Origin of the sequence: Alloyangia pacifica (assembly GCF_003111685.1) — a bacterium.
In the GTDB taxonomy this organism is placed as follows: Bacteria; Pseudomonadota; Alphaproteobacteria; order Rhodobacterales; family Rhodobacteraceae; genus Salipiger; species Salipiger pacificus_A.
Genome location: NZ_CP022191.1, coordinates 1 through 56,982, shown reverse-complemented (window position 1 = coordinate 56,982; position 56,982 = coordinate 1). Strand labels below are relative to the sequence as shown.

Annotated in this window: 50 protein-coding genes and 3 pseudogenes (1 of these 53 only partly in view); 14 read left to right on the top strand and 39 right to left on the bottom strand. The window is 65.2% G+C overall.

The genetic code is table 11. The features are described from left to right. Positions 1–964, bottom strand: partial view of a LacI family DNA-binding transcriptional regulator gene (locus CEW88_RS19435; RefSeq protein ID WP_108970039.1) — the 5' portion only. It extends 83 nt beyond the left edge of the window; the window shows 964 of its 1,047 coding nt (coding positions 1–964); the start codon lies at positions 962–964; the stop codon falls past the left edge of the window. 175 nt (positions 965–1,139) lie between these two features. On the opposite strand from CEW88_RS19435, the gene CEW88_RS19430 reads away from it, so the two are divergent. The 7 genes from CEW88_RS19430 to CEW88_RS19400 all read left to right on the top strand — a co-directional run bounded on the left by CEW88_RS19430 (position 1,140) and on the right by CEW88_RS19400 (position 8,577). Then, positions 1,140–2,153, top strand: coding sequence for an ABC transporter permease (locus CEW88_RS19430; protein WP_108970038.1), 1,014 nt, complete (start codon positions 1,140–1,142; stop codon positions 2,151–2,153). Positions 2,154–2,183: 30 nt separating this feature from the next. Next, positions 2,184–3,173: a substrate-binding domain-containing protein gene (locus CEW88_RS19425; protein ID WP_108970037.1), complete on the top strand. Its 990-nt coding sequence runs from the start codon at positions 2,184–2,186 to the stop codon at positions 3,171–3,173. A 67-nt stretch (positions 3,174–3,240) separates the two neighbouring features. Further along, positions 3,241–4,788, top strand: coding sequence for a sugar ABC transporter ATP-binding protein (locus CEW88_RS19420; RefSeq protein WP_108970036.1), 1,548 nt, complete (start codon positions 3,241–3,243; stop codon positions 4,786–4,788). Positions 4,789–4,790: 2 nt separating this feature from the next. After that, positions 4,791–5,855: an ABC transporter permease gene (locus CEW88_RS19415; RefSeq protein WP_108970391.1), complete on the top strand. Its 1,065-nt coding sequence runs from the start codon at positions 4,791–4,793 to the stop codon at positions 5,853–5,855. Positions 5,856–5,859: 4 nt separating this feature from the next. Then, positions 5,860–6,861 (top strand): dihydroxyacetone kinase subunit DhaK, encoded by a 1,002-nt coding sequence (locus tag CEW88_RS19410; protein WP_108970035.1) that lies wholly within the window; start codon positions 5,860–5,862, stop codon positions 6,859–6,861. 4 nt (positions 6,862–6,865) lie between these two features. Then, positions 6,866–7,501, top strand: coding sequence for a dihydroxyacetone kinase subunit L (locus tag CEW88_RS19405; RefSeq protein WP_108970034.1), 636 nt, complete (start codon positions 6,866–6,868; stop codon positions 7,499–7,501). Between the two features lie 38 nt (positions 7,502–7,539). Then, entirely contained in the window at positions 7,540–8,577 is a 1,038-nt protein-coding gene (locus CEW88_RS19400; protein ID WP_108970033.1) for an aldo/keto reductase, read from the top strand. Positions 8,578–8,597: 20 nt separating this feature from the next. Here the strand turns inward: CEW88_RS19400 and CEW88_RS19395 are convergent, their stop codons facing one another. From CEW88_RS19395 to CEW88_RS19355, 9 genes and pseudogenes are all read right to left on the bottom strand, one after another. Continuing rightward, positions 8,598–10,205: an FGGY-family carbohydrate kinase gene (locus CEW88_RS19395; protein ID WP_108970032.1), complete on the bottom strand. Its 1,608-nt coding sequence runs from the start codon at positions 10,203–10,205 to the stop codon at positions 8,598–8,600. Positions 10,206–10,714: 509 nt separating this feature from the next. Continuing rightward, a pseudogene (locus CEW88_RS19390) lies at positions 10,715–12,192 on the bottom strand (aldehyde dehydrogenase (NADP(+))); the annotation flags it as partial. A 247-nt stretch (positions 12,193–12,439) separates the two neighbouring features. After that, positions 12,440–13,216, bottom strand: a complete 777-nt coding sequence (locus tag CEW88_RS19385) for an amidohydrolase family protein (protein ID WP_254694562.1) — start codon at positions 13,214–13,216, stop codon at positions 12,440–12,442. A gap of 53 nt (positions 13,217–13,269) precedes the next feature. Continuing rightward, positions 13,270–13,692 carry an RbsD/FucU family protein gene (locus CEW88_RS19380; RefSeq protein WP_108970031.1) on the bottom strand — a complete coding sequence of 141 codons (423 nt, stop codon included), beginning with the start codon at positions 13,690–13,692 and terminating at the stop codon, positions 13,270–13,272. 15 nt (positions 13,693–13,707) lie between these two features. Continuing rightward, positions 13,708–14,745, bottom strand: coding sequence for an aldo/keto reductase (locus tag CEW88_RS19375; protein WP_108970030.1), 1,038 nt, complete (start codon positions 14,743–14,745; stop codon positions 13,708–13,710). 205 nt (positions 14,746–14,950) lie between these two features. Beyond that, the gene (locus CEW88_RS19370) at positions 14,951–15,955 is read right to left on the bottom strand and encodes a TRAP transporter substrate-binding protein (RefSeq protein WP_108970029.1); all 1,005 of its coding nucleotides are present in this window, start codon (positions 15,953–15,955) and stop codon (positions 14,951–14,953) included. 38 nt (positions 15,956–15,993) lie between these two features. Continuing rightward, on the bottom strand, positions 15,994–17,271 hold the full coding sequence (locus CEW88_RS19365) for a TRAP transporter large permease (protein WP_108970028.1): 1,278 nt from the start codon (positions 17,269–17,271) through the stop codon (positions 15,994–15,996). Between the two features lie 9 nt (positions 17,272–17,280). Then, positions 17,281–17,805, bottom strand: coding sequence for a TRAP transporter small permease (locus CEW88_RS19360; RefSeq protein WP_108970027.1), 525 nt, complete (start codon positions 17,803–17,805; stop codon positions 17,281–17,283). Next, a complete protein-coding gene (locus CEW88_RS19355) occupies positions 17,802–19,220 on the bottom strand; it encodes an FAD-binding oxidoreductase (protein ID WP_438839487.1) in 1,419 nt (472 codons plus the stop codon). Before CEW88_RS19355 ends, CEW88_RS19360 begins: the two co-directional genes overlap by 4 nt. Positions 19,221–19,327: 107 nt before the next feature. Here CEW88_RS19355 and CEW88_RS19350 point away from each other — a divergent pair, with 107 nt between their 5' ends. Next, positions 19,328–20,254 carry a dihydrodipicolinate synthase family protein gene (locus CEW88_RS19350; protein ID WP_108970026.1) on the top strand — a complete coding sequence of 309 codons (927 nt, stop codon included), beginning with the start codon at positions 19,328–19,330 and terminating at the stop codon, positions 20,252–20,254. An 11-nt stretch (positions 20,255–20,265) separates the two neighbouring features. After that, positions 20,266–20,904 (top strand): GntR family transcriptional regulator, encoded by a 639-nt coding sequence (locus tag CEW88_RS19345; RefSeq protein ID WP_108970025.1) that lies wholly within the window; start codon positions 20,266–20,268, stop codon positions 20,902–20,904. Between the two features lie 94 nt (positions 20,905–20,998). Here CEW88_RS19345 and CEW88_RS25150 read toward each other — a convergent pair whose 3' ends face one another. Beyond that, positions 20,999–21,562 (bottom strand): IS3 family transposase, encoded by a 564-nt coding sequence (locus CEW88_RS25150; RefSeq protein WP_302664678.1) that lies wholly within the window; start codon positions 21,560–21,562, stop codon positions 20,999–21,001. Positions 21,563–21,608: 46 nt separating this feature from the next. Next, positions 21,609–21,674, bottom strand: a pseudogene (locus CEW88_RS25145) (hypothetical protein); the annotation flags it as partial. Here CEW88_RS25145 and CEW88_RS25140 point away from each other — a divergent pair. Then, the gene (locus CEW88_RS25140) at positions 21,673–21,855 is read left to right on the top strand and encodes a hypothetical protein (protein WP_302664681.1); all 183 of its coding nucleotides are present in this window, start codon (positions 21,673–21,675) and stop codon (positions 21,853–21,855) included. The pseudogene CEW88_RS25145 and the gene CEW88_RS25140 overlap by 2 nt on opposite strands. On the opposite strand, the gene CEW88_RS25135 is transcribed toward CEW88_RS25140, so the two are convergent. From CEW88_RS25135 to CEW88_RS19325, 4 genes are all read right to left on the bottom strand, one after another. Then, entirely contained in the window at positions 21,836–22,120 is a 285-nt protein-coding gene (locus tag CEW88_RS25135; RefSeq protein WP_302664676.1) for a transposase, read from the bottom strand. The two genes, CEW88_RS25140 and CEW88_RS25135, sit on opposite strands and share 20 nt — an antisense overlap. Before the next feature lie 341 nt (positions 22,121–22,461). Beyond that, positions 22,462–23,898 (bottom strand): NAD-dependent succinate-semialdehyde dehydrogenase, encoded by a 1,437-nt coding sequence (locus CEW88_RS19335; RefSeq protein ID WP_108970024.1) that lies wholly within the window; start codon positions 23,896–23,898, stop codon positions 22,462–22,464. Further along, on the bottom strand, positions 23,895–24,947 hold the full coding sequence (locus CEW88_RS19330; RefSeq protein WP_108970023.1) for a tartrate dehydrogenase: 1,053 nt from the start codon (positions 24,945–24,947) through the stop codon (positions 23,895–23,897). Before CEW88_RS19330 ends, CEW88_RS19335 begins: the two co-directional genes overlap by 4 nt. A gap of 18 nt (positions 24,948–24,965) precedes the next feature. Then, on the bottom strand, positions 24,966–26,291 hold the full coding sequence (locus tag CEW88_RS19325; RefSeq protein WP_108970022.1) for an NAD(P)/FAD-dependent oxidoreductase: 1,326 nt from the start codon (positions 26,289–26,291) through the stop codon (positions 24,966–24,968). Between the two features lie 170 nt (positions 26,292–26,461). Between CEW88_RS19325 and CEW88_RS19320 the strand changes: the two genes are divergently transcribed. Next, complete coding sequence (locus CEW88_RS19320) at positions 26,462–26,956, top strand: Lrp/AsnC family transcriptional regulator (protein ID WP_108970021.1); 495 nt, start codon at positions 26,462–26,464, stop codon at positions 26,954–26,956. Positions 26,957–26,959: 3 nt separating this feature from the next. Here CEW88_RS19320 and CEW88_RS19315 read toward each other — a convergent pair whose 3' ends face one another. From CEW88_RS19315 to argE, 3 genes are all read right to left on the bottom strand, one after another. Next, entirely contained in the window at positions 26,960–27,868 is a 909-nt protein-coding gene (locus CEW88_RS19315) for a 2-hydroxyacid dehydrogenase (protein ID WP_108970020.1), read from the bottom strand. A 135-nt stretch (positions 27,869–28,003) separates the two neighbouring features. Then, positions 28,004–28,840 (bottom strand): GNAT family N-acetyltransferase, encoded by an 837-nt coding sequence (locus CEW88_RS19310; protein WP_108970019.1) that lies wholly within the window; start codon positions 28,838–28,840, stop codon positions 28,004–28,006. A gap of 122 nt (positions 28,841–28,962) precedes the next feature. Then, complete coding sequence (gene argE, locus CEW88_RS19305) at positions 28,963–30,087, bottom strand: acetylornithine deacetylase (protein WP_108970017.1); 1,125 nt, start codon at positions 30,085–30,087, stop codon at positions 28,963–28,965. Between the two features lie 201 nt (positions 30,088–30,288). Between argE and CEW88_RS19300 the strand changes: the two genes are divergently transcribed. Next, the gene (locus CEW88_RS19300) at positions 30,289–30,954 is read left to right on the top strand and encodes a haloacid dehalogenase type II (protein WP_108970015.1); all 666 of its coding nucleotides are present in this window, start codon (positions 30,289–30,291) and stop codon (positions 30,952–30,954) included. Positions 30,955–30,957: 3 nt separating this feature from the next. Continuing rightward, positions 30,958–32,247, top strand: a complete 1,290-nt coding sequence (locus tag CEW88_RS19295; RefSeq protein ID WP_108970013.1) for an NAD(P)/FAD-dependent oxidoreductase — start codon at positions 30,958–30,960, stop codon at positions 32,245–32,247. Positions 32,248–32,368: 121 nt separating this feature from the next. Here CEW88_RS19295 and CEW88_RS19290 read toward each other — a convergent pair whose 3' ends face one another. From CEW88_RS19290 to CEW88_RS19210, 16 genes are all read right to left on the bottom strand, one after another. After that, positions 32,369–33,223, bottom strand: a complete 855-nt coding sequence (locus tag CEW88_RS19290) for an N-acetyltransferase (RefSeq protein WP_108970011.1) — start codon at positions 33,221–33,223, stop codon at positions 32,369–32,371. Between the two features lie 249 nt (positions 33,224–33,472). Then, positions 33,473–34,807 (bottom strand): aspartate aminotransferase family protein, encoded by a 1,335-nt coding sequence (locus CEW88_RS19285; protein WP_108970009.1) that lies wholly within the window; start codon positions 34,805–34,807, stop codon positions 33,473–33,475. After that, positions 34,807–35,301 (bottom strand): phosphotransferase enzyme family protein, encoded by a 495-nt coding sequence (locus CEW88_RS19280; RefSeq protein WP_108970007.1) that lies wholly within the window; start codon positions 35,299–35,301, stop codon positions 34,807–34,809. The genes CEW88_RS19285 and CEW88_RS19280 overlap by 1 nt, the downstream gene beginning before the upstream one ends. Continuing rightward, positions 35,211–35,828, bottom strand: a complete 618-nt coding sequence (locus tag CEW88_RS25260) for a phosphotransferase (protein ID WP_368074614.1) — start codon at positions 35,826–35,828, stop codon at positions 35,211–35,213. Before CEW88_RS25260 ends, CEW88_RS19280 begins: the two co-directional genes overlap by 91 nt. A 71-nt stretch (positions 35,829–35,899) precedes the next feature. After that, entirely contained in the window at positions 35,900–36,889 is a 990-nt protein-coding gene (locus CEW88_RS19270) for a threonine ammonia-lyase (RefSeq protein ID WP_108970003.1), read from the bottom strand. A 13-nt stretch (positions 36,890–36,902) separates the two neighbouring features. Then, positions 36,903–37,901 (bottom strand): ornithine cyclodeaminase family protein, encoded by a 999-nt coding sequence (locus CEW88_RS19265; RefSeq protein ID WP_108970001.1) that lies wholly within the window; start codon positions 37,899–37,901, stop codon positions 36,903–36,905. Then, positions 37,898–39,208, bottom strand: coding sequence for an NAD(P)/FAD-dependent oxidoreductase (locus CEW88_RS19260; RefSeq protein WP_108969999.1), 1,311 nt, complete (start codon positions 39,206–39,208; stop codon positions 37,898–37,900). The genes CEW88_RS19265 and CEW88_RS19260 overlap by 4 nt, the downstream gene beginning before the upstream one ends. Positions 39,209–39,216: 8 nt before the next feature. Beyond that, positions 39,217–40,098: an ABC transporter permease gene (locus CEW88_RS19255; protein WP_108969997.1), complete on the bottom strand. Its 882-nt coding sequence runs from the start codon at positions 40,096–40,098 to the stop codon at positions 39,217–39,219. A gap of 21 nt (positions 40,099–40,119) precedes the next feature. Next, a complete protein-coding gene (locus CEW88_RS19250; protein ID WP_108969995.1) occupies positions 40,120–41,070 on the bottom strand; it encodes an ABC transporter permease in 951 nt (316 codons plus the stop codon). Positions 41,071–41,152: 82 nt separating this feature from the next. Beyond that, the gene (locus CEW88_RS19245; RefSeq protein WP_108969993.1) at positions 41,153–42,820 is read right to left on the bottom strand and encodes a peptide ABC transporter substrate-binding protein; all 1,668 of its coding nucleotides are present in this window, start codon (positions 42,818–42,820) and stop codon (positions 41,153–41,155) included. Positions 42,821–42,865: 45 nt separating this feature from the next. Next, positions 42,866–44,563 carry an ABC transporter ATP-binding protein gene (locus CEW88_RS19240; protein ID WP_108969991.1) on the bottom strand — a complete coding sequence of 566 codons (1,698 nt, stop codon included), beginning with the start codon at positions 44,561–44,563 and terminating at the stop codon, positions 42,866–42,868. A gap of 265 nt (positions 44,564–44,828) precedes the next feature. Then, positions 44,829–45,185, bottom strand: coding sequence for a cupin domain-containing protein (locus tag CEW88_RS19235; RefSeq protein ID WP_108969989.1), 357 nt, complete (start codon positions 45,183–45,185; stop codon positions 44,829–44,831). A 1,453-nt stretch (positions 45,186–46,638) separates the two neighbouring features. Beyond that, positions 46,639–48,102, bottom strand: coding sequence for an aldehyde dehydrogenase family protein (locus CEW88_RS19225; protein ID WP_108969984.1), 1,464 nt, complete (start codon positions 48,100–48,102; stop codon positions 46,639–46,641). Between the two features lie 1,020 nt (positions 48,103–49,122). Continuing rightward, positions 49,123–49,854, bottom strand: coding sequence for an ornithine cyclodeaminase family protein (locus tag CEW88_RS19220; protein WP_254694561.1), 732 nt, complete (start codon positions 49,852–49,854; stop codon positions 49,123–49,125). Between the two features lie 11 nt (positions 49,855–49,865). Next, a complete protein-coding gene (locus CEW88_RS19215) occupies positions 49,866–51,014 on the bottom strand; it encodes a DSD1 family PLP-dependent enzyme (protein WP_108969979.1) in 1,149 nt (382 codons plus the stop codon). A gap of 106 nt (positions 51,015–51,120) precedes the next feature. Further along, on the bottom strand, positions 51,121–51,474 hold the full coding sequence (locus CEW88_RS19210; RefSeq protein WP_108970389.1) for a cupin domain-containing protein: 354 nt from the start codon (positions 51,472–51,474) through the stop codon (positions 51,121–51,123). A 519-nt stretch (positions 51,475–51,993) separates the two neighbouring features. On the opposite strand from CEW88_RS19210, the pseudogene CEW88_RS25005 reads away from it, so the two are divergent. After that, positions 51,994–52,215: pseudogene (locus CEW88_RS25005) on the top strand (helix-turn-helix domain-containing protein); the annotation flags it as partial. Between the two features lie 669 nt (positions 52,216–52,884). Here CEW88_RS25005 and CEW88_RS19200 read toward each other — a convergent pair. From CEW88_RS19200 to CEW88_RS19185, 4 genes are all read right to left on the bottom strand, one after another. Further along, positions 52,885–53,886 (bottom strand): zinc-binding alcohol dehydrogenase family protein, encoded by a 1,002-nt coding sequence (locus tag CEW88_RS19200; protein ID WP_438839489.1) that lies wholly within the window; start codon positions 53,884–53,886, stop codon positions 52,885–52,887. A gap of 17 nt (positions 53,887–53,903) precedes the next feature. Next, a complete protein-coding gene (locus CEW88_RS19195; protein WP_254694560.1) occupies positions 53,904–54,713 on the bottom strand; it encodes an ATP-binding cassette domain-containing protein in 810 nt (269 codons plus the stop codon). Positions 54,714–54,792: 79 nt separating this feature from the next. Further along, positions 54,793–55,737, bottom strand: coding sequence for an ABC transporter substrate-binding protein (locus CEW88_RS19190; protein ID WP_108969972.1), 945 nt, complete (start codon positions 55,735–55,737; stop codon positions 54,793–54,795). 62 nt (positions 55,738–55,799) lie between these two features. Continuing rightward, on the bottom strand, positions 55,800–56,825 hold the full coding sequence (locus CEW88_RS19185) for an ABC transporter permease (RefSeq protein ID WP_108969970.1): 1,026 nt from the start codon (positions 56,823–56,825) through the stop codon (positions 55,800–55,802). Positions 56,826–56,982: the final 157 nt, after the last annotated feature.

Here is a 56,982-nt window from a genome sequence, read left to right as displayed (position 1 = left end):
TGGCGATCAGCATGTCGTCGAGCAGGCGCACCGCCATCGCGCCGATGCGGCGCTTCGGCACCTCGATGGTGCTAAGGGCGGGCTCGCTCATTGCACTCATCGGCAGGTTGTCGAACCCCACGACCGAGACATCCTCCGGGATGCGCAGCCCGTGCTCGCGCAGCGCCTTAATGAAGCCGAAGGCGATCATGTCATTGGCGCAGAAATAGGCCTCGGCCACGCGCGGGGCGGCAGCAAGCTGAGCGAGTCCGTCGCTGTAGGCGCCCTCGAGCGTCGAATCCACCGATAGGATCAGCGTCTCGTCCGCCTCGAGCCCCAGCGCCGCCATGCCGCGCAGGAAGGCGTCGTGGCGCAGCGCGAAATTGGTCACCGCGGTGTGGCTGGCCACCATGCCGATGCGCCGGAAGCCGCGCCCGGCGAGGTGGCGCAGCAACGCGAAGACCGCCTGGTCGTTGTCCATGTCGACGAAGCTGAGGTCGAGCAGCGGGTGGTAGGTGTCGATGAAGACGACCGGCAGGGGCGCGCGGGCGAGGCACTGCACCTCTTCCTTGGTCAGCTCGGTGCCGAGGATCACCGCTCCGCGCAGGTCGCCCGAGCGCAGGGACTCGGCGATCTTGTCCACGTCGGTGCCCTCGAAGCTCTCGACCTGCAGCGAATAGTCCCGGCGGGTCGCCTCGTAGGACATGCCGTCGATGTAGTCGGAGATGAAGTGATTGTGGTCGCGGTTCACCGTGTGGCCGTGGCGGGCGATTTTGAGAAAGCGCAGCGTGTTGACGGAATCGGGGCGCGTGCGGCCGTTGCGGGGCTTGTATTTCATCTGCCGCACGGCGCTCAGCACCCGCTGGCGAGTCGCCTCCGAGATGTCGCCCTTGCCGTTCAGAACCAGCGAGGCGGTGGCGGCGGAAACCCCGGCACATTCGGCGACCTGACGCAGGGTGACCGGCTTTTTCTCTTGTTTTGTCATGGTTTGTCGCGGGCCCCTGGCGCTGGTGTTGTTTAGTAAACATCGTTCCGAACGCAGGAATGTTCAAGACAGAACGCCTTCGTGACTGCAACGGAAAGACTATTGAACGCTCCTGAATTATTTGTTAGCGATTTACTAAATCAAGAGTAAGTTTACTAAATCCTAGGAGGAGAGGATGCGTAAGCTAGATGGCCGCCTGGCAATTCTTTGGGTGCTCGTGATCGTCTTGCTGGCGATCGGCGGAGTCGCCTCGGGCGGTACCTACCTGTCCCTGTTCAACCTGCAGTCCATGGCGACCCAGGTGCCCGAGATCGGGCTTCTGGCGATCGGCGTGATGCTGGCCATGTGCGCCGGCAACGGCGGGATCGACCTGTCGGGCATCGCGCTGGCGAACCTGTCGGGCGTGGCGTCGGGGCTGGTGGCGACGCAGCTCTTCTCGGCCTACGAGGCGCCCTGGGCCTTCACCCTCGCCTTCGCCTTCGGTGCGCTCGTGGTGGGGGCACTCGGCGGGCTGCTGAACGGGCTGATCATCTCGCGTCTGGGGATTACGCCGATCCTCTGCACGCTGGGCACGCAGATGCTGTTCACCGGGCTGGCGGTGGTCTTCTCGGACGGGCGGTCGGTGACCATCGGCTCGCCGGACCCGCTTTACGAGCTGGGCAACGGGGTTATCCTCGGCGTGCCCTACGGCTTCCTGATCTTCCTGGGCGTGGCGCTGGTGCTGGGCGGGGTGCTGCGCTTCACCCCCTTCGGGATGCGGCTCATGCTCACCGGTGCCAACGCGCGTGCGGCGGACTTCAGCGGCTTCTCGAAGAACACCGTCTTTACCGTCACCTATACGCTGTCCGGCGCGCTGGCGGGGTTGTCGGGGGTGATCATCGCCGCGCGCAACGTCAACGTGAAGTGGGACTATGGCACCAGCTACCTGCTGATCGCGATCCTGATCGCGGTGATGGCCGGGGTACGGCCCGAGGGCGGCTACGGGCGGGTGTTCTGCGTCGTGCTCTCGGCCGTGGTGCTGCAGCTGCTGTCGAGCCTTCTGAATTTCATCGGCCTGTCGAACTTCGTCCGCGACTTCGCCTGGGGCGCGCTGCTGCTCGCCTTCCTCGCGGTGGGGCGGTTCGAACTCATCGAGAGGCTGGCCGCTGGGATAACTTCGGCGCGGGTCCCTCGCGCGTCGAAGGTCTGAGTACGAGGGAACTCTAGGGAGGAGTATACCATGAAGAAGACGTTCAAACTGGGCTGCGCCGCGGCCCTGATGGTCACCGCCGCTAGCGCCGCGATGGCCGAGGGCACGATCACCACGGTGGTCAAGATCAGCGGCATTCCGTGGTTCGACCGGATGGAGACCGGGGTGGAGCTCTTTGCCGAGCAGAACCCTGACATGACCATCAGCCAGGTCGGCCCGGCGCAGGCGGACAGCGCCCAGCAGCTGCAGATCGTGCAGGATCTCATTGCCAAGGGCACCGACGCGCTGGCGGTGGTGCCGATGGACCCGGCAATCCTCGAAGGCATCTTCAAGCGTGCCATGGATCGCGGCACGATCATCGTGACCCACGAGGCCGACAACCAGATGAACACGATGGTGGATGTCGAGGCCTTCGACAACGCCGAGTATGGCGCAGCGCTGAACGAGCGTCTGGCGGACTGCATGGGCGGCGAGGGCAAGTGGACCACCTTCGTCGGCTCGCTGGGCAGCCGCACCCACATGCAATGGGTCGGTGCCGGCGAGGAGAATGCCAAGAAGTACCCAGGCATGGAACTGGTCGATCCCAACAACGAGAGCTTTGACGACGCCAACGGCACCTATGAGAAGGCCAAGGAAGTGCTGCGCAAGCATCCCGACATCAAGGGTTTCCAGACCTCGGCGGGCAACGATGTGCTGGGCGTGGGCCGCGCCATCGAGGAGGCCGGTCTGACCGATCAGGTCTGCCTCGTCGGCACCGGTCTGCCGAACCCCTCGGCGGCCTATCTCGACAGCGGCGCGATCACCGCGATCGGCTTCTGGGATCCGCAGAAGGCCGGAATGGCGATGAACGCCGTGGCCAAGCTGCTGCTCGAGGGCGGCGAGCTCTCCGATGGCATGGATCTCGGCGTCGAGGGCTATGAGAGCGTGACGCTCAAGGATGGCCCGGGCGACGGCAAGCTGCTGATCGGCAACGGCATGGTGCTGGCCGACAAGGACACCTACAAGGACTACCTCTTCTGAGGTTGCCCTGCGCACGGGGGCGCCTGACCGCGCCCTCGGACACATCCGATCAAGAGGCGCATTTCCCGTGACCCACAGCGATCTTCAGGATCAGCCGTTTCTCGAGCTGCGCGGCATCCACAAGCGGTTCGGCGGCGTGCACGCGCTGCGCGGGGTCGATCTGACCCTGCGCGCCGGCGAGGCCTACCACCTGCTGGGCGAGAACGGCTGCGGCAAGAGCACGGTCATCAAGATCATGTCCGGCGCCCATGCGCCGACCGAGGGCGACATCCTGCTCGACGGGGTGCACCACGCCGCGCTGAGCCCGATCATGGCGCTCGAGGCGGGGATCGAGACCGTCTACCAGGACCTCTCGCTGCTGCCGAACCTGACGGTCGCCGAGAACGTCGCGCTTGGCGAACAGCTGGTCGGCGGGCACGGCCGGATGCTGCGCTGGCTCGACCGCGGCAAGCTGGGCGAGACCGCGGCCAAGGCGCTGCGCGAGGTCGGCCTGGAGCCGACCCGGACGCTGCTGGGCACCCGCGTGTCGGACCTGCCGCTGGCGATCCGTCAGCGTGTCGCCATCGCCCGCGCCATTGCCCAGGACGCGCGGCTGGTGATCATGGACGAGCCGACGACCTCGCTCACGCGGCACGAGGTGGAGACGCTGATCGAGGTGGTCGGCCGGCTGCGCGCACAGAATGTCGCGGTGCTCTTCGTCACCCACAAGCTCGAGGAATGCTACCGCATCGGCGGCCAGGCCATCGTCTTCCGCGACGGGCTATGCGTGGCGCAGGGGCCGATCGAGGATTACAGCCGCAGCCAGCTCAGCGCGCTGATGACCGGGCGCGAGATCGAGGCACGGCGCTACCGTTCGGGCGCGCCCTTGGGCGAGGAGCTGCTGCGCCTCGAGGGGCTCGGTTCGGACGAGGCCTTCCAGGGGGTCAGCACGGTGCTGCACAAGGGCGAGATCCTCGGCGTGACCGGCCTGTCGGACTCGGGCCGCAACGAGCTGGCGCTGGCGCTGTCGGGGCATCGCGCGATCACCGACGGGCGGGTCAGCATGGCCGGCGCGCCGGTGCGCATCGACACGCCCGCGCAATCCATCGAGCTTGGCATCGGCTACGTGCCCGAGGACCGGCTGGGCGAGGGGCTGTTCATCGAGAAATCGATCCTCGACAACGAGGTGACGCTGATCCTCGACCGCATCCTCGGACCGCTCGGCACCGTCGATCGTAGCAAGGCCCGCGCCGCCGCGCGGCGCATCTCGGAAGAGATGCAGCTCAACACCTCCGACATCGACCTGCCTGTGGGGACGCTCTCGGGCGGCAACCAGCAGCGGGTGCTGATCGGCCGTTGGCTCAGCATCGAGCCGCGCCTGCTGGTCCTGCACGGGCCGACCGTGGGCGTCGACGTGGGCTCGAAGGACACGATCTATCGCGCCATCCAAGCCATGGCCGAGCGCGGCATCGGGCTGATCATCGTCTCGGACGACCTGCCCGAGCTGCTGCAGAACTGCGACCGCATCCTGGTGATGAACGCCGGGAGGGTCGCGGCCGAGGTCGCCGGTGCGACCGCCAGCGATGACGACATCTACCAGGCAATGCTCGCCTCCCAGCTGGAGGCCGCTGAATGACCATGACCCAATCTTCCCTCGATACCGCAGACACGACAGAGACCGCCGAGGCCGCGGCCCGCCGCCGCCCGGGTATCGCCGAGACCTTCGCGCGCCGTCCGGAACTGGTCAGCCTGTGCCTGCTGATCGCCATCTGCGTCACAGTGGCGGTGATCAACCCGGCCTTCCTGTCGCCGACTTCGCTGATCGACATGGGGCGCGCCTCGGTGGTCACCGGGCTCTTCGCGCTGGGGGTCTTCGCGATCCTCGCGGCGGGGGGTATCGACGTCAGCTTCACCGCAATCGCGGCGCTCACCATGTACTCGCTGACGCTCTTCGTGCTGAAGGTCGCGCCGGGGCTGCCGATGGCGGCAATCCTGGTCATCGCCGTGCTCGGCGGCACCATGCTCGGGGCGGTCAACGGCTGGCTGGTGCACGGCCTCAAGGTGGCGGCGCTGATCGTCACCATCGGCACGCAATACCTGTTCCGAGGCATCCTGCTGGCCTTTGTCGGCACGGTCTGGCTGATGGAGCTGCCGCCGCAGATGGTCGCCTTCGGCAAGGCCTCGATGTTCGACGTCACCACCGCGAACGGCGCGACGGTGACGCTGCCCTGGTATTTCCTGGTCTTCCCGGCCGCCGCGCTGCTGACTTGGGTGATCTTCAACCGCACGCTGATGGGCCGCGCCATATTTGCCACCGGCGGCAACCCCGAGGTGGCGGCTCGGCTCGGCTACGACCAGCGCCGGGTGCATCTCTTCGTCTTCGCATTCGCCGGCGGGCTCGCCGGGCTGGCGGGGATCGTGCACGTCTGCGCCAACCGCATGGCCAATCCCTTCGACCTCGTGGGGACCGAGATCGGCGTGATCGCCGCCGTGGTGCTGGGCGGGGCGCGGATCACCGGCGGCACCGGCTCGGTCTTAGGCACCGTCACGGGCGTGCTGCTGATCACCGTAGTCAATAACGTGCTGGTGCTGGTGGGCATCCCCTCGACCTGGCAGCGCGTCGTGGTCGGCGCCTTCATCCTTCTCGCCGCGGCCTTCTTCGTGACCCGCCGCCGTAAACTGCAATCCCGAACCCGGAAGTGAGCCCATGAAGAAGTTTCTCAACAATCCCGAGGCCTTCGTCGACGAGATGCTCGACGGCATCTACCGCGCCCACCCTGAAGTGACCTATGCCGCAGGCGACTTGCGCTGCTACGTGACCGCCAATCCCGTGCCCGGCAAGGTGGGCATCGTCACCGGCGGCGGCTCGGGACACCTGCCGACTTTCCTCGGCTTCGTCGGCGAGACCATGCTCGACGGCTGCGCCGTGGGCGGGGTGTTCCAGTCGCCGAGCTCGGACCAGATCCTCGAGGTGACCAAATACGTCGACCAGGGCGCCGGGGTGCTCTACCTCTACGGCAACTACACCGGTGACATCATGAACTTCGACATGGCCGGCGAGCTGGCCGAGCTGGAGGACATCGCGACCCGCACCGTGATGGGCAATGACGATGTCGCCTCCTCGGTGGTCGGCGAAGAGCACAAGCGCCGCGGCGTGGCCGGGATCTTCTTTCTCTACAAGGCCGCCGGCGCGGCGGCGGCTCGGATGCTGCCGCTCGAAGAGGTCGCCCGCATCGCCGACAAGGCCCGCGCCCGCACCCGCACCATGGGGGTAGCTCTCTCGCCCTGCATCGTGCCCGAGGTGGGCAAGCCCGGTTTCGAGATCGGCGAGAACGAGATGGAGATCGGCATGGGCATCCATGGCGAGCCGGGTATCTCGCGCGAGACGATCAAGCCCGCCGACGAGGTGGTCGACACGATGATGGCGAAGATCTTCGCCGAGACCGACTACAATTCCGGCGACGAGGTGGCCGTCCTGCTCAACGGCCTCGGCGGCACGCCGCTCGAGGAACTCTACGTCCTGTTCCGCCGGGTCTCGATCCTGATGGAGGAGCGCGGCGTGAGGATCCGCCATTGCTGGCTCGGCGAGTTTGCCACGTCGATGGAAATGGCCGGGGCGTCGATCTCGGTGCTGCACCTCGACGACGAGCTGGAGCCGCTGATTGCCGAGCCGGCGAACACGCCGTTCTTCAAGCACATCAAGGGATAAGACCATGGCACTGACTGCGGAGCAGATGCGCTCGCTCTACACCGCCTGGGCCGAGCGCTTCGCGGCCGAGCGCGAGGCGCTGATCGCGCTCGACGGCAAGGTCGGCGACAGCGATCTCGGGATCACCATGTCCAAGGGCTTTGCCGCCGCCAACGAGGCGGTGCACGGGCTCGATGGCGCGTCCGTCGCCGGGCAGATGAAGGCGGCGGGGGCGGCGCTGGCCAAGGCCGCGCCCTCGACCATGGGCACATTAATGGCCACCGGTTTCCTGCGCGGCTTCAAGGCGCTGGAGGGCGCCGAGCAGTTCGGCACCGCCGAGGCGGCTGCCTTCTGGCGCGCCTATGCGGACGGTGTGGCGCAGCGCGGCAAGGCGCAGCTCGGCGACAAGACGGTACTCGACGTGCTCGACCCGATCGCCGCCGCGCTCGAGGGCAGCGACGTGGGTCTTTCTGGGGCGCTGGAGGCCGCGGCAGAGGCCGCGGAAGAAGCGCTGGAAGCGACCAAGCTGATGGTTGCGCAGCACGGCAAAGCGGCGGCCTTCCAGGAAAAATCGCGCGGCCTGCCGGATGCCGGCGGCACCGTGGCGCTGATCCTTATCGAGGTCATGCGCGACGTGGCACGGGATGCGGCGCAGGGCTGAGCCAGCCGCCACGACCGCGACGCACAGAAGGAGACAACATGCATTACAGGCAACTCGGACGCAGCGGGCTGAAGGTTTCGGCGCTCGCCATGGGCAGCTTCACCTTCGGCGGCAAGGGCGATTTCGGCATGGTGGGCGCGCAGGGCGTGCCCGAGGCGCAAAGGCTCATCGACACCTGCCTCGATCACGGCATCAATCTGCTCGATACAGCCAACATGTACTCGACGGGTCTGGCCGAGGAGATCCTCGGCGCGGCGCTCGAGGGGCGGCGCGAGAGGGTGCTGATCTCGTCCAAGGCGCGGATGCGCATCGGTGACGGGCCGAACGACGAGGGCGCCAGCCGCTGGCACCTGATCCGCGAGTGCGAGCGCAGCCTGAAGCGGCTGTGCACCGACCACATCGACATCTACCACATCCACGAATGGGACGGGCTGACCCCGGTCGAGGAGACCATGGAGGCGCTCGACACGCTGACCCGGCAGGGCAAGATCCGCTACGCCGGCTGCTCGAACTACACCGGCTGGCAGCTGATGAAGGCGCTGATGGCCTCGGAGCGACACAATCTGACGCGATTTGTCACCCAGCAGATCCATTACACCGTCGAGGCGCGCGAGGCGGAATACGAGCTGCTGCCGATCTCTCTCGACCAGGGGCTGGGGGTGACGGTCTGGAGCCCGCTCGCCGCCGGGCTGCTCAGCGGCAAGCACCGCCGCGACGGTTTCGCCGAGGGCAGCCGGCAGGCGAAAGGCTGGACTGAGCCGCCGATCCGCGACTGGGATCGGCTGTGGAACATCGTCGACGTGCTGGCCGAGATCGGTTCCGCGCATGAGGTCGAGGCGGCGCAGGTGGCGCTGGCCTGGACGCTGGGCCGTCCGGCGGTGGCCTCGCTGGTGGTCGGTGCCAGCGCGCCAGAACAGATGCAGCGCAACCTGCGCGCGCTCGACGTGGATCTCAGCGACGACGAACTCGCCCGCATCGACGCGGTGAGCCGCCCGCCGTTGATCTATCCGCACTGGCACCAGGCGCAGTTCGCCAGGGCCCGTTTCGCGGGGCCCGAGCGCGCTCTGCACGGGTGACCCGGCAGGGCGAGGGGATTTCACCCCGCCGCCATTATCTCGCGATAGGCCGCGTGATCCGCCTGCATCCGGCGGAACACGCGGTACTTTGCGTCATGGTAGGCGGCAATTGCACCACCCCGCGGCGCGATTTCTTCCACCGCGGGGGCCATGGCGCGCATCGCCTCGGCGAGCGAGCGCTGCGCCCCAGCCGCTACTGCGCCGAGCATGGCCGAGCCGAGAAGCACCGGCTCGCGGGCCTCCGGGACGATCACCGGGACACCGCAGGCATCCGCCGTCTCGCGCAGGTAGAGCGCGTTCTTCGCCAGCCCGCCCGAGACAACAATGCTGTCGATCGCGGCCCCGGCGGCGCGCACCTCTTCCAGAATGTGCCGCGTGCCGTAGGCGAGCGCCTGCAGCGTCGCAAGGTAGTCGAGCGCGAGATCGTCGCGCCCGGTGTCGAGCGTGATTCCGTCGATGCCGCCCCTGCGCCAGGGCGCGGCCAGCGGCGAGCGGTTGCCATGCGCGTCGGGCTGGACGTGGCGCGAACGGGTGAGCGTGGCCGTATCCTCTGCCATCTCGGAGAGCCGGGCATCGAGCAAGGTGGCGGGGTGCCGGCCCGCGGCCAAGGCTTCGGCTCTCAGCGAAGGATAGGCACCATGGCGGGCGAGGAGGGCGTCAATGAGTGCCCCGGCCGCAGACTGCCCGCCCTCGTTGACCCATAGCCCAGGCAGAAGCGCGCCGAAATAGGGCCCCCAGACGCCCGGCACATAGGCGGGCTCGGCGGTCACCGCGATGTGGCAGGTCGAGGTCCCGGCGATCATTGCGAGGCTCTGCGCGGCACCCGCACCCAGCGTGCCAAGCGCCCCGGCATAGGCGTCGATGAGGCTCGCGCCGACCGCGATGCCCTCGGGCAGGCCAAGCTCGGCCGCGGCCAGCGCCGTCAGCCCGCCGAGCCGGGTGCCGGGGGTGGCGATCTCGGTGCCGATGCGCGCGTGGCCCTCGGGGCCGGTCAGCGCGTCGAGGCCGATCGTCGAAAGGAAGTCGTCATCCCAACCCTCGCCTTCAAGCCCGAGATGGCCGAGATAGGTCCACTTGCAGACCAGCGAGCAGAGCGAGCGCGCCCGGCTGCCGCAGGCGCGCCAGACCAGCCAGTCGGGCAGATCCCACAGGTGCGCTGCGCGGGCGAAGCGGTGCGGCATCTCGCGCTGGAGCCAGCGCAGCTTGGGCATCTGCATCTCGGGGCTGATCACCTCGCCGACGTGGCGCAGCGGTGCGCCGCCGATGGCGTTGATCTCCTCAGCATCCGAGAGCGCCCGGTGATCCATCCAGACGATCACGTCCTGCCCGGCCGCGCCCTCCGGGCCGATCGAGACGGGCCGGTCCGCGGCATCCGCCAGCACCAGCGAGCAGGTGGCGTCGAAGCCGAGTCCTGCGACCTCCTCCGGCCGGACGCCCGAGGCCGCGACCGCCTCGCGCACTGCGGCGCAGATCGACTCCCAGATATCGGCGCTGCTCTGCTGTGCCCAGCCAGGACGGGGACGCCACATTGTGATCTCGCGCCCGCTGGCGGCGAGCAGCGTTCCGCGCTCGTCGAACACCCCGGCGCGCGCACTGCCGGTTCCCACGTCGATACCGATAAACGTCATCTGGCCTCCCTACGCCGCCTTGCTGGAGCCGTAATACAGTTGGTCTCGCGAGTTCCGAAGTGTCCGACGCGCTAGAAACGTGGAGATCTCCGCGTTGGCGGGCGACGCCTCAGAGTGGACACCATGCTCGCTTGCGATCGTGATGACAAGGAAGCTCAGCTCCTGCGTTATGAAGGTTTGACCCTTTTTGCTTTGGGTTTTCGCTGATTGTGGCCTTCTGAGAGTTGCCGTCCCGCGACTCCCTTCGAGCGCGACCTTGGAGTGGCACCTGACGGCAGGTTTGAAGCACACGTTTTTGCCTTACGCTCCCAAATACCGGATTAGGGCTCGCGCGCAGCCGGCGCCCAGACGGCGGAACGGAGCGCCTCGGAGCCAAGTCGAAGACGGTCGCGCGTTCAATTCTCTGATGGCTCGGTCCGTGGCAACGAATGTTCCATGATTTGTGAGTCACAGGGATGGTTCACTGTGCATTCTGCAAGGACTGAGCAAGCGATAATATCGCTGACTGCACTCAGATCGACCGGCAGCAGCGCATCGGGCAGGTTGTGATAGCTGACCGGGCGCAGGAAGCGGCGGATCGACATGGTGCCGACCGAGGTCGCGCCGAAGTTGGTCGGGGCCGGGTACGGGCCGCCCTGCACCATCGCCTCGCGGACCTCGACGCCGGTGGGGAACCGTTGATCAACAGCCGGCCCGCCTTGCGCTCGAGCACCGGCATCAGGCGCTGCGCCGGGGCGGTGTCCCCCTCGTCCATATGGAGCGTCGCGGTGAACTGGCCTTCGAAGCCGCGCGCCAGTTGGTTCATTTCGTCCGGACCCGAAACACGCTCCACTAGGCCGAGCGGGCCGAAGACCTCTTCGTCAAGCGCGTGGCCCTGCAGGTAATTGGTGGCGTCGGTCTCGAAAAGGTTGGGCAGCGCGTTGCGGCCCTCGCTGTCGGTGACAAGCACCGGCTGCACGGTTTCACGGCATTGCGGCCATCGAAGCGCGACTTGCCGTCCTTATAGGTCTGCGTAATACCATCGGTGAGCATGCACTGGGTGGTGACGCCCTTCAGCGCCGCGGCAGCCGCGGCCACGAAAACGTCGCCCTCGGGACCGGTTTCGACCACCGCGATGCCGGGGTTGGTGCAGAAATGGCCGGCGCCCATGGTGAGCGAGCCAGCCCAGCCGGTGCCGATGTCAGCGCCGCGCGCTTTCATCGCCTCGGGGTGTATGAACATCGGGTTCACCGAGCCCAGCTCACCGAAGAAGGGGATCGGCACGTCGCGCTGCGCGCAGAGATCAAACACCGCGCGACCGCCGCCCAGCGAGCCGGTGAAAACCACGGCGTTGATCAGCGGGTGCTGCACCAGCGCCTGACCGACGTCGCGCTTGCCGCCCTGCACCAGCGGGAAGACGCCCTTGGGCATGCCAGTCTTCTCGATCGCGGCGAGGATCGCTTCTGCGACGATTTCGCCGGTGCCGGGGTGCGCGCCGTGGCCCCTGACGACCAAGGGCAGCCCGCGGCCAGCGCGGCAGCGGTGTCACCACCCGAAGTGGAGAAAGCGAGCGGGAAGTTCGAGGCACCAATGACGGCAACCAGGCCGGTCGGGCGATGCACCAGTTTGATGTCGGGGCGCGGCAGCGGCTGGCGTTCGGGCAGAGCCTCATCATGGCGGATGTCGAGATAATCGCCCTTCAGGATGCGTTCTGTGAACAAACGCAGCTGGCCGGTGCTGCGGCTACCCTCGCCCTGCAGGTGGCCTTCGGGCCGGCCGGTTTTCCAACGGCCAATCTCGGTTGTCATCTCGCCGCGCACCTCGATCTCGTCGGCGATGGCCTCGAGGAATTTCGCGCTGCTCTCGCCGCTGGCGTAGCCGTAGCGTCTTCGGCGGCCTTGAAGGCCTGATCAACCAGATCAAGGGTGCGGACGGGGAACTGGTGCACCGGGCCGGTAACGGCCTGGGAGGAAGATTGCGCTTTGGTGGCGATCCATTCGCCTAAGATTAGGTGTTTGCCGTGCGGGTGAAGATCCGTGTCGTGCCGTGCATGGTAACGTCCTTTCCGGCGTCTGCTCGTGCATTGATGTTTGGATCTCTGCCGGTGGAATGTGCGTCGTGATCGCGTGACGAGACGCCCCGCCGTGTGAGTGTCTCGACAAACTCCAGCCTTCTATCGAGGTTCACCCCACGGGATAAGGTCCTGAGCAAGGCGCTGTGCCCAAGCCAAGCATTGAAGCGTGGTATCGAGCAGATCAGCGTGCAGGCAGCCGGTAGAACTCCGCAGCATTGGTTTCGAAGATCTTGGTGAGGTCTTCGGACGTATAGAGGTCCGATAGCAGCGCGCAGGCCAGTTCGGTGACCTCTGAATGGGTCGCGGCGAGCGTGCACACCGGCCAGTCGGTTCCGAAAATCAGCCGGTTGGGACCGAAGGCCCGTGCCACGTGGCTCAGGAAGGAGCGGATGCGTTCTGCGGTCCAATCCGCCCCAGCCTCAGTCACCACGCCCGAGATTTTGCACGAAAGGTTCGGGTGTGCGGCGATGCGGGTGATGTCCTGCCCCCATTGCCCGAACTCGCCGGTGGTCATGTCCGGCTTTGACATATGGTCGACAACGCCGCGCAGACCGGGCACGTCGGGCAGCACCTGCAAGAGCGCCGGCAGATGCCGGGGGAAGGTCAGGATGTCGACAGGCACGCTGCGGCGCGCGACTTCCGAGAGGGCGGCCCGGAAGGCGTCCGAGGTGATGAGAGTGGGATCGTGCTCCTGCAGCATCGGCCGGAGCCCCACCCACTTCGGCTGGTTCATGTAGTGTTCGAGCCGCCTGGCGAAATCCGGGGACGTCATGTCGAGCCAGCCCACCACGCCCGCGACGAAATCGGACCGGGCGGCGATTTCGAGCAGGAAATCGGTCTCCGCTTCGGTCTCCGCTGCCTGCACGACAATGGTTCGTTCGATCCCGGCCTTGGCTATCAGGGGCGCAAGGTCTTCGGGCCCGAAGTCACGCAAGAGCGGGGTCAGGTCCGGCGTCATCCAAGCGTAGTCTCCGCGATCGATCTGCTAGAAGTGCTGATGGGCGTCGATCGTCAAGCCCGCAGGACTCCTTTCTTGAGAATGAGGTTGGCGTAGAGCCGCCGTTCGCCCGTCGCCACGATGGCATAGGCGGTCTTTGCGCGGTCGTAGAAAGCAAAGCGGTCAATCTCCTCCATCGTGACCGGCGCGCCTGCCGCATCGGAAAGGATGCGATCAAAGTCATCGTAGATCGGCGGGCGACCGTCGGGAGAAGACATGGCGGCGGCAGGGGCAACGACGAAATCGTCGAGGGGCATGACCGAAAGAATTGCTTCGGCGACGCGGTCAACACCGATGCCCGGCAGGCGGATCAGGCGCCGGGCCAAGGCGGCCGCCGGAAAGTTGGCGTCGGTCAGGACGATTTCGTCGCCGTGCCCCATGTCGCGCAGGATGGCGAGAAGGTCCCCGGTGAGCAGCGGGTCGATACGTTTGAGCATTGTCGAAGCCCTTTGTTAGTGGCCTTTGGTCGCGAGAAGCGCGGCTTCGAGATCGGACCAGAGGCCGTCCGGCAATTCGGTACCGAACCACTCGACATTCTGTTGAAGCTGCTCGGGGGTCTTGGCGCCGATCACCACGGAGGTGACAGCAGGGTGCCGGATGGGGAAGCGGATCGCTGCGGCGGCCAATGGCGCGCCGTAGCCGTCGCAGACCTCGCGAAGCGCCTCGACGCGGGCGATGATCTCGGCAGGTGCGTCGGCATAGTTGAACTTGCGCCGCCCGCCCTTGGGTGCAGCGAGAATGCCGGAATTATAGACCCCGCCAAGCGCCAGCGCGACACCACGCTTTTGCGCGATCGGCAGGAAGCTGTCTTCGGCATCGCGGTCAAGAAGCGAATAGCGCCCAGCCAGCATGCAGCAATCGAGGTCGGTTTCCTCCAGCGCGTCGCGGATCACCTCCCATTCGTTGACGCCAAGCCCGAAGCCCTTGATGTCGCCAGCAGATTTCAGCTCTTGAAGGGCGCGGAAGCCGCCGCTCTTGGTCAGGGCGTTCCAATGATGGGCGTTCGCCTCGCCGTGGGTGACCGGGCCGATGTCGTGGACATAGAGCAGGTCGATCCGGCGCAGGCCGAGGCGTTGCTGGCTGTCGTCATAGCTTCGCATGATGGCGTCATACGAATAGTCGAAGACCTCGCGGAAGGGCAGGGCGTTGACGAAGCCCGGATCGAGTGGGTTCTTCGGCGGTTCGGGGGGGAGTGGCCGACCGTGCCGCTCAGTGGTCATCAGCCGGCCCACCTTGGTCGAGAGCGCGTAGCTGTCGTCCTTCTCGCGCAGAACGTGCCCGACGAGATGCTCCGCGCGGGTGAGCCCATACATCGGTGCGGTGTCGAAATAGCGGATGCCAAGGTTCCAAGCGCATTCAAGCGTGGCCAGCGCCTGGTCTCGCGAAACATCGGCATAGAGGCCGCCAAGCGGTGCCGAGCCGATGCCAAGGGCGGTCAGGGTCAGCCCGGTATCGCCGACCGGCCGGGGCGTGGATGCGGTGATGGTCATACAGGGATCCCTTCAGGAATTTTGCGTCTGGGCCAGTGTGCGCAGTAGGGGGCGAGAACCACTACCGCGACCCCGATCAGCAGCGGAGAGCGTCGCAGCGAAGTGACGCTGGTTGCCGGTTCCACTCCGCTCAACATCCCAGTGAGCAAGCTCGTATCGGCGATGGCACGGGGCAGGCGAACTGCCGCCCCGCGCCTGTATCGCATCAGCTGTTGGCGTTGATCGCGCTCAGCAGCGAGTCCACGGCCTCGTCGCCGATATTCTCACGCACCATGTCCTGCAGGGGCGCGGTCGCATCGCGGAACTGCTGCAGTTCGTCTTCGCTGAGGTCGATGATCTCCATATGCTCGGCGATCTGCGCCCGCTGCTCGCTCAGCATTTCGTCCTGCACGTCCCACTCAAAATTGGCAGCGTCCACAAGCACCTCGTCGACCACCTGCTGCAAGTCCTCGGGCAGGCTGTCATACCACTCCTTGTTGATGAGGTTCACGTTGGCCAGCAGGATGTGGCTGGTTGTGGTCAGGTACTTCTGCACCTCGTAGAACCGCTGCGAGAGGATGTGCCCGAAAGGGTTTTCCTGACCGTCCACCACGTTCTGCTGCAGCGCGCCGTAAAGCTCGGGGAACGCGATCGGGGTCGGGGCGGCGCCAATAGCTTCCCAAGTCGCGACCGAATAGGGGTTTTCGGGTACGCGGATACGCAGGTTGTTCGACTTGATGTCCTCGGGCGTATGCACGGCTACTTTGGAGGTGGTGAGCTGCCGGAAGCCAGCGTTGTGGAACAGACCGAACTTGATGCCTTTCTCTGCCAGCTTTCCGTCGAGGAAGGCCGAGAACTCGCTGTCGTTGAGGATCTTGCGCAGGCGCATGGTGTCGGTCGGGAACACGTAGGGAATTTCAAATGCCGCGAATTCCGGCACAAACTGCACCGCGCCCGAGGTCGAGGTGGGCACGAACTGCACGTCGCCGAGCATCAGCGATTCCATGAGTTCGCGGTCGCCGCCCAGGGCGCCGCCGCCCTGCTGCTGCACGTCGATACGGCCTTCGGACTTTTCCTCGATGTCCTTTTCGATCTTGTCGAACGCCTGGTAGAGCGGGTGCGACTTGTCGTTGAGCGTATGCGCGAGGATCATCGTATAATCGGCGGCGGCGGCGGGCATCGCTGCGCCAAGCGCGAGCAGTGCTGAAACCGAAAGCGTCTTCAAGTTCATGGTGGTGTCCTCCCTGTGGGTGTTGCGCTCGGCGGTCGTCAACCGGCGAGACTTGGCAGCCAGAGCGTCAGCCCCGGCCAATAGGTGACGACCAGAAGGCCGATGATAAGCAAGGCGATGGGGATCACGAGGCCGCGGCAGATCTGGATCACCGAAAGCTTGGTGATGCCGCTCGCGACATAGATGTTCACCCCCACCGGCGGCGTCGCAAAGCCGATCGCAAGATTGACCACCATGATCAGTCCGAAATGCACCGGATCGACGCCGTAAGGGGCGAGCACGGGCAGCAGGATCGGGGTCAATACGATGATTGCCGAGAGCGTTTCCATGACCATGCCAACGCCCAGCAGGATCACGTTGATGAGCAGCAGCAGGATGATCCGCTCGTCAATCGCGCCGCCGATGAACTCGCCGATGGCGGCAGGCACCTGCAGCAGTGTCAGCACCCGGCCAAGCGCCGCCCCGGTTCCGGCGATGATCAGGATCGGTGCGATGGTCAGCCCTGTGTTGACCAGCACGCGCCCCAGATCGGACGGCGAAAGCTCGCGGAAGATCACCATGGCGACAAAGCCGCCGTAGACGCAGGCGATGGCCGCTGCCTCGGTCGGGGTGAACGCCCCTGCATAGATGCCGCCCAGCACGAAGACAGGCGCGACGAGGGCCCAAAAGCTTTGGCGGAAGGCTTTCGCAGCGCTCACCGTTCCGGCGTCAGAGGTGATCCGCGCGGCGTGCTTGCGCCCGTAGAAATGGGCGTAGAGCATCAGCAGCGCGCCAATCACAAGGGCCGGTCCAATGCCGCCAATGAACAGCGCCGAGACCGAGACTTGCGCGGACATGCCGTAGATGATCATCGGGATCGAGGGCGGGACGATGACGCCGAGCGTGCCCGCCGCGGTGACCAATGCGGTCGCGAAGCGAAGGTCGTAGCCGCGCGCCACCAGCAAGGGCACCGCCATGGAGCCGATCGCCGCCACCGTCGCGGGCGAGCTGCCGGAGATCGCTCCGAACAGCATGCAGGCCGCCACGGTAGACATCGCCAAACCGCCGCGGAACCGGCCAAAGACCGCGTCCGCAAAGCTGAACAGGCGGCGGGCCAGCCCGCCCTGCGTCATGATCTCGCCCGCCAAGATGAACAGCGGGACTGCCAACAGCGGGAAGCTGTCGAGCGCAGTGACCACCGAGCGTACCACTTGCCCCGGGTTGGTCGGAGCGCCAAGCCAGCCGGGCAGCAGCGCCGCGTATCCGAGCGCGAAGGCAACCGGAATGCTCAGCAGCAAGACGACGATAAAGAAGCCAAGAGAATAAACGGCAAGCATCAGGGCCCCCTACACGTCTTCGTGGATGACGGCGTGCTCGTCCGTCAGGTCAAGGCCCGGAACGGCCCCGTCGCGGACCAGCAGCCAGAGCGCCTGAAGGGCGCGCAGCAAGGCCATGCCCATGCCGACCGGCACCGCGAGGTAGACCAGCCACATCTGTATCCCCAGCCCCGGCGAGGCCTGTCCGATCTTCGCGACCCGCTGGGTGAGGGGCACCGAGTACCAGACCATCAGCGCGAAGAAGAGCCCGGAGCCGAGCAGCGCCAGCACCGCGAAGGCGCGCAGCCAGCGCGTGCCGCAGAGCACCGGCAGCAGATCGACCGAGATATTGCGTCCCTCGCGCACCGCGAGGCTCACGCCGATGAAAGTGCACCAGACCAGAAGGTAGCGGGCCAGTTCCTCGGACCACACCAGCGGCGAGCCAACGATGTAGCGAAACACCACCTGCGCGGCGAGGATCGCGACCAGCGCGAAAAGGATGATGGCAAGGATGGCGCGCTCGAAATGCGCCTCTAGTGCGCGGAGCAGTCTCATGCGTCGATCACCTTGCCGGGGTTGAGGATGCCGTTGGGATCAAGTGCGTGTTTGACCCGGCGCATCACCTCCAGTTCCTCCGGAGTGCGGGAGAATTCGAGATATTTCTTCTTGGTCGTGCCGATGCCGTGCTCGGCGGAAACCGAGCCGCCGAAAGCGAGCACCGTGGCATAGACCGCCTCATCGAGCGCCTCGCCCGGCTGCGGTTCTGCCCCCGGCACCCAAGCCAGCAGGTGCAGGTTGCCGTCGCCGATATGGCCGTAATAGACCGACCGACCTCCGGGCACCGCCGCGGCCACGGCGTCGCGGCAGGCATCGGCAAAGGCGTCCATCTGTCCGGTAGGCAGGCCGACGTCATACGCATGATGCGGCCCCAGCGTGGTCTTGAACTCGGCGCAGGCATCGCGCACCCCCCAGAAGGACTGCACGTCCGAGAGACTCTGCGAGATCGCTGCGTCGTCGATCACCCCTTCCTCGAACATCGCCTCAAGAAAGGCCATGAAGCGCGGCCCGTCGATCTCTTCGTCGGTGCCCTGGGCCTCGATCAGCACGGTATGGGCGTGCGTCCCTTCGAGAGGATCGCGCACCCCCGGCACAGCGCAGGCCACCTGCCAGTAGTCTGGCCACATCGCCTCGAATGCGGAAAGCGTCGGTCCCAGCTTGCGCCGCGCGCCGCGCAGCAGATCGACCACCTTGCCATAATCCGACAGGCCGCAGATGGCCGCATGGGTGCAGCCGGGGGCAGGGTGCAGGCGAAGGACCAAGCGGGTGATCACCCCAAGCGTGCCCTCCGAGCCAATGAACAGCTGCCGCACGTCGTAGCCGGTGTTGTTCTTGATGAGCTTGGAGAGCGCGTTGACGATGGTGCCATCGGGCAGCACCACCTCGGCACCGAGCACGAGGTCGCGCGTCATGCCGTAGCGGATCACCCGATTGCCGCCTGCATTGGTCCCGGCATTGCCGCCGATGGCGCAGGAACCGCGCGCGCCGAGGTCCAGCGAGAAGAACAGCCCGCGCTCGGCGGCGGCCTTCTGGATGGTCTCAAGCGGTGTTCCGGCGAGCACCGTCATCGTGGCCGATGCCTCATCGATTTCCTCGATTCCGACCATTTTCTCGAGCGACAGCGCAATGCCGCCTGCGATCGGGCGCGCTCCGCCGCAGAGGCCGGTCAGACCGCCTTGCGGCACCACCGGCACGCGTGCCGCATTGGCGGCGGCGAGGATCGCCGAGACCTGTTCGGCAGAGCGTGGGCAGAACAGCGCGGAAGGCGCTTCCGGCGCGAGCGCTGACCAGTCGTTCCAGTTGCGCGGCGGCACCGGATCGATAAGCGTAGCGCGCGCGATCTCGGGCAGTCCGGACAGCATCGCGGCCAAGGCCTCCGGCTGGCATGCAGGATTGGGGACTCCTCCGTCCATGCAGCGCACTCCTCCTCTAGGGTACCAACTGCTTCGAAATTTACAGCTTGCAATATCACTGTCAACCCAGCAACATGTCAGTCATGCATTCAGCCTCGGAGAAACACATGTCCGCCCCTTTGACCCTTGACCAGAGCGCGAAAAGCGCGCCCCGTGCCCATCTTTTCGGGGTCTCCGTGGCCATGGTGACGCCGTTCACCGAAAGCGGATCGGTGGATCTTGCGCGGCTGGCGGCGCACGCCGCCGATGTCGTGGGGCAGGGGGTGGACGGGATTACGCTCTATGGCACCACGGGCGAAGGCGCCTCGCTTGGCATGAGCGAGCGCGCGGCGATGCTGGACGCTGTGAAAGACGCGGGCGTGCCCGCCGACAGGATCACGGTCGGCATCGCAGCCTGTGATCCCGAGACCGCAGAGACGCAGGCCCGCGCCGCTTTGAGTGGCGGGGCTTCGCGCTTGCTGCTGGCGCCGCCGTTCTATTTCAAGGGCATCACCGACGATGCGCTCTTCACCTGGGTGACGGAATTTGTCGCGCGCCTTGGCGACGCCAGCCCCGAGATCATCCTCTACCATATCCCGCAGGTCACCGGCGTGAGCTTCGACGCGCCGCTGGTGCGCCGCCTGAAGGATGCATGCGGCGCGGCGATCTACGGCGTCAAGGATAGCGCGGGCCGTTGGGATCACGCGACCGCGCTCTTGCCGATGGACGATCTGGCGATACTAATTGGTGATGAGCGCCTGCTCGCCCGCGCGGCCCCGCTCGGCGGCGCCGGTGCGATCAGCGGCATGGCCAACTTGCTCCCCGGGATGATGCGGCGCCTCGTGCACGCGGGCGAGCCACAGCCCGCACTGGATTCCCTCGTGGACGAGATTGTGCAGGTCCCGGTGACGCCGCTGGTCAAGGCGCTCGTCGGCGCTGCCCGCGACGAGGACGGATGGCAACGCACCCGCGCGCCCCTGCAGCCTGCCGACGCGTCAGTGATTGCCGCACTGGCCCCCCGCGTGGAAGAACTCGCTGCCATACAGGCTCCCTGACGGAGAAAGAGATGACGCTGCGCGACCAGGCCTACGAGACATTCACCGAACAGCTTCTGTCCCGTCAAATCTCGATGGGGCAGTTCGTGTCGCAGCGCGAGCTGGTGAAGATCACTGGTATGCCACTCGGTGCGATCCGCGAGATGATCCCACGGCTCGAGGCCGATGGCCTGATCCGCACTGTGCCGAACCGCGGATTGCAGATCGTTCAGGTGGACGTTGGCCTGATCCGCAACGCGTTCCAGTTGCGCGCGGTGCTTGAGCGTGAGGCGGTGCGCAACTTCGCAGCAGTCGCGACAGACGACGAACTTCAAGATTTGCAGCGCCGCCATCTCGACATACGCGAGGCGGCGTTGCAGGGGGTGAATCCGCAGCTTCTGGCCGCCGCGCAGCAGATGGACTGGGACATGCACGACCGGATGATCGACGCGCTCGGCAATGACATCATCTCGGCGATCTACCGCACCAATTCGATAAAGATCCGGCTGATCCGCAACGAAGACACGCGGATGCTGCCAGAGCTCGTGGTTTCCGTCATGGACGAACACCTTGCCCTTATCGATGCGCTGATCGCCCGAGATGCGGCCTCCGCGGAAGCGGCGTTGGCGGCGCATCTGGGAAGTGCAAAGCAGCGCGCCGTGCGCATTTAAACCGAGCAAGAGCGCAGACGATCGGCGCCGTCATAGACTGAGGTGGTCCCCATTTTCCGGACAGTTTAGCGGCGCTGCTAAGCTTGCCTGGTGATCATGCTGCCGCCTTGAGGCCGGGGCCCTGATGGGCCTCGACCGGTGTTCTGCCTCCAAGTGTCGAATGTGGGCGCTCGGTGTTGTAGAAGGTCATCCACTTTCCGATGCCTGCCCGGGCCGCAGACCCGGTTTCGAAGGCGTGGAGGTAGACGCACTCGTATTTCAGCGACCGCCATAGCCGTTCGATCATGACGTTGTCCATCCAGCGTCCTCGACCGTCCATGGAGACCTTCACCGTCGCGTCCAGCAAGGGCTGCGTGAAGCGCGGGCTGGTGAACTGGCTGCCCTGATCCGTATTGAAGATCTCGGGCCGTCCGTGAAGCCGAAAGGCATCCTCCAGCGCCTCAATGCAGAACTCGGTGTCCATCGTGTTTGAGAGCCGCCAGGACAGCACTCGGCGCGTCGCCCAGTCCATGATCGCCACGAGGTAGAGGAAGCCCCGCCGCATGGGAATGTAGGTGATGTCCGCGCACCAGACCTGGTTTGGGCGCTCGATCACGGAGGTACGGATACTTGCGGTGCTCCGGGTGGGGCACCGTCGTGCGCGGCGGCTGGTAGACAGCGCGCAGGCCCATCCTCGCCATCAGCCGCCGGATGCGCTTGCGCCCGACGCAGTAGCCCTGGTTGCGCAGGTGCCTCGCCATCTGGCGGCTGCCGTAGAAAGGCGTCTCCATGAACTGCGCATCGATCAGCTTCATCAACGCCAGGTTCAGCGGTGTCTCGGTTCTGCCTGGCCCATACCACGCCGATCAGCTGATCCCGATCAGCGCACATTGCCGGGTGATCGACAGCACCGAGTGCTTCGGATCGATCATCTCTCGCCTCCGGGACACGCTCACCGTCCGGAGGCTTTGACTAAAAAATCCCGCTCCACCACGAGTTGGCCGATCTTGGCGTGCAGCTTCTCGATCTCGCCCTCCTTCTCGGCCGCCTTCGCCTCGGCCTTGCCGGAGAAGATTGCGGACATGCCCTCGAGCGCCTGCCGCTTCCAGGTGTTGATGAGGGTCTGATGCACGCCGTGCTTTGCCACCAGTTCGGCGACCGTCAGCTCACCACGGATAGCCTCAAGCGCCACCTTCGCCTTGAACTCGGCGCCGTAATTCTTTCGTTTGCCAGCCACGCTGTTCTTCCTCGTCATCGTTGGCGGCAAGCTTAGCAGGGTGTCCAGTTTTCGGGGACCATCTCACTGCGCACTGAGCAAACGTCGTTAAGAGCCGCCAGCACAGGGTGAACAAAACGGATAGTCTCCCGTGGCGTTCTCTAATCGCCGTGGTCGCGGTCAGGCATATTGGATCGCTTCGCAGCAACGCCGCTCTACGGTGTCGCTATCGATCTCTCGCTCGACGCGGAGCGATGACCGGCGCGACATCGCTCCGGTACCAGTGACCGTGGCCCGAGACTTTTTAGCTTAGAGATATACGCGACCGATAAATGCATCGAGCCCGCCACGGCAGGGTCCTTTCAGAGACCGCCGAAATGCATCGCCTTCGTTTCGAGATATTCGTCGATCCCTTCTTGACCGCCTTCGCGACCGAGGCCGGAGGCCTTGACGCCCCCGAAGGGCGAGACCTCGTTACTGAGAAGGCCGGTATTCAGCCCCACCATCCCGAACTCCAGTGCCTCGCCGAAGCGGAACGCCCGGGACATGTCGCGGGTGTAGAAATAGGCGGCAAGGCCAAAGGGCGTGCCATTGGCCAGCGCCAGTGCCTCGTCTTCCGTCTCAAAGCGGAATATCGGCGCGACCGGACCGAAGGTCTCCTCCGCCGCGAGGCGCATCTCGGTAGTTGCGCCGGACAGAACCACCGGATCGGCATATTGTCCGGTCAGATCGCGCGAACGGGTGGCGCGGGTCGCACCACGCTCCAAGGCATCGGCCACATGGGCGTTGATTTTCTCGATCGCGGCGGGATTGATCATGGGACCGATGTCAATCCCTTTCTGGTCGCCGGGGCCCACACGGAGCGCGTCGACCCGCGCGGCCAGCGCCGCAACAAAGGCATCGTGGATGCCTACCTGCACCATGATCCGGTTGGCGCAGACGCAGGTCTGCCCGCCATTGCGGAACTTCGACTGGATCGCTCCCTCGACCGCCGCGTCAAGATCGGCGTCATCAAAAATCACGAAAGGGGCGTTCCCGCCCAGCTCCAGGCTGAGCCGCTTGAGCGTGGGCGCGCATTGCTCGGCCAGAAGCGCGCCCACGCGGGTCGAGCCGGTGAACGACAGCTTGCGCACCACAGGGCTCTTCGTCAGCGCGCCGCCGATCGCCTCGGGCCGGCCGGTCAGCACGTTGAGCACCCCGGCCGGGATCCCGGCGCGTTCGGCCAGCACCGCAAGCGCCAGCGCGGAATAAGGCGTGAAATCGGAGGGTTTGATCACCATGGTGCAACCTGCCGCCAACCCAGGCGCCACCTTTCGGGTGATCATGGCGATGGGAAAGTTCCAAGGCGTGATGATTGCGCACACGCCGACCGGCCCCTTCATGGCGAATATCTTTTTGCCGGCGGTGGGGGAGGGAATGATCTTGCCGTTGATGCGCCGCGCTTCTTCCGCGAACCAGCGCACGAAGCTGGCGCCATAGGCTACTTCTCCGCGGGCCTCGGCCAGCGGTTTGCCCTGTTCGGCGGTCAAGATCTGCGCCAGGTCCTCGGTATTGTCGAGGATAAGGTGGTACCAGGCCAGCAGGATATCCGCCCGCTCCGCATGGGTGCGCGAGGCCCAGCTTTTCATCGCCCGCTCCGCCGCCGAGATTGCCTCCTCTGTTTCCGCCGCGGTGCAGTCGGGCAGGTCCCCCAGCGACGCCCCGGTTGCGGGATTTGTCACGGTCAGGCCGGGGCGGGACCGCCAGTCGCCGTCGATCAGGGCTGCGTTGCGGAAGAGGTCAGGGTCGTTTAGGATCATGCTAGGGTCTCCAGTGCAGTGAGGATCGCTGTGGTAATGTCATCGGTGGACTGCTGGCCCGGGCGTGTGCCGATGCCCTGGCCGGTTGCGGCTTCCGTGGCGGTCATGATGGCATTCGCCGCAGCGATCTCGCCTAGATGGTCCAGCATCATGGCCGCCGACCAGATCGCCGCGATGGGGTTGGCAATGCCGCGCCCGGCGATATCGGGGGCCGAGCCGTGCACCGGCTCGAACATTGAGGGGCTGCTGCGGTCGGGACAGATATTGGCCGAAGCCGCAAAGCCCAGCCCGCCCTGGATCGCCGCACCAAGGTCGGTGAGGATGTCGCCGAAGAGGTTGGAGGCCACCACCACGTCGAGGCTTTCAGGGGCCATCACCATTCGCGCGGCCATCGCATCGACATGCGTCAAGGTCACGGTCACGTCCGGGTAATCCTGCGCGACCTGGCGGGTCATCTCGTCCCAGAAGACCATTGAGTGCTTTTGCGCGTTGGATTTGGTGACGGAGGTGACGTGCCCGCGCCGCGCGCGGGCCTGTTCGAAGGCGAAGCGTAGGATGCGTTCGATGCCCGCGCGGGTGAAGATCGCCGTCTCCACAGCCACCTCATTCGCCATGCCCCGATGGGCACGACCGCCCGCGCCGGAATATTCGCCCTCCGTGTTCTCGCGGATGCACAGGATGTCGAATGCTGCGGCCTTCAGCGGGCCTTCGACACCGGGCAGAAGCCTGTGCGGACGGATGTTGGCGTATTGGTTGAACGCCTTGCGGATCGGCAGCAGCAGCCCGTGCAGAGAGATCGCATCGGGCACCGTTTCCGGCCAGCCCACGCAACCGAGATAGATCGCGTCGAAAGCCCGGAGCGTCTCGATCGCGCCCTCGGGCATCATCTTTCCGGTCTCAAGGTAATGCGCGCAGGACCAGTCGAACTGCTGCGACGTGACGGCGAAACCGTGTTGCTTGGCAGCCGCGACAACGACCGCCATCGCGGCCGCGGTGACATCCCCGCCGATCCCGTCGCCGGGGATCACGGCCAGATTATATGTATGCATGTGTTGCTCCGCCGATAATCAGAAATCAGAAACCTTGCCCCACTGGCTGTGGCCTAGACGGGCCAGCCGGTATTGAGCAGTTTCGGTGATTGGACTCCGGCCCAGGACCATGTCGGCCACCAGATGGCCAACGCCGGGTCCGATTCCGAACCCATGGCCCGACAGGCCCGCCGCCAGGACAAGACCGGGAATGCCGATGTCGGCATCGATGACCGGTACGCCATCCGGGGTACTATCGATATAGCCGCCCCACGCGGCCTGAACGGGCGCCTTGCGCAATTCGGGCATCAGCACGCGCGCGCGCTCAAGCGTCTGGGCGATAACCGTGGCATCCGGCTTCGGGTCCAGGATTCGGGTGCGTTCCATAGGGGTCGGCTGGTCCAGCGCCCAGCAACGGCGCGTCTCGAATCCCGCGGCCCAGGCCTGGGTGCCGCCGGGGCGCAGCACCCGCCAGCGCCGGGCGAACATCGGCAGAAAATGCCGCATGCCGAGGATTGCGCCCGGAGTCGGATCAAGGTTCGCTCGCCCCGAGGTGGCCAGAGTGTAGCCGCCATCGGCGCGTCGCGTTACCGTCACGGACTTCGTATGGAGGGTGTCAGGCAGGCCCATCACGCCCGGAGCGACCGACAGGATCGAACTGCGGGCCGAGGCCTGCGGAAAGAAAATGCCGATCTGGTGCAGGAAGCTTGCGGCCCAGGCCCCGCCGGCCACGACAACGGCAGACGTGCGCACCGTGCCGCGTTCGGTCACAACCGCCGAAACGCGGCCGCCACTGCGTTCGATGCCCCGCGCGGCGCAGGACTGCACCACATGACCGCCCAGCTTTTCCACGGCCTGTGCGATTAGCGGGGCCGCCCGAGCCGGGTCGGCGGTGCCGTCAGTGGGCGACCAGACACCGCCCTTCCAGCGCTGGCCGGTGGCCGCGCCGCGTGTTGCAGCCTCTTCAGCGGTCAGCATGCGGGTGTCGATGCCTTCGCCTCGCGCAAAACGGCCCCAATCGTCCCAGCCCTCGATCTCTGCATCGTCATTGGAGAGATAGAGCAGGCCGCAGCGACGAAATCCCAGGCTGTCCCCGATCTCTGCGCCCATGCGTTCCCAGAGGTCTAGGCTCTTCGTCGAGAGCGGCAGTTCGCGCGCGTCGCGGTTCTGCTGGCGGCACCAGCCCCAGTTGCGGCTGGACTGTTCGCCCCCGATCACCCCCTTCTCGAGCAGGGCGACTTTCTGGCCTGCGCTTGCCAGCCAGTAAGCGGTACAGACGCCGACGATCCCTCCCCCGATCACGACGCAATCGGCTTGGGAGGGCATTATGTCGGAGGTGGTCACGGAGAGGCGTGGCGCGGACATGGGCAGACCTTTCATTTTGAACGGACCTTAGCCGGGGCCCGGCAGCGCGTTGTTCTGCAATCGCCCCCGCAAACGGCATTTCCTTTTGAAACGTGGTGATAAATAAGGTGCGGTAGAACACCATCCCGGATGGGCATTCCGCCTCCCTGATCCTGACCCAAGGAAAAGCAATGAAGCCGGCCTACAAGCTCGACAGGATCGACGTGAAAATTCTCGCGGTGCTGCAGCGCAACGGCCGCATCACCAATGTCGAGCTTGCCGATGCAGTGAACCTCTCGCCCTCGCCCTGCCTGATGCGGGTGAAAAAGCTGCAGCAGGCGGGCTATATCTCGGGCTATTCGGCGCAGATCGACTTGGCACGCCTGGGCTCGACCATGACGGTCTTCACGGAATTTACACTCAAGAACCACCGGCAGATCGACTTCGCCCGCTTCCAAGAAGCGCTGGAGAAAATTGACAGCTGCGTCGAATGCCACCTGGTGTCGGGCGGCTACGATTACCTGGTGAAGTTCGTCACCAACGGGATCGAAGATTACCAGTCCATCGTCGAGGGGCTGATTGACCGCGAGGTAGGTATCGACAAATATTTCAGCTTTGTCGTGTTGAAAACGCCCTTCGCTCGCAAGCATGTCGATCTGACCCGGCTGTTCAGCGACCCCGACTGACGCTTAGTAGCCGCGCACTGGATCGACAAGACCCGGCACCTGCGTGCCGTCGCGCAGCGCCCGCATTACTGACAGCGCATGCCTCGCGCCTTCGGTCGCATCGGTCTGGGCCGCCACATGTGGGGTGACGATCACGCGGGGATCCTGCCACATCCAATGGTCCGCGGGCAACGGTTCGGGATTGGTCACGTCCAGCATGGCAGCCGAGATCTGACCCGATTTCAGTGCGTCGCGCAAAGCGACGGTATCGAGATGCGCGCCGCGGCCAGCATGAACGAGGCAGGCGCCCCGGGGCAGGGCCGAGAGCGTCTTCACGTTCAGAATGCCCCGCGTCTCGGGCGTTAGCGGCAGCAGGCAAATCAGCAGATCGGACCGCGCCAGGAACCGTTCCATGTCGGAGGCCGCGAACATCGGCACGGCGCCGTCTACGCCGGACCGCGAAAGCCCCGCCACGTCGAAGCCCAAGGCTTGCAGGCTAAGTGCGGCCAGCGTTCCGATCCTCCCCATGCCCAGGATTCCGACCCGGCGCGACCCGGCCAGCGCGACGGGGTGGCTCTGCCAGGTGCCCGCCCGACCCTGTTCCAGGTAGCGGGGCAAGTCGCGGTGCAGCGTGAGCGTCGCCATGACCACCCAGTCGCGTACCATCGCCTCGATCCCTGGCGCCAAGGTGCGCGACAGCGCCACGCCTGCGGGCAGGGGTGGCAGATGGTCGACACCCGCGCCGACGGAGATCACGGCGCGCAGGTTGGAATACCGCGACAGATCGGCGGGCGGCACCCAGCAGGCAATCGCTGTCACCTCCGCCGGATCGGTCACGGCATCCTCGCCGGAGATTATCGGTATCCCTTCGGCCTCGAAGAGCGATTGCCAGACGGGCCGCCGGTCGGGGGTGGAGGTGAACAGCAAAGCCATCAGCGCGTCTCCTTGCGCAGTGCCCGACGGACGGGCGGGAGGAAGAGGCCGCATCCCGCGCCTGTGAGGTCCGGACGTGCCAGACGGAAACCATCATGGAGAGCGCCGAAACGGCAGACGGTGCGGTGCATCGGCTCAGCCAAGGGCCTGCGATACCAGCGCATGAGTGCGGTAGTCGGATTCCGGATGAGCCTTCGCAGCGCGCACCATGGGTGTTCCGGTCCCGGCGATGGCGAGGCCCAGCTCCTCGATGAAGGGGACCAGGCCCAGGTCCTCGTAGACGTCGATGCGCAAGGGCTGCCCCTCCATCCGGGTGGCCGCCGCCGCAATCAGCGCCCGGGCGGTGGCCGGGTTGCGCGCCACAATCGGGCCCAGCACATGGCCCCGACCGAACCGGCGTAGCATGGCAAAGCCGCCGTCGGCGCTCAGCGTCTCTCCCGCCTCGGCGATCCGCGTAAGCAGCGCGCCCCGCTCCATTCCGCTGGCGGCGAAGTCCATCTTCGCCAGTCGCTGAGGGTTGACCGAGCCGACCTGCACGTCGCACTCGGGCGTTGCCGCCCGGGCCGTCCCGCCCATCTGGACGATCCGACCGTTTTCGAGGAAGCCGAGCTTGCGGTAGAGCGGCATGCCCTCCGGCGTCGCGACGAGGCGCATCTCGCGGTCTTCTGCCAGTGCCATCGCCGCTTCCATCACCTTGCGTCCCAGGCCACGGCCACGCATGGAGCCGTCGACGATGATCATGTTTAGCGTTGCCACCGGGCCATGCAGCGAACACAGCGCCGTCGCGACGACTCGCCCGTCTGCCAAGCCGATCACTCCGCGGGACACCGAGAGGTTCAGTGCCCAGTCTTCCACCCGATGCGCCCAGCCGACAGCCGTGGACAGAGCTTGGGCGCCCTCCAGATGTGCCGGCTCGAACCCGACGATGTCGACGGCGGAGGGGGCGGGGGAGGGGGTGTCAACTCTGGTCATGGTACCGTTCCTGCTTCATTCCTCCGAAACGTAGCAGTCCCGTCGTGGCATCATTGGCTTGATCGCGGGTAACGGCGGCAGATTTGGCCAGACTGCGCCGGGTGAGGCCGCAGAAAATGCCGTCATTCGCTCAGGCTTTTGCCAAGCCGTCGGATCAGCGCGCAGGCGGCCTGCAACTCGTCGCGGTGCAGGTATTCTTCCGGTTTATGGGCACGTGCGATATTGCCCGGGCCGCAGACAATGGAAGGGATGCCGGCGGCCTGGAAAAGCCCCGCCTCCGTTCCGAAGCTGACGGCGTCCAGCGGGCACTGACCGCTGAGCCGGGCAAGGCGCTCAGCCAGCGGGTGATCGGTGGCCAGGGCCAGCGCGGGATAAGCGGAAATTATGTCGCAGGCGGCCCCCGCTGCCTCGGCAGCGGCGCGCACAGGGGCGAGTAGGGTCATCGGGTCGGCCCCGGCGATGGCGCGCGCCTCGATCTCCGCCACGGCAGCGTCGGGTATGATATTGAGCGCCTGACCGCCAGAGATCGTGCCGATCTGCAGGCTGGACCAGGGCGGTGCGAAACGGGCGTCCTGCGCGCCCTTTGTCAGCGCAGCGGCCTGGCCGACAGCGGCCTCCAGCACAGGTACTAGCGTGTGGATGGCATTGTCCCCAAGATCGGGCCGTGAGGAATGGCCCGCCGTTCCGGAGGCGGTGACGCGGACCGCGGCCTTTCCCTTGTGTGCCAGCACCGGCATCAGCTCGGTCGGCTCGCCGATGATCGCTCCCTGCGGTCGCGCGCAGAGATCGGGAAGCGCCGCCAGCAGATGCGGTACGCCGCGGCACCCGGCCTCTTCATCGTAGGAGAGCGCCAGGTGGATCGGCACCGGCAGGTCCATCGCGGCGAGCTCCGGCAGCATCGACAGCGCGGCAGCGACGAAGCCCTTCATGTCGCAGGCACCGCGTCCTATCAGCCGCCCGGCGTCCTCGCGAAGGACGAAGGGGTCTGCGTGCCAGCCCGGTTCCGTCGCCGGAACGACATCGAGATGCCCCGAGAGCACGAAGCCTGGCTTGTCGACCGGCCCGATGCTGGCGAAGAGATTGGACCTGTCGCCCTCGGGACCGGGCAGCACATGCGCGGCGATTCCCAGCGCTGACAGCCAGTCGCGGACGAACTCCACGATCCGCCCGTTCGGCCGGGCGACCACGCTGTCAAAGCCGACCAGTCTGGCCAGCATCTCTTCCACGTTCCCGGGCTCTTTCGTCATGCCTGCTCTCCTCGGTTTCATCCGTGCGTCCAGAATGCACCGTTCCGGTCAGACGGCGGACCCGACTTCCGGCGGCTGCCGGCACGCTCTGCTGCAAGCGGCGATGCAAACGCAATTTCATGCCTCTGACCGGGCGAACCCAGCATCTCTTTACCTCCGGAGTGTCGATGCTGAAAGGAGGACACCAAATCGGAGATACCCATGACCTTCCGCCCCAAGTTCATCAGTTTCGACTGCCACGGTACCATGATCTATTTCGACATGGCCGGCGCTGCGCGCGACCACTACGGCGCGCATCTTTCGCCCGAGCAAATGGAAGTCTTCGTCCGCGACTTCTCGGCTTACCGGCTCGACGAGGTTCTGCACGATTTCAAACCCTACGCCGAGGTCGTTCACAACGCGCTCGAACGCACCTGCAAGCGCAACGGCGTGGTCTTCGATCCTGCGGTTGCCAAGGATATCTATGACCGCGTCCCGACCTGGGGGCCCAATCCCGACGTACCCGCCGGCCTGTCGCGCGTGGCGGAGGAATTCCCGCTGGTGGCCCTGACGAATTCGATGAACGCACAGATCCCGCATAACATCGCCAAGCTCGGCGCGCCGATTGCCCATGTGCTGACAGCGGAAAGTGCCGGTGCCTACAAGCCCCACATGCAGGCTTTTGAGTATATGTTAGACACGCTGGGCTGCGGGCCGGAAGACGTGCTGCACGTCTCCTCCAGCTTCCGCTACGACCTGATGACGGCGCATGACTTGGGCATCACCAACAAGGTCTGGGTCAATCGCGGGCACGAGCCCGCCAACCCCTATTATGGCTACACCGAGGTGCCGGACGTTTCGCATCTGCCCGCGGTTCTGGGCCTCTGAGCGATGAAGTTCGCATCCTACTGGTACGACACCGCGCCTGCCTTCGACGGCGGGCGCACCGATCCGGTCGAGGGCCGATACGACGTCGCGGTCATCGGCGCCGGCTTCACCGGGCTCAATGCCGCGCGAAAGCTGGCCCGTGAGGGCCTGCGGGTCGCGGTACTGGAGGCCGCAAATGTCGGGGCAGGGGGATCGGGCCGCAACGGTGGGCATCTGAATAACGGCATCGCCCATGGCTATGCCGATGCCCAGTCCCATCTCGGGGCAGAGCGAGCGCGGCGCCTATACCGCGCCTTCGACCGCTCAATCGAGATGATCGAGGACGTGATCGCCGAGGAAGGCATCTCTTGCAGCTTCCGCCGCTCGGGCAAGCTCAAACTGGCGTCGAAGCCCAGCCACGTCGCTGGGCTTCGCGCCAATCACGAGTTGGTCGCGCGGGAGGTCGATCCCGCCACCCGCTGGATCGACCGGGCCGATCTGAAATACGAGATCGGCTCCGACGGGTTCCATGGCGGCATCCTGTTCGAGAAGTCCGCCATGATGCACATGGGCCGCTACCTGACCGGCCTCGCGGAGGCCGTCACGCGCCACGGTGGAAAGATCTGGGAAGGCGCGCCGGTCACTGGACGTAGCAGGACGCGGGACGGCTGGGCGCTGGAGACTCCGCGCGGCACAGTGCACGCGGACACGGTTATCGCTGCGACCGGCGCCTACTCCGCGCAAGTGCCAAGGGCGCCGTTGAAGTATTTTCGCAAGCGGATCATTCCCATTGCCTCTTTCGTGATTGCCACCCGGCCGCTGACGGAGGCCGAGGTCGCGCAGACGATGCCCGGCAACCGGACCTGCGTGACGTCGTTGAACATCGGAAACTACTTTCGTCTCTCGCCAGACAACCGGCTTATCTTCGGCGGGCGGGCGCGCTTCTCTGCCCGGTCCGACCAGAAATCCGACGCGGCTTCTGGCGCGGTCCTGCGCGAGGCGATGACCGGCATCTTCCCGGATCTGGCCCCGGTGGAGATCGACTATTGCTGGGGTGGGTTGGTCGGACTGACCCGGGACCGCTTTCCCCGCGCAGGAGAAGCCGACGGCATGATCTACGGCATGGGTTATTCCGGCCACGGCGCGCAGCTGTCTACCCTCCTTGGGCAGGTGCTCGCCGACTTGGCGATGGGGCGCAAGGATACCAACCCGCTTGAGGGGCTGGACTGGCCGGCCGTGCCCGCGCTCAACGGCAAGCCGTGGTTCCTGCCGCTGGCGGGGCTCTGGTTCGGATTGAAGGACCGGCTGTCCTGACGAGAGGGACGTATGAGATCGTCTCTCGTCCGGTCGAGACCGAGGCATCCCCGACGTCGCCGTGGCAGCGTTTTCGAACGCGATCGGCGGCGTGGGGGAGCGCGGTCGCGCGCAAGACGCTTCAGCCCAGAGAATGTGCTGCTAGACCGTAGTGGACCATGCCCTCAGTCGCGCGGCGGTTTGCCCCAAGGTGCATTTCCGTCACCGTATCGAACTGCCGCATACCGGCGGCGGTCACCAGCCCGCGCAGGGCCTCGTTCTCACCGGGGGTATCTATCCGAAAGAAGCCGCCCTGCGCCTGACGGAAAAGCTGAGCCACGATCTGGACTGCGGTCTCTTCGGTATCGGCCGCCAGTGGGCCGATCAGGTCGCCCTTGCCGAACCGTCGCCGTAGGGCAAAGCCGCAGGGCCGTCCGGCGCGCCATGCCACCACACCGGAGGACACCCCGAGCAGCGCGTCGATTGCCGCTCTGCGGTCCAGCCCGTAAGCGATACTGTCCATCTCCCGAACCGTGACGTGATCCTCGGGCGAAAGCACTGTGAGTTCGAGCCCGGGCATGGCTGGCACCTCCGGCACGCGCACAATATGACCTTGGTGTTGGTAGACAGTCATCGCATGGCGGAACCCGGCGCTCAGATATAGTCTGTAGCCGGAGCGGGTCGCATTGAGGCGCATGTCGCGCCCTTCGCAAACTTTCATGAGCCGTTGAAGGAGAAATCGCCCGCCGCCCCGTGCCTGAAGCCGCGGCGGCGTCACCATCATGCCCAGCATGGAAAAATCCCCGCCGGTTGGAAAATGCATGGCAGAGCCGAGCGGGCGGCCAATCTCGTCCAAGGCGATATAGCCCTCGCCCAGCTGCAACAGCAGGTCCAGATCGCTGTCCCGATGAGGCCAGAAGACGCTGACGGTCAGCTCGTGCAGCAGCGCACGATCTTTGGCGGCGATCGGCCGCACCTGCGCCTCGTAAGCATCCATGCGAAGAGTGTCGTTCAAATCCGCCGCCTCCGGTCCGGCCGGGTTTCGGACCCGGGAAATTCATCGGGCGCGATACGCGCGCCAGTTCTACCGAAAGGTGGCGCGCCCGTTCCAGGCTGCAAGCGCCGACCTCATCAAACCCTACCTGCAGACGCAAAGCAGGTTTACCCATATTAGACCGATATTCGGTACTTTATGCCCATTTCTTGCGCGCCGCGCAGGTATCGTAACGCCCCCGGCCCCCCCCGGTCATTGTTCGCTTGCAACCCGGCCAAGAACTATGTCGAGGGTCTCGATAAAACGGTCAATATGGTCCGGCTGGCAAACGAGCGGCGGACGGACTTTCAGAGTATCCTCGTTCGCGCCCGTGGTGCTAATCAGTACGCCCTCGTCCCGCATGCTGTTTACAACGTCCAACGCCATGCTGCGGCGCCGGTGCGCAGGTGTGTCCGCCGTGCCGATGTCGACGCCGATGAAGAGCCCGGCATGCCGGACCTCCTGCAGCATCGCGTGCCGCTCCCCCAGCGTCGCCAGCCCGTCACACATGCGCGCGCCCATCCGCACGGCATGGCCCGGAATGTCATCGCGCTTCAGCACCGTGAGCACTGCATCGGCGGCGGCGATCCCTACGGTGCTGCCGGCAAAGGTGTTGGAATAGCGCGCCGTTTGTCCGAAACTTTCCATCGGGTCGCGGCGGCCCACGACGGCGCCGATGGGAAAACCGTTGCCCATTGGTTTGCCCAGCGTGGCAAGGTCCGGCACGATCCCGTGCCGTTGGAACCCCCACATATGCGACCCTGTGCGGCCAAAGCCGGGCTGCACCTCGTCGGCGATCACCAGCCCGCCGGCGGCCCGCACCGCCTCTACGCCGCCCGCGATGAAGCCCGGCGGGTCAGTCCAGACGCCGTCGCTGGAGAAGATGCTGTCGAAGAGCAGCGCGGCCACACCGATGCCGCGCCGGTCCAGGTCGTGGATCGCAGCCCTGACCTGTGCGGTGAAATGCGCCTCTGCCTCTCCGGCCGGAACGCCTTCCGGCCCCGGCAGGTCGATCATCCGCACCGAGGGGCTGAGCCGGACGGCGTCACCCAGGTTCGGCGACACGGCCGCCACCGCGGCGCTGGTGCCGTGATAGGCGTAGGACGACACGATGACGCCTTCGTTACCGCTGACGTGGCGGGCGATCCTGAGCGCCAGGTCGTTCGACTCGCTGCCTGTGCAGGTAAAGACGACGCGGTCCATCGCCGCCGGGAAGGTCGCGACGAGCCGTTCGGCATAGTCGACGAGCCGCGGCTCCAGATAGCGCGTGTTGGCGCTGATCAGCGCGGCCTGTTCGGCCATTGCTGCGGTGACCTCGGGGTGGCAGTGACCTAGAGAGGGCACATTGTTGTAGAAATCGAGATAGGCTCGGCCATCAGGATCGTAGAGCCACATGCCCTCGCCGCGCACGAAATGCACCGGGGTGCTATATTGCAGCCGATAGGACGCGCCCAGAACCGCGTCGCGACGTGCGATCAGCGCCGCCTCGCGCTCCGGCAGCTTGGTTTCGCCCGGACGGTAGCGGTTGGGCATGAGGTCTGTGGTCATCAACTTATACCTTCCTGGTTCGGTGCGGGTGGCGTAGCAGAAAGCGCCTTCTCGATCGCGGCCTGTGCGGCCAGCGTGTCGAGCCGCGACAGGATTGCCAGTCCGCGTTCCGCCCGTGCGACGTTCTTATTGATATATGCGGCCTGGTCCGGAAAGAGATGGGACCGCCAGCCATTGATGAGCACGAGCGCCGCCTGCCGGGCCCGCATGAGGCCCACAAGGACCCGGCGGTCGAGCGCGGAGAGGGGAATGACGCTGGCATAGCCTGCGATCAGCATCTCTGCCCCGCCCAGCGGCTGCTGCGCATCGGTGACCATGTGTCCGGCGGCGATGGCCAGGTCCTGAAGCCGCGGGTTCCAGCCGCCGTCGCCGAAATCTATGAAGCCCGCGCCGCTGTCGGTCATCAAGATGTTGTGCGGGCTGGGATCGTTGTGGGTGATCTGCCAGTCAAGCGCCTCCAGATGCGGGGCGACCTGCTCGGCATGCTCCGCCATGGCGCCGCGCACCAAGTCGGAGAGCGGGCCCGGTCCCAGATGACGGGACAGGGTGGAAAGCTCAGGCCAGCATCCGACGTGCCACAGCACCGGACGCCCCCCCCAGGCGGGCTGCAGCGGCCGAGCGCAAGGTTCAGCCGGGCGAGGGACCGTCCCGTGCCGAAGACCAGCGCCGGTGTCTGCGCCGCGCTATGCAGCGGCGTGCCGTCGAGCCGGGTCTGGAGGTAGCCGCAGGTCTCCCCGTCGTGAAACATCGCACTGCCGTCGCGCGTCCGGATCAGTCGGGGCGCGACCACCGCGCCATGGCCTTCGAGCCCGGCAAGCACACCGGACTGGAATGCAAAGCTCTCCCGCGCCTCGGCCCGGGAGGAGGTCTTGAGGATCAGGCGAAGGCCCTCGGGCGTGCGGATCTCGTCAGTTCGTTCCACCTCTGAGGCAAGCGGCACGATCTTTGCCGCGATCCCGTAGTGTCGGGCCAGCAACTCGGCGGGCCGGTCCGCGCCGCGGTGCTCCGGCCGTTCGGCCATGGGTGCGAGGGCCGCTTGGAACCAGCCGTCCGGGAGCGCTTTGGCACCGGCCTGAAGATCGGGCAGTGTGCTCATGCCGCCCCCGCTGCCGACGCCGTTTCGGCATAGACCTCCGCAAGGTCATGCAGGCCCCAATTGCCGCCGGTCAAAATGGTGCAAACCTTTTCGTTGGGGCGGAGCGTGATCGACCCTGCGAGCAGGGCGCCAACACCGATGGCGGCGGAGGGTTCGCTCAACAGCTTGGCATCGCGCGCCAGCGCCTTCATCCCGGCGACGATATGCGTGTCCTCCACCGTCACGATCTCGTCCACGTGGCGCTCGATGATGGGCCAGGGGTTCTGGCCCGGCACGCTGATACGCAGCCCGTCGGCGATGGTGTCGAGCAGCGGCAGTGACACGCGTTCGCCCTTGATCCAGCTCCGGTAATACTTGGGTGTCAACGCGGGCTCAGCCCCTATTACGCGCACCCCGGGTTTCAGCGCCTTGAGCGCCGTGGCGACGCCCGAGATCAGACCGCCGCCGCCCAAGGGCACGATCACCGTATCCACATCGGGCAGTTCCTCCAGGATCTCGCAGCCGATAGTGCCCTGTCCGGCCATGACGCGCGGATCCTCGAAGCCATGCACCGTCTCATAGCCCTTTTCCTCCGCGATGCGGTAGACCTGCTTCCAGCGCGCGGCGGTGTCGCCATCGTAGAGGATCACCTCGGCACCCAATGCGCGTGTGTTGTCGATTTTCTGCTGTGGAGAGGACGTGGGCAGCACCAGAACCACCTTCGCCCCCAGCATCCGCCCCGCCCAGGATAAGCCCTGCGCATGGTTGCCGGAGGAGGAAGAGATCAGCCCCCGCGCGAGCTGCTCGGGGGACAGTTGCAGCACGGTATTGAGCGCGCCCCGAATTTTGAAGGCACCAGTGACCTGAAGCGTCTCGGGTTTGAGGTAGAGCTCGCAGCCCACGGCCGGTTCGATCCTGTCGGCCCGCACCATCTGCGTGTGCCGGATATAGGGCGCTATGCGCGGACGGGCGGCCTGAATATCCTCTATCGTGGGATGGTCTTGCATCTCTTGGGTCTCCTCATCCCGCCGGGGTCAGAAAATCGAAACATCTGCCGATGCCGCGCGCCTTGGCCTCGCGCAGCAACACGGCGGCGGTTGTGTTGTCCTGGATCGCCATGCCGGTGGAATCGAAGATGGTGATCTGATCGTCGCTCTGGCGGCCGGGCTTGCGGCCGAGCAGCACCTCGCCTATCTCGTCGAGAGGGCCGGTGACGATCCCGGCCCGCAGGGCATGTTGCACTTCGCCCTTCTCTATGCATTGTGCGGCGGCATCGACCACCACGCGGGCATCGCGGAAAAGCTCCGGGTCGAGTTCCTGTTTGCCGGGCTGATCGGTACCAATGGCCACCAGATGCGTGCCGGGGCGCAGCCAGCCCGCCCGCAGCACCACTCCGCTGGCGCGGGTCGTGGCGACGACGACGTCGGCCTCCGCCACGGCATGCCTTGCGGTGTCCGCGACCGAAACCGGAATGCCGAACTCCGCCTCGATCTCTGCGGCAAAGGCTCGCGCGCCCTCGATCGAGCGGCCCCAGGCGTCGATCGCATCGATCTGCATGACTTCGCGGATCGCACGGATCTGCATGCGTGCCTGGTTTCCGGTGCCGATGGCGGCGAGCCTGTGCGCACCGGACCGCGCCAGCGCCCGGACCGACACCGCGCCCGAGGCACCAGTGCGGTACCCGGTCAGCAGACTGCCGTCCATAACGCAGGTCAGGGCGCCGCTTGTCCCGTCGAAGAGCAGCACGGTGCCCATTCCATTGGGCAGACCGAAGCGGCCCGGATTGTCGCGAAACCCGCCCGAAGACGCCTTGAGCGACACCAACTCCCCGCTGCGACGGTACCCCGCCTTGAAATCGATCTCGGCCGCCTCGGTGGTCAGGTGGATGCCCATGTAGGGGGGCTGGTCCACATCGCCGCCACTGTAGGCGAGATAGGCGTCCTCTACCGCGACGATCACGTCGCGCATCTGCAGAAGGCCGCGGACCTCCTCCTTTGTCAGCAGCAGAGTGCCGGTCATCGCCGCGCCCTCCGCATCGCCATATGATCCTGAAACGCATAGCCTTTGATTATCGCGGGCATGAACCACGGATCCCCGCGGTAAAGCGGTACGGCCGCGGGCGCGCGCGATACGAAGGCGCTCTGGCCTGCTTCGTCGCCGAGCAGACGGTGGGCCGCGCGGCTGCCCACCCAGGGAGCCCAGACAACGCCGGATCCGCAGAAGCCGGTAGCATAGAGGATGCCGTCATGTTCAAAGAGCCGGGGCAGCATGTCACGGTTCATGGCCACGCTGCCGAACCAGCTGTGACTGAGCGTGACGTTTTCCAGTTCCGGGAAGATCTGCGCCAGCCCGGCCTTCAGGCGCAGGGTGGGTTCCAGCGGATCTCCCCGGCGCGAGGCATCGCGCCCGCCCAAGAGGATCTTCCGGCCATCGGGCGAAGGCCGGTAATAATAGCCCAGCTGCCGGTTTTCGCCCATCATCATGCGGCGCGGCATCAGGCGGTCCATCACTTCGGCGGACAGGTCTTCCGTGGCGATGATCCGGCTGCGGACCGGGATGAGCCGGCGCTGGAGGTAGGGGGTCGCGCCGTCGGTATAGCCATTGGTGCAGACCAGCACCTGTCGTGCCGCGACCGCGCCCCGCGCCGTGGCGACGCGGAACCCGGTGCCGTCGCGGCTGATCCCGTTGACCCGCGTTTCGCCATGCACATCAACCCCCGCCGTCAGCGTGACGCGCAGGATCTCGGCGTGGAACTTGCCGGGATGCAGGCCGCCAATATCCATCCGCACGGTGCCGCCGCGGTAAAACTCCGTCCCGATGTAGCCCTGCTGTTCGGCGTGGGGGACGGCGTAGGTGTCGATGCTCAGCCGCTTGCTCAGGGTTTCGGCTGCGCGGGCCATGATATCGTACTGATCATAACCGAGCGCGCCCTTGAAATTGCCGACCAGCTTGTAATCGCATCCCAGCCCTTCGGTGGTGATGAAGTCGTACAGGAACTCCCGTGCGGTCTTGCCCTCGGCCTCGATGCCGAGCGCGACCTTCTCGCCGAACCGTTTGGAGATTGCAGCAAAGCTGGGCCGGATGTTGCCGCTGGTGATGCCGCCATTGCGCGAAGAGGCGCCTTCGCCCGGCCGCAGGGCGTCGAAGACGGCGACGGACCTACCGGCCCGTGCCAGCACCAGCGCGGCCGACAGGCCCGCGAAACCCGCGCCGACGACGACCACGTCGACCTTGGCGGGGAGTGGGGCCTGGGGCAGGGAACGCGGCGGCGCGGCATCCCACCAGTAGGGCATTGCACTGCGGGCGGTGCGTGCATCTTGGGGCATGGTCGACCTCAGAAACTGTCGTTGCGAACATCGAGCGCGTCGCGAAGCCCGTCGCCAATGAAATTGAAGCTGGTTACTGCGATGGTGATGGCTGCGCCGGGAATGATCGCCAGCCAGGGCGCGGAGCCCAGATACTGCTGTGCGCCGTTGAGCATGTTGCCCCAGCTGGGCAGCGGCGGCTGGATGCCGAAGCCGAGGAAGCTGATGTACGCCTCGAGAAGGATCGCGCGGGCGACGGTCAGCGTGGCGGCGACGATGATCGGGCCCATGCAGTTGGGCAGGATTTCCCGGAACATGATATGCGCCTGCCCGAGGCCCAGCATCCGCCCGGCCAGCACGAATTCCCTCTCGCGCAGGGACCGGACCTCGGCCTCCACGATGCGGGCAACTTCCATCCAGCCGGTCAGGGCAATGATGATCGTGATCATGATCGGACTGGGCTTCAGCGCCACGGCAAGCGCCAGCAGCATGAAGATCGTGGGGAAGGACAGGAACCCGTCGACCAGTCGCATCAGTACCGCGTTTACGGTTCGGCCGCCATATCCGGCGACGACCCCGATGAACGTTCCCAGGATCGTCGCGATGAGCATGGCGAAAAAGCCCACCAGTAGCGAAATTCGGCCCGCCATCAGCAGTCGGACGGCAATGTCGCGGCCAAGAGGATCGGTGCCGAAGTAGTGATCGCCGGTCAGGGGCGTCGCGAAGCGGGCGAGCAAGTCGATATGTAGCGAGTCATAGGGCAGCAGATAGGGCCCGAAGATGCAGGCCAGCGTCAGCAGCGAGATCATCACCAAGCCCAGGAGCGCCAGGCGATGGCCGAAAAACTTCCGCATGACGCGGCTCTGCCACCAGCGGGGCAGGGGCGTCACTGTGATGTCGGTCGTGCTCATGGGGATATCCTTCCTGTGGTCTCAGGCCAGACGGATGCGCGGATCAACGAGGGCCACGGCAATGTCGGCACAAAGGTTTGCGACGATCGTCAGGAGGGCGGAGAACATCAAGAGCCCCATCACGACCGGGTAATCGCTGTAGCCCAGGCTATCTAGGAAGAGCCGCCCCATGCCCGGCCAGGTGAAGACCGTTTCCGTCACCAGAGCGCCGGTCAGAAGCGAGGGTACCTGAACGCCCGCTAGGGTGATCATCGGAAGCAGCGCATTGCCCACTACATGCTTCATCACCACGCGCCGCTCCGACACCCCCTTGGCGCGGGCGGTCTTTACGAAGTCCTGGCTGATCGCGTCCAGTGTCGCGGTGCGCATGAAGCGGCTCCAGATCGCGATATGGACCAGCGCCAGCACAATGGACGGCAGGATGAGGTGATGAAGATAGTTCAGCACCGACCCGTCGCCGATGGTGTACATGTTCCCCGCGGGCAGCCAGTCTAGGCGCAGCGCGAAAATGTAGATGCCGATGAGGCCGAACCAAAAGGTCGGGATCGACAGGGCGATCATCGCGCCCACGGTGGCGATATAGTCGAAGCCGGAATAGCGGTGCGTCGCGCCGCGGACGCCGATCCATGTGCCGACGGCGACGGCGATAACGGTGGACGACCCCATCAGCAGCAGCGTCGCGGGCACATGTCGGGCGATAACTTGGGTCACCGGGCTGCCATCGCGAAAAGAAGTACCCCAATCGCCCTGAAGGAGGCTCCAAACCCAATCGAGATACTGGACGTAGAGAGGGCGGTTGAGCCCCAGCTGCTCAGTGATCCTTGCGATGTCTTCCTGCGTCATGCCGGGATCGAGCGCGTATTGCGAGAGGGGTCCCCCGGGCATGAGATAGAGGACCAGGAACCCGATGATCGAGACAATCACCAGAAGGATGGCACTTTGAAGGAAGCGGCTGAAAAGGAAGGCGGCCATAGGGTGCTGCTCCATGTCGGCTGTGTCGTGTCAGGGTGCCGCCGCCCGCAGCGAAGGGAAGGGCGGCGGCAAGGTCAAGGTGTCAGCCCCAGTACCAGAGGGCCGCATGGGAGGACTCGGTGCGGGTGTTGGAGTTGGCCTCGAACCCTTCCAGTCCTTCCTTGCGTCCGAAAACGTTGGTGTAGCGGAACAGCGGCAAGAACGGCAGGTCATCGCGGATGATCCCCTGGATCTCCTTGTAGATTGCCTTGCGTTTTTCGATGTCGAAGGTCCGCGCGCCTTCCTCAAGCAATTTGTCGACCTCGGGGTTGGAGTACCGCGCGTTGTTCGAGCCGCTGCCGCTATCGGCTGCGATGGCCTTGCTGTGGAAGCGGTTGGTGACATCCGGGTCGGCGCCGATAAGGTAGGTGATGCCCACCATGGCGGACTCAAATTGCGACTGACCCCAGAATTCGCCCCACATGACCGCCGGCGGCAGGTTTTCGATCTTCATCTCCACGCCGATTTGGGCATAGGTCTGCTGGATGAATTGCTGGGCCTGTTCGCGCAGATGCGCGCCGGTAGTCGTTGAGTTGGTGAAGCTCAGCCGCACGCCGTCCTTTTCGCGGATCCCGTCGGAGCCGGGTGTCCAGCCCGCCTCGTCGAGCAGGCTCGCGGCCTTGTGGAGGTCGAACTCATGCTTGGGCAAATCCGGATTGTAGTAGGCCGAGGTCTCGGGCATGAAAGTTTCCGCCTCGCCGGGCACGCCGAAGTTGAGCAGGTCGATGATCGATTTGCGGTCGATGGCGAGATAGAGCGCCTCGCGCACAGCCTTGTCCTGAAAGACTGGCAGCGTCTGGTTGAGGTAGATCGACTCCAGCGTGCCGCGTGGCACCAGCTCGACGACGCGCTCGTCAAGGCTCTTGGCCTCTTCGTAGTTATCCGGGGTGATGTAGGCTTGGCCGACGAGGTCGATTTCGCCGCTACGGAATTGGGTGTAGAGCACCGTCATGTCAGGAATGTACTTGAAGACCAGCTGCTCGATATAGGGCCCGTCGCCGTGATACTCGAGGTTCGCTACCAGTTGCAGGTTGTCGCCGGCCTGACGGCTGCCCCATTTAAATGCGCCGGTGCCCACCGGGGCCTGGTTGAACGGGGCGTCGTTGGGGTCTTCAGCCTCGGCGAGAATATGCTTCGGCAGGATGAAGGTTTCACTGAGGAAGGACAGATAGGGCGCGAAGGGTTCTTCCATCCGCCAGGTGATTTCGGTGGGGGAAACGACCTCGATATCGCGCACAAGCACGTGGCCGGCCGTCCGCCAAGCGCGGAAATTGGGGTCGGTGATCAGCTCCAGCGTGAATTTCACGTCTTCGGCGGTGAAAGGTTCGCCGTCGTGCCATTTGACGTCGTCGCGCAGCTTGATCCGCCACGAGAGGCCGTCCTCGGAGAGGCCGCCATTCTCGATTGTAGGGACCTCGGTGGCGAGGTTGGGCACGATCTCGCCGTCGGGCGTGATGCGGAAAAGCGCATCGAAGATCGAGAAGGCGACGCCGTCGTCGGTTTCGATATGCGGCATGAGCGGATTGAAGACCGTCGGCTCTTGCGAGAGCCCGACGACGACGCGGCCGGTCGGCTCTGACGGCGGGGTCTGGGCGAAGGCAGGCTTGCCGAGCATGCTCGGCACCAGCAGGCCGACCGCACCGCCGGCCGTCATCATGCGCAGCGTCGCCCGGCGGGTGAAACCGGATTTTACGGACTTGTCTTTGGTCATGTCTATCTTCCCTGTTGTGAAGTTCGTTGATTGTTGTGACGTTTATTAATTGGTTTGGCGGTAGCCCTGGGTGGCCGCCGCGGTCCTGTCGCCGAAATGCACTCCGGGGATCGCCGAGACCAACTCACGTGTGTAGTCGGCCTCGGGCGAGAAGAAGATCCGAGAGGGTCGGCCGAACTCGACAATCCGCCCCTTCTGCATGACCGCAATCTCATCGCAGATCTGGCTAGCGACCCGCAGGTCGTGGGTGATGAAAATCATGGCAACGCCGGTTTCGCGCTGGATGCGGTCGAGCAGTTCGAGGATCTGCGCTTGGATCGACACGTCGAGAGCGGAGACCGCCTCGTCTGCGACCAGCAACTCCGGCTTGAACATCAGCGCGCGCGCGATGCCCACCCGCTGACGCTGACCGCCCGAAAATTCATGCGGAAATCGGTCATATGCCCGCGCATCGAGTCCCACGAGATCGAGCAGCGCCTTTGCGTCCTCGCGCGCCTTTGCGGGCGGAACCCCATGCGCGATCGGACCGACCGTCAGGCTGCGTCCGATGGTGTTGCGCGGGTTGAGAGAGGCGAAGGGATCCTGAAAAATCATCTGGATCTTGGGCCGCAGGCTGCGGAACGCTGAGTCCGACAGACCAGCAATATCGCGATCGCGGAACAGGATCTGGCCGGAATCGGCTTCCATCAGCCGGATCAGCAGACGCCCGAGCGAAGACTTGCCCGATCCGCTCTCGCCGACGACGCCGAGGGTATGGCCGGGCGGAACGTTGAAGGAGACATCCTGCACCGCCGGCACGATCCGCTGCGTACGAAAGAACGCACTGCCGCTGCGGTAGGTCTTTACTAGGTTGCGTACCTTCAGGAGCGGCTCCGCCGGAGAGCCCGAAGTGTCGGTCTGGACAGCGCGTTTGCGGTCGTCCTGGCGCAGGTGAGGAACCGCGGCGATGAGCCGTTTCGTGTAGGGATGTTCTGGGGAATTCAGGACCTTCACAGCGCTGCCGCGTTCGACGACGTGGCCCTTTTCCATGACGACGACGCTGTCGGCGATCTCTGCCACTACGCCGAAATCATGGGTGATGAACATCACGCTCATGCCCTTGCGGCGCTGGATATCGCGGATCAGCTCCAGGATCTGCGCCTGGGTCGTCACGTCGAGCGCGGTGGTCGGTTCGTCGGCGATGAGGATTGTGGGCTCAAGCGCTAGCGCCATTGCGATCATCACGCGCTGGCGCTGACCGCCCGACAGGCGGAACGGATACTGGTGATACATCAGCGCCGGATCGGGCAGGCCGACTTCCGTCAGAAGCTCTATCGCACGTTCCCGGCGCGACTGCGGCGTGCCCTCGTTGTGAGCCGCCATGGCCTCGTCGATCTGCGCGCCCACGGTCATCAGCGGGTTCAACGCCGACAGCGGGTCCTGGAAGATCATCGACACGACGCGCCCGCGCAGGTCGCGAAGCTCTTCGCGGCCCATGCCGATGATCTCGCGACCCTCCAGCGTGATCGATCCGGCACTGGCGCGGATCGCCTTGGGCAGAAGGCCCATCACGGTGCTGGCGGTAACCGATTTCCCAGACCCGGATTCGCCGATCACGCAGAGGATTTGGCCGCGGTGCAGGTTGAATGAGACATCTTGGATCGCGTGGCTCCGTTCCATTCCGTCAGGTAGGGTGACGGTCAGGTCGCGCACGGACAGCGCGACGGATGTGTCGGATACGGATGCGGATTGATCTCCGACCATGGGTTCTCAAACCTCTCTGCTGCGGGCCGGACCAGGGCTCGTGTCGCCGGGCCGGGACGTTGCTTTTGCATCGCGCCTCGGTCCCGGATAGAACGAGGCAGGGAAGACGCGCCGCCTTTGGATCAACTCTGATCGCTCTGGGGGCGAGATGGTGGTGTTTTGCGGGAAACTTTCGGCAGAAAACCCTGCACTTTCTGTCTCGCCAGGCATATTCTGCTGGCGAGCTGACGCATCCGTCGCCGGTCCGCGCCCGGGCCGGGCGCGCTCAGTCCTGGGCACAGACGTAGATCTTCCGGACCGTTTCCAGTGTCCGCCAAACGCCGACAAACCCCGGCTTCATCACGAAACTGTCGCCGGCGCCCAAGCGATGGATGTCCCCGCCCGTCTCTTCAATTTCGATGGAGCCGGAAAGGATGTGACAAAACTCGAAGGTCGTGCCCTTGATCGAGTGCGTCTCGCCTGGTGTCGCCTCCCAGACCCCGGTCAGTACCGTGCCGTCGCGGGATTCGTCCTGCGCCCAGGTCTTGAAGGCGGGATCGCCCGAGATCAGGCGTTCAGGCACCGGGAAGGAGACCTTGGGCGGGAACTCGGGTTTGCTGTTGATGGCAATCAGATTGGTCATGTCTGCTCCTGTCGGGAATGCGGTCCGGGCTCCGTGGTCGGGCCTTCTGTTAAGATCAGACTGCCGCTTTCATCGGAGTGTTACGTGCCGATTTTACTGCCTGCGCAGTGGATAATTGCGCGCGGTGGGCTGGCGTAGATGAATCTGCCGTGACGAACGCAAGAGTTGGCGGCAGAAAGTGACCGCAGATAGTGCTGCGACTGCGGAGTCTTCGGCACCGCTTCGCGCCGATTTTCCGGACTGCCGAACTGTTCCGATATCGGGTCTCCGCACCTGCGCACAATGCTCAGGGTCCACGGGCAACGCCGGGATTGTCCATAACTCGCGGATACGAGGTCGATTGGGAAAGCCATTGCTCCGCGATACGCTGCCGCGCGACAGTCGCCCGCGACAGGCCCGGACCGCAGTCGCAGGCAGGCACGCGATCGATTGCCGTCGGCCGTTCGATCCAGACCCGGGAGGGTTAAGCATGAGGCTGCAAGGCCACGAGAGCGGCGCGTTCACTTGGAGGGATGCCAAGTTTGTCATGAGCACGCAACGTCAGCCCACAGATTCCGAGGCGCTTGTGGAGATCTATCGGGCGGAAGCTTACTGGGTCGGCGGCCTTGAGCCCGGCCGATTCCGCTGTGCCCCAGAAGATTCCCCGCCCTTCAAGCTCTACCCCGTAGGGGGTCATGTCCCTGGCGTTGGCCGGGTTTTGACCAATTGGGCGATATATGCCTACCTCCGTGAGCTCTGCTCCTGCCAAAGCATCGCACCAAGGGGCCAGCCCAGATGCTCTGCCGGCGAACGCTGGAACATCCCGACCTGACGGCGGTCACCAACTGACTACTGCGCAGCAGCGATACCACGCCGTTCTACGTGCGGCTGTGCTTCACGCCCGTTGGATCTCAGGCGGCGACATAGGCCGCCAGATGGCGGCCGTGCATGGACCCGACCACGGGCTGGAGACCCATGGAGATGACGCGGTAGGAGGGCCGTCCGCAATGAGCTGTCGCATCGGTGTCGACGTCGACGGTTCCTGCACGGATGTCGCGAGGCGGAACGAGAGGAGCGACGCGCTGCGGACGCTCCTTTTTTTCTCTCGGCCATAGGCGCCGGCGGCGGAGGTCCTGCAGGCTCCTAACATCTTCGCGTGTCGCGACGCGAGGGACACAACCCGATCATCCGGTTCGCCCATGGCACTACGGTGGGCATCGACACAGTGATTCAGAGCGGTGAGCCGGACCTGGCACTGTTAACCATCGCGAATTTCGAGGACGCGCTGGAAATGGCAAGCCTGACTTTCCCACAGGTGCACAATCTTGACGCCTGGCCTCCGGCGCCTCTGATCCCGCGTCACCGTGTCCAACTGGTATCATGCGTTCCAGTCAGGGTTCGATGAGATGGCATCGGCGCGACCATGCCGCTTGGGACAAGAGAAAACGTCGCGCCGATGTGGTGGCTGTTACGGTCATTCCCCGTCGAAATAGCCGAGGATGGATTTGATCTCGAGGTATTCCTCCAGCCCCTCGACACCGTATTCGCGCCCGTTGCCGGACTGCTTATAGCCGCCGAAGGGCACATGCGGGTCCGAGGCCGGGTAGTTCAAATGGACCTGCCCCGCCCGGATGCCCGCGGCGGTGCTGCGAACCAGCGTCATGTCCGTGCCCTGCACGTGCGCCCCGAGCCCGTAGACGGTGTCATTGGCGATGGCGATGGCCTCTTCGACGTCGTCGTAGGCTAAGATGACGAGCACCGGGCCGAAGATCTCTTCCTGCGCCACGGCCATGCCGGTGGTGACCTCGGAGAAAATCGTCGGCCTGGAGAAGAACCCGCGTGTCAGGCCCTCGGGCCGACCGGGGCCGCCGGCCAGCAGCTTGGCGCCTTCGGCGATGCCGGTCCGGATCATTGTCTGGACGCGGGCGTACTGCGCCCGGTTCGAAGAGGGGCCGTGCGTGGTGTCCGCATCGGTGGGATCCCCGACGCGCATGTCTTCGAGCGCCCGGACCGCCAGCGCCTCGACCTCTGCCAGCCGCGCGCGGGGCACGATCATCCGGGTCGGCGCGCTGCAGGACTGGCCGACATTGCGCATGGCCGAAGCGACGCCCGGCGGTACCGCCTTCGAGAGGTCGGCGTCGGGCAGGATCACGTTGGGCGACTTGCCCCCCAGCTCTTGGGCGACCCGCTTGACCGTCGCCGCCGCCGCCTGCGCCACGGCCACCCCGGCCCGGGTCGATCCCGTGATCGAGACCATGTCGACATCGGGGTGTTCGGCCAGCCGCGCGCCCACCACCGGGCCCGTTCCGTTGACAAGGTTGAACACGCCCGCCGGGAACCCGGCCCTGTCGACCAGATCCGCGAACAGCGCCGCGCTAAGCGGAGAGAGTTCGCTGGGCTTCAGCACCACCGTGCAGCCCGCCGCCAGGGCCGATCCGGCCTTGGCGGTGATCTGGTAGAGTGGCCAGTTCCAAGGCGTGATCAGGCCGCACACGCCGATCGGCTCGCGCAGGATGGCGGCCTGGCCGCGCCGGGTCAAAAATTCGTAGTCACGCAGAACCTCGCAGGCGGCACGCAGGTGTTCCGCGGCCAGCGGCACTTGGGCGGCCTGTGCATAGCTTATTGCCGCGCCCATTTCAGCGGTGATGGCACCGGCGATATATTGCGTGTTTTCAAGGATCAGCTCTCGCAGCCGCGCGATCTTCCCGGCGCGTTCCATGGGCTGCGTTGCAGCCCATGCGGGAAAGGCCGCGCGCGCCGCCGCAACGGCTCTGTCAGTCTCTTCGACAGAGCCGAGTGCCACCTCTGCGATCACCTCTTCGGTCGCCGGATTGACGACGTCGGCCCGTTCCGGGCCTGTCGCATCGACCCAAGCGCCGTCAATGTAGAACTGGTGTATGCGCGCATTGGCGGCTTCGATTTCGGCAGAATTGCCCATGCATGGCTCCTTCGTTTGCCGCACCGCCGACGGAGATAGACGACCGGGCAGCGGTATAGGGACGTTTCAGCCCGACGAGGGCGGCCAGACCGCGCGTGTCGAGGATTTCGGTGTAGTCATAGAAGGGGGTGGCCGGCTCGACCCCGCGGTTGACTCAGACCTCGATGCGGATGCCCATGTCGTACCTGGTCAGGATGTCTTAGCGGTCGAAAGTGATGATTTCCGGAGAGAAGCGTTCCATTTGGTTACCAAGTTTGGCCTGCCTCTAAGGCTAGCGGCATAGACAGATGAATTTTGCGGAAGAGCTTGGCGCCCGCAGCATAAACTAGTGAATTGCACCCTCTTTCTGGCAGGAATGAAGGGTGTTCGGCGGGAAATGGTACTCATACGGAACCGCCGCCTGCAGGTCTTTTCCGTATCGCGCTGAACGCGCCACCAATCCTGCGGACCCCGCGTCTGGCCACGCAACGGCAGGCACCATGCGGGTTTATGGGACATAAAAGCGAATTTCCGAGGATAACAATTCAATCCGGGCGTTGCTCCTTCGAGCCCCGGGCAGACCCGCGCTGCCGATGGTGTCAACCCCGCGGAGCTCTATCGCCCCTATGAAAAGCTGGCGGAGATCAAGTCGCATAGCGATATCTGTTGCAGCTTGGGCGCTGAAACCACGCAGCTGCTCTACGACGGCGCAGTCGACATGCTGCCGCTCCGGGATGGCCGCGAAGGGTGGACAATCGGGCCGCTGAACTAAGTATACGCCGCATTCATCGCCCCCAGCCGTCGAATATCCTGAGCACGGAGCCCGGGAACGTTAAAGTGTCGGGTCGGCTGAACGCCCAATGGTGGACCTTTCCGGGAGCCGAAGCAGCCGAAGCGAGATGCCCGGCGCTCATGCTGCAGAGCGGAGCAGTGCCTGCGTCCTGCCGGTCAGGATAAGGGCAAGGTGCGCTGCGCCGAGGATGAACCTCCAAACAAAATCCGGCGATGCCCAGAACGGCATCGCCGGACTTTCTTTTGTTCTTAGTCCGTCGGCCCGAGGTTTTCGGCCACGTTGGCGCGCAGGATGGCCCCAGCGATGAACAGATCTTGCAAAGAGACGCCGGAACTGTCGAACACCGTGATCTCTTCGGAACGAACGCGCCCGGGGGCCTTGCCGCTCAGCACGTCACCGATTGCCGTCAAGCTGGCCTCCGCCGGGGCGTACTGGAATTCACCAACCACGCGTGACTGCGCCGGCAAGTCGCAGAAGAGGGAGGCCCTGGAGTAAACCTCCACTGGCAGTTCCTGCTTGCCTGCGCCGTCCGATCCCATGCTGGCCACGTGAGTCCCGGGCGTGACCCAATCCGCTTCGAAGAGCGCGGCGCGCGCACTCGTGGCCGCGACGATAATGTCGGCCCTGCGGCAGGCCGCCTCCGCGCATTCCGCCGCCTCGGCGGGCAGGGAGAGGTTCTTCAGGCGCGCGACCATTTCATAGGTCTTCTCAGTCGAGCGGCCCACGACGATCACTTGCTCGATCGGGCGGATCCGGGCGACGGCCGCGGCCTCGTAGGTGGCCTTATGGCCGGTCCCGAACAGGGTCAGGACCCGCGAGTCAGGGCGTGAGAGCGCCTCGGCTGCCACCGCATCCGCAGCCGCTGTGCGGTAGGCGTTCAGCTTGCCCACCTCGACTATGGCTCCGATCCGGCCGGTGGCTTGATCGAACAGTAGGATGATCGACCCGTGGCGGGGCAGTCCCGCACTGTCGTTGGTCACAGGCAAATCTCCTACCAGCCGCCGAAGCGATTCCATTGCATCAAGGCGCCCGACCTGTCTTCCGGGATCACGTGATAGGCGCCGTGCTGGGCGGCGGTGGCACAGGCATGGTTCGGCAGGAGCCGCAGCTGGGTGCCGACCGGAAGGTCCGGCAGGCCTTCGGTGGAGCCGGGGCGCAGCGCAAGGATACCGTGTTCCTGATTGGCCTGCGGCATAATCAGGTCCGGGTAGATCCGGCCGTCAATATCGCAGGCCACGCCGTAGCCCTGGTCGACGGCCTGGCTCGCGGTGCCGCGATCGCGCGACATGGCCATCCAACCTGCATCGACCAGGATCCATCCGCGATCCTTTTGATGGCCGATCACTGTGGTCAGCACAGACAGCGCGATGTCATCGGTCTCGCAGACACCGATCCCTGCCATCACTAGGTCGAAGAACATATAGACGCCGGCGCGCAGCTCGGTCACGCCCGTCAGATCCTCAGTCGCATGTGCTGTCGGGGTCGAGCCGACGCTCACGACGGGGCAGGGCAGGCCGGCCGCACGCAGCGCCTGCGCAGCGGCGACCGTTGCGTCGCGCTCCTTGCCCGCGAATTCGGCATGGACGGCAGATCCAGCGGCGCCGTAGCTTTCGCCGGCATGGGTCATGACCCCGCGTAGCCCTGCGCCGCTATCGTGCAAAAGCTGTCCGATCTTGATCAGGTCGGGATCTCCGGCGCTGAGGCCGCCGCGGTGGCCATCGCTGTCGATCTCTATCAGCGCGGGGATCGGCTTGCCTGCGGCCTTCGCGGCCTCGGCGACTGACTGCGCCTGCCCGAGGCTGTCGCTCAGGATGACGAGGTCGCAGCCGCGCGCGCGCAGCTCCAGTACGCGGGGCAGCTTCTGCGGAGTGATGCCCACGGCGTAAAGGATGTCCTGCACGCCGGCTTCGGCAAAGACCTCGGCCTCGGCTAGGGTGGAGACGGTCGCGGGACCATCCCCGCCTGCGAGCACGCGGCGCGCTACATCGATGGATTTCGCGGTCTTGAGATGGGGGCGCAGGGTGACACCGAGCGTCTCCGCCTTCTCCGCCAGCCGCCGGATGTTGCGCATCATGCGCGCCTCATCAAGAAGAATGCAGGGCGTGGTCAACTGGTCCAGGCCGGGGTTCGGATCGTGCATGCGTCTGTCCTGTTTTGCCTTGGTCTGCGCAAGTGCCCGCCCGATGCGGGATCGGGGCGAGCGAAAGGGTGCGGCGCCAGGGCGCCGCCGGGAATGGCCGGGGAACTTACTCTACGATAACGAAGATCTTCTTGCAGGGCTCGATCGTTCGCCACTGGCCGATGAAGCCCGGCTTCATCACGAAGCTGTCGCCGGCGCGAAACACCATCGGCTCGCCGCGATCCTCGGTGATTTCCACGACACCTTCAACGATGTGGCAGAATTCGAACTTCTCGCCCTTTATCGACTTGTTGGTGCCCTCTGTACCGGTGAAGAAGCCAGTGCGTACGAGGCCGTCCTTGGATGTGTCGACGTCCCAGGACTTGCAGACCGGGCTGCCGGCCAGCAGGCGGTCGGCGGGAACCTGGACGTCGCGGGGCTCTAAGTCGGGGCTGGTTTCGAGGGGAACGATGAGCGTCATGGACATGGCCTCTTTAGGAACGAATGGCCCCAGCCTACCGTCCCGCAACGAACAAAGAGCGCCATATTTCGGGGCGGTTCGGCAGCCTGTGCGGTTATATCCGTAAGAATCAGAATTTGTCGTGCTGCCCGCGGTGATCGCGCTGTCGAGTCTCGACGACCGGAACTTCAGCCCGATCTGGGTGGAACGCTGGGCACGACCGGTCGCCCCTCACCCTGCGGTCAGTCCCTGCGTGCCGCCGGACAGAAAGGGCGGATCACCAATTCCCAACCCGCATATGCAGTCGGTCTGTCGCGGCTGTCCTGGCAGATGCGGTTGAAGGCGGTTGGCAACATTAGCATCAGGCTGGCCGAAGTCAGCGCGCTGTCCCGGGTAGACTCTCAGACCGTGCGCGCACCGATCCGGCCGCAACTCCATTACATAATTTCCCTTACGCGCAAAAGAATAAATGTAGGGGGCGGATTCACAAACGAAGTGCAAATTCTGTATCAAAACAGAAGTTTGCATGGAGGATGTGGAATGGGTCGTTGTTACCTTCAGCTGAGTTTCGAGGAGCGGATCAAGATTGCCAAGTGGCGCGAGGCCAAAATGTCGATCCCCGAGATCGCGGATCGCCTGAGCCGCGCCCCCTCGACCATCTACCGCGATCTGAAGCGCAATCACTTCGACGGCGGCGACCTGCCCGAGCTCGCGGGATACTACGCGCTGAATGCCCAGACCATGAGCGAGAAGCGCCGCGCCTACCAATCTGCCGCCTGTTACAAGTGTGCGGCCCGACGCCTTGCGTCGCGAAACAGCAGTCGAGAAGCGCGAGCGGGACGAGCCAAGGGATTTCTTACTCAGGCGCCTCCGCATTCGCGGGAACTTTGCTGAGGGTGTCATCGCTTTGGAATAACAGCGGATAACGTCGTGATTTGTACTTGGATGGAAAGTATCGATCCGTCGACTGGGCGCTTTGCACAAAGGCGAGTTCCCTTTGGTAGGTGACGTCCCACGGCGTGCCACGGGCGTTGTTGCAAGCACGCGGTCGAGCAACGCGCCGTTCTCCAGCAGCATCCCCGTCGAGAGTGGCACCTACCACGTCCGGAACTGCGTGAACGCGCTCCTCTCCGGCAATCTGGGAACGGGCTCCCGAGGCACCCGGAATGTCGATGCCACGTGCGAGGGGCCGTTCCGGCCTTGTTCGACAGCATTGACCCCGCCGCAATCTACGGCGCCGAAGTCGGCGTTCTGGCAGCGCAGGCGGTAATCTCGTCCATCGCTGGGGTGCGAGGAGATCGCGCGCGCCAAGTCCCCCGTGCAGCCCCGTGCAGATCGCGGCCTAGGTCCGAGCCGCAGCGACAATGGCCATGTGCAGCACGCGCTGGTGCTTGGCGCTCGCCTGACGTCCCTGACGTCCCTGGCAGCCCCTTACCCCAGCGGCATGACCACTGCCTTGATCAGCTCGTCCCGCTCCTTGGCCAGCAGCGGGAAGCGCTCAGGCAGATCGGCCAGCGCGATGCGTTCCGAAAGCAGAGCCTCCGTATCGATGTCGCCCGCCGCGATGGCCGTCATGACCCGCTCAAAATCGGACTTCAGCGCATTGCGCGATCCGATGATCCGGGTTTCACGCTTGTGGAACTCGGCGTCCTCGAAGGTGATCTGATCCTTCACCACGCTGACCAGCACGTAGGACGAGCCATGCGCCAGCAGCGGGAAGCCCGCTTCGATGGCCTTGGCATTGCCTGTGGCGTCGAAGATCAGGTCGAAGCCGTCCGACAGATCGCCTTCCAGGATCGGCTCTCCCGCGATGTGGAGATGCTCGAAGTCGAAGAGGCGCCGCGCCTGCTCGAGCCGCGCCGGGCTCAGGTCCATCAGGTGTACCTCGGCGCCTTCGAGCCGGGCGAAGAGCGCGGTCCCAAGCCCGATCGGCCCTGCCCCGGTCACCAGAACGCGGTCGCCCTTCGCGATGCCCGAGCGGCTCACCGCGTGGGCCCCAATGGCGAGAAACTCGACCATCGCCGCCTGCTCGGGACGGAGCCCCTCCGCGGCATAGAGATTGCTCGCCGGAACGGCGATCCGCGCGCAGAGCCCGCCGTCGCGATGCACGCCCAGAACCTCGATTGACATGCAGCAGTTGGGCTTGCCACGCTGGCAGGCCCGGCAGCTGCCGCAGGAAACATAGGGGTTGATCACCACCAGATCGCCCGCGCGCCAGCCCGCCGCGTCCTCGGTGATGAAGCCCGACAGCTCGTGCCCGATCACCCGCGGATAGTTCAGGTAAGGATGTTTGCCCTCTAGAATGTGGTAATCGGTACCGCAAAGGCCGGCGGCGGCAATATCCACCAGAACCCAACCCTCGGGCGCGCTGACGGGTTTCGGCCGACCCTCGAGCGCGAATTTACCGGGCTCGACGCAGGTGCCGCAGAGCATGGTTTCGGTAGGGCGGCTCATTGCACCCGCTCCCCGGTGCCAAGGTTGCGCGGCCGCCAGTCGGCCGGCAGCTCGCCCTTGATAATCAACGACAAGATGTCATCCTTGTGAACCTCGTCGATGTCATGGGTACCCACGAGCTTGCCCTTGTTCATCACCACCACCCGGTCACAGAGATCGAAAACGTCATGCATGTCGTGGCTGACGAGGAAAATACCGATGCCCTGCGCCCGCAGCTTGCGGATGAGCTCGGCGACCATCGCCGTTTCCGACGGACCGAGCGCCGCCGTGGGCTCATCCATGATCAGGATCTTCACGTCGAAGTAGATCGCGCGCGCGATGGCGATGACCTGCCGCTGCCCGCCGGACAGGCTCGACACCGGGTCCTTGAGGTTGGTGAAATTGGGGTTCAGCGTCGCCAGCACCTTGCGCGCCTCGGCAAGCATGCGCTTGTCGTCGAGATTGCCGAAGCGCGTCTTCAGCTCGCGCCCCAGAAACAGGTTCGACGGCGCGTCCAGATGATCGGCCAGCGCCAATGTCTGGTAAATGGTCTCGACCCCATGCGCCCGCGCATCCTGCGGCGAGCCCATCTCGACCACGTCGCCGCGGATGCGGATCTCGCCGTGGCTGGGCGCCATGGCGCCCGAGAGGATGCGCATCAGGCACGACTTGCCCGCGCCGTTGTGGCCGAGCACGCCCACCACCTCGCCGGGCATCAGATCGAGCGAGACACCGTTGACGGCCACCACACCGCCGAAATGCTTCTCGATGCCGCGCATCTCGACAAGGGGGGCTGGTGCCTCCGGGGCAAGCTGTGTCTGGCTCATGCTGGGCGGTCCTCGAATTGGGTCTTCACGGCGGTCGTCAAATGGCGCGGCCGGGGCCCCGAGGCCCCGGCCGGTTGGCTCAGTAGAGGACGTTCTGCGCCTCGGGCGCGTCGATGTTGTCCTTGGTCACCAGCACCACACCGGTGTCGATGAAGCTCTCGACGGTCTTTCCGGCGATCACGTCCATCACCGCATTCACGCCGAGCTCGCCCATCTGGAAGGAGCCCTGCACGGCGATCGCATCGAGCGTGCCTGACCGCACGAAATCCTGCAGATCGGCGTTGCCGTCGAAGCCGAAGGCCGCAATCTGGCCCGCCTTGCCCGCCTGTTCGATGGCGCGGCCCATGCCCACGGCGGTCGGCTCATTGGCGCCGAAGATGCCCACGAGGTCGGGGTTCGCTGCCAGCACGTCGGTGGTCTGGTTCAGCGCGTTGGCCATCTGCGACTGCGAGTAGTAGGGGCCGACGATCTCGAGCGAAGAGTTCGCCTTGAGATAGTCGCTGAAGCAACCGACGCGGCCGATCTCGGAGCCCACACCTGCAACGTAGGACATCACCGCGACCTTGCCCTCGGTGCCCACCTTGTCGATCATCGCGCTGGCGACCAACTCGCCCGCGGCACAGTTGTCGGTGGATAGGAACGCCTGGTAGGTGCCCTTTGCACCCTCGGCCAGTGCGCTATCGATGATCACCACCGGAATCGCCGATTCAAAGGCGCGCTTTACCGCCGGGGCCAGCGCCTCGGGGTCGGAAGGCGCCAATACGATGCCGGCAACGCCGCGGTTGATGGCGTTCTCGACGAGGTTCACCTGATCGGCGATGGCGCTCTCGGTGGCCGGCCCGTCGAAGGTCATCGTGTGCTCGGACTGGCCCTCGATCGCAGCGGTCGCGCCGAGGTTCACGTTTTGCCAGAAGTTCGAGCTGGTGGTCTTGACGATCACCGCGATCTCGCCCGCCTGGGCGGCGCCCGCCGCGGTCAGCGCCAGCGCGCTGGCTGCCATGAGCCTTGTAAGTCTTCCGTTCATCCTGTCTTTCCTCCCTAGATGACAGTCTTCGTTGGAAAATTCTGTACCCTCTGCGGCCCGCCTCAGCGGCGGTTGCGCAGTTGGTCGATGTAGACCGCGCCGATCACGACGAAGCCGATGACGATCTGTTGGATAAAGGAGGAAACGCCCCCCATGTTCAGCCCGTTGCGCAGCACGCCGATGATGAAGGCGCCGATCATCGTGCCCGAGATGCCGCCGACACCGCCCATCAGCGAGGCCCCCCCGATCACCGCCGCGGCGATGGCATCGAGCTCGTACATCACGCCCTCGCTTGGCTGCGCGGTGATCAGCCGCGACATCAGCACGTTGCCCGCAACGCCGGCCAGAGCACCCGAAAGCGTGTAGGCGATCAGCTTGGTGCGGTCGACGAGCACGCCCGACAGGCGCGCCGCCTCCTCGTTGGACCCGGTGGCATAGATGTGCCGCCCGATGGCGCGGCGGCGCAGCATGTAAGAGGCCGCGATCGCCACGATCACCAGCAGGATCGCCGGATAGGGGATGCCGGGAAAGATCACCTTGGGAAAGCCGTTCGGTTGCATCTCGACCACGCGGAAGAGCGCGCCGTTGCCAAGCACCCCGAAGGCCTCGCCGAGTTGCGAGATGGGGGCCGCGCCGGTCAGCTGCAATGCCGCGCCGCGGGCGATCAGCATCATCCCGAGCGTCGCCACAAAGGGGGTGATCTTCATCTTGGTGACGACGAAGCCGTTGAAGAGGCCACAGGCCGCGCCCATGCAGACACCGAGCATCATCGCGGGCACCACCGGAACGCCCGCCTTGACCATCAAGCCAGTGACGGTGCCCGAGAGCGCCAGCACCGAGCCCACCGAAAGATCGATGCCGCCGGTGATGATCACCATGGTCATGCCGATGCCAAGAAGCCCGATCACCGAGGTCTGCAGCAGGATCGTCAGCGTGTTGTTCACCGACAGGAAGGCGGGGCTCGCGAAGGAAAAGGCGATCACGAGGATCGCCAGCGTCAGCAACGCCGATATGCGGTGAAAGGCTGCCGCGGAACCGGGCAACATACGGGTCCAGGCGCCTTGCGACGGCTGCGAGATATTGGCCATGGGTCCTCCCGGGGTCCGGCTGATGCGCCGAGGCATGGTCTCCCCTCCATGCGGCACAAAATTATTAAAAACAGCGTGTCGCGATGCTTGACCTGGGTCAAGTGTTTTTAATAATTTAATTCATCGGTAAAATACCAACTGAGGGGCACCGGCAGGG

Bases quoted from the DNA above. Each gene is read 5' to 3' on its own strand.
- CEW88_RS19430 (WP_108970038.1), top strand. From the start codon at position 1,140: ATGCGTAAGCTAGATGGCCGCCTGGCAATTCTTTGGGTGCTCGTGATC.
- CEW88_RS19425 (WP_108970037.1), top strand. From the start codon at position 2,184: ATGAAGAAGACGTTCAAACTGGGCTGCGCCGCGGCCCTGATGGTCACC.
- CEW88_RS19415 (WP_108970391.1), top strand. From the start codon at position 4,791: ATGACCCAATCTTCCCTCGATACCGCAGACACGACAGAGACCGCCGAG.
- CEW88_RS19410 (WP_108970035.1), top strand. From the start codon at position 5,860: ATGAAGAAGTTTCTCAACAATCCCGAGGCCTTCGTCGACGAGATGCTC.
- CEW88_RS19405 (WP_108970034.1), top strand. From the start codon at position 6,866: ATGGCACTGACTGCGGAGCAGATGCGCTCGCTCTACACCGCCTGGGCC.
- CEW88_RS19400 (WP_108970033.1), top strand. From the start codon at position 7,540: ATGCATTACAGGCAACTCGGACGCAGCGGGCTGAAGGTTTCGGCGCTC.
- CEW88_RS19395 (WP_108970032.1), bottom strand. From the start codon at position 10,205: ATGACGTTTATCGGTATCGACGTGGGAACCGGCAGTGCGCGCGCCGGG.
- CEW88_RS19385 (WP_254694562.1), bottom strand. From the start codon at position 13,216: ATGACGCCGGACCTGACCCCGCTCTTGCGTGACTTCGGGCCCGAAGAC.
- CEW88_RS19380 (WP_108970031.1), bottom strand. From the start codon at position 13,692: ATGCTCAAACGTATCGACCCGCTGCTCACCGGGGACCTTCTCGCCATC.
- CEW88_RS19375 (WP_108970030.1), bottom strand. From the start codon at position 14,745: ATGACCATCACCGCATCCACGCCCCGGCCGGTCGGCGATACCGGGCTG.
- CEW88_RS19370 (WP_108970029.1), bottom strand. From the start codon at position 15,955: ATGAACTTGAAGACGCTTTCGGTTTCAGCACTGCTCGCGCTTGGCGCA.
- CEW88_RS19365 (WP_108970028.1), bottom strand. From the start codon at position 17,271: ATGCTTGCCGTTTATTCTCTTGGCTTCTTTATCGTCGTCTTGCTGCTG.
- CEW88_RS19360 (WP_108970027.1), bottom strand. From the start codon at position 17,805: ATGAGACTGCTCCGCGCACTAGAGGCGCATTTCGAGCGCGCCATCCTT.
- CEW88_RS19355 (WP_438839487.1), bottom strand. From the start codon at position 19,220: ATGGACGGAGGAGTCCCCAATCCTGCATGCCAGCCGGAGGCCTTGGCC.
- CEW88_RS19350 (WP_108970026.1), top strand. From the start codon at position 19,328: ATGTCCGCCCCTTTGACCCTTGACCAGAGCGCGAAAAGCGCGCCCCGT.
- CEW88_RS19345 (WP_108970025.1), top strand. From the start codon at position 20,266: ATGACGCTGCGCGACCAGGCCTACGAGACATTCACCGAACAGCTTCTG.
- CEW88_RS25140 (WP_302664681.1), top strand. From the start codon at position 21,673: ATGAACTGCGCATCGATCAGCTTCATCAACGCCAGGTTCAGCGGTGTC.
- CEW88_RS19335 (WP_108970024.1), bottom strand. From the start codon at position 23,898: ATGATCCTAAACGACCCTGACCTCTTCCGCAACGCAGCCCTGATCGAC.
- CEW88_RS19330 (WP_108970023.1), bottom strand. From the start codon at position 24,947: ATGCATACATATAATCTGGCCGTGATCCCCGGCGACGGGATCGGCGGG.
- CEW88_RS19325 (WP_108970022.1), bottom strand. From the start codon at position 26,291: ATGTCCGCGCCACGCCTCTCCGTGACCACCTCCGACATAATGCCCTCC.
- CEW88_RS19320 (WP_108970021.1), top strand. From the start codon at position 26,462: ATGAAGCCGGCCTACAAGCTCGACAGGATCGACGTGAAAATTCTCGCG.
- CEW88_RS19315 (WP_108970020.1), bottom strand. From the start codon at position 27,868: ATGGCTTTGCTGTTCACCTCCACCCCCGACCGGCGGCCCGTCTGGCAA.
- CEW88_RS19310 (WP_108970019.1), bottom strand. From the start codon at position 28,840: ATGACCAGAGTTGACACCCCCTCCCCCGCCCCCTCCGCCGTCGACATC.
- argE (WP_108970017.1), bottom strand. From the start codon at position 30,087: ATGACGAAAGAGCCCGGGAACGTGGAAGAGATGCTGGCCAGACTGGTC.
- CEW88_RS19300 (WP_108970015.1), top strand. From the start codon at position 30,289: ATGACCTTCCGCCCCAAGTTCATCAGTTTCGACTGCCACGGTACCATG.
- CEW88_RS19295 (WP_108970013.1), top strand. From the start codon at position 30,958: ATGAAGTTCGCATCCTACTGGTACGACACCGCGCCTGCCTTCGACGGC.
- CEW88_RS19290 (WP_108970011.1), bottom strand. From the start codon at position 33,223: ATGGATGCTTACGAGGCGCAGGTGCGGCCGATCGCCGCCAAAGATCGT.
- CEW88_RS19285 (WP_108970009.1), bottom strand. From the start codon at position 34,807: ATGACCACAGACCTCATGCCCAACCGCTACCGTCCGGGCGAAACCAAG.
- CEW88_RS19280 (WP_108970007.1), bottom strand. From the start codon at position 35,301: ATGGCGGAGCATGCCGAGCAGGTCGCCCCGCATCTGGAGGCGCTTGAC.
- CEW88_RS25260 (WP_368074614.1), bottom strand. From the start codon at position 35,828: ATGGCCGAACGGCCGGAGCACCGCGGCGCGGACCGGCCCGCCGAGTTG.
- CEW88_RS19270 (WP_108970003.1), bottom strand. From the start codon at position 36,889: ATGCAAGACCATCCCACGATAGAGGATATTCAGGCCGCCCGTCCGCGC.
- CEW88_RS19265 (WP_108970001.1), bottom strand. From the start codon at position 37,901: ATGACCGGCACTCTGCTGCTGACAAAGGAGGAGGTCCGCGGCCTTCTG.
- CEW88_RS19260 (WP_108969999.1), bottom strand. From the start codon at position 39,208: ATGCCCCAAGATGCACGCACCGCCCGCAGTGCAATGCCCTACTGGTGG.
- CEW88_RS19255 (WP_108969997.1), bottom strand. From the start codon at position 40,098: ATGAGCACGACCGACATCACAGTGACGCCCCTGCCCCGCTGGTGGCAG.
- CEW88_RS19250 (WP_108969995.1), bottom strand. From the start codon at position 41,070: ATGGCCGCCTTCCTTTTCAGCCGCTTCCTTCAAAGTGCCATCCTTCTG.
- CEW88_RS19245 (WP_108969993.1), bottom strand. From the start codon at position 42,820: ATGACCAAAGACAAGTCCGTAAAATCCGGTTTCACCCGCCGGGCGACG.
- CEW88_RS19240 (WP_108969991.1), bottom strand. From the start codon at position 44,563: ATGGTCGGAGATCAATCCGCATCCGTATCCGACACATCCGTCGCGCTG.
- CEW88_RS19235 (WP_108969989.1), bottom strand. From the start codon at position 45,185: ATGACCAATCTGATTGCCATCAACAGCAAACCCGAGTTCCCGCCCAAG.
- CEW88_RS19225 (WP_108969984.1), bottom strand. From the start codon at position 48,102: ATGGGCAATTCTGCCGAAATCGAAGCCGCCAATGCGCGCATACACCAG.
- CEW88_RS19215 (WP_108969979.1), bottom strand. From the start codon at position 51,014: ATGCACGATCCGAACCCCGGCCTGGACCAGTTGACCACGCCCTGCATT.
- CEW88_RS19210 (WP_108970389.1), bottom strand. From the start codon at position 51,474: ATGACGCTCATCGTTCCCCTCGAAACCAGCCCCGACTTAGAGCCCCGC.
- CEW88_RS19200 (WP_438839489.1), bottom strand. From the start codon at position 53,886: ATGCTCTGCGGCACCTGCGTCGAGCCCGGTAAATTCGCGCTCGAGGGT.
- CEW88_RS19195 (WP_254694560.1), bottom strand. From the start codon at position 54,713: ATGAGCCAGACACAGCTTGCCCCGGAGGCACCAGCCCCCCTTGTCGAG.
- CEW88_RS19190 (WP_108969972.1), bottom strand. From the start codon at position 55,737: ATGAACGGAAGACTTACAAGGCTCATGGCAGCCAGCGCGCTGGCGCTG.
- CEW88_RS19185 (WP_108969970.1), bottom strand. From the start codon at position 56,825: ATGGCCAATATCTCGCAGCCGTCGCAAGGCGCCTGGACCCGTATGTTG.